Source organism: Acidovorax sp. Leaf191 (genome assembly GCF_001424425.1).
In the GTDB taxonomy this organism is placed as follows: Bacteria; Pseudomonadota; Gammaproteobacteria; order Burkholderiales; family Burkholderiaceae_C; genus Acidovorax.
On record NZ_LMPT01000019.1, the window covers coordinates 601,890 to 657,733 of the forward strand.

The 55,844-nt window shown below is 68.0% G+C and carries 53 protein-coding genes (1 of these 53 only partly in view); 18 read left to right on the forward strand and 35 right to left on the reverse strand.

Annotated elements, in window-relative coordinates; translation table 11 throughout:
* Window positions 1-94 precede the first annotated feature (94 nt).
* Window positions 95-970, forward strand: a complete 876-nt coding sequence (gene hpnC, locus ASG27_RS16765) for a squalene synthase HpnC (RefSeq protein ID WP_056419142.1) — start codon at window positions 95-97, stop codon at window positions 968-970.
* 45 nt (window positions 971-1,015) lie between these two features.
* Here the strand turns inward: hpnC and ASG27_RS16770 are convergent, their stop codons facing one another.
* Complete coding sequence (locus tag ASG27_RS16770; protein WP_235504065.1) at window positions 1,016-1,996, reverse strand: LysR substrate-binding domain-containing protein; 981 nt, start codon at window positions 1,994-1,996, stop codon at window positions 1,016-1,018.
* Between the two features lie 287 nt (window positions 1,997-2,283).
* Here ASG27_RS16770 and ASG27_RS16775 point away from each other — a divergent pair, with 287 nt between their 5' ends.
* From ASG27_RS16775 to ASG27_RS16800, 6 genes are all read left to right on the forward strand, one after another.
* A complete protein-coding gene (locus ASG27_RS16775; protein ID WP_156370796.1) occupies window positions 2,284-2,670 on the forward strand; it encodes a RidA family protein in 387 nt (128 codons plus the stop codon).
* A gap of 438 nt (window positions 2,671-3,108) precedes the next feature.
* Complete coding sequence (locus ASG27_RS16780; protein WP_056419148.1) at window positions 3,109-4,527, forward strand: L-serine ammonia-lyase; 1,419 nt, start codon at window positions 3,109-3,111, stop codon at window positions 4,525-4,527.
* Window positions 4,528-4,714: 187 nt separating this feature from the next.
* The gene (locus ASG27_RS16785; RefSeq protein ID WP_235504066.1) at window positions 4,715-5,617 is read left to right on the forward strand and encodes an amino acid ABC transporter substrate-binding protein; all 903 of its coding nucleotides are present in this window, start codon (window positions 4,715-4,717) and stop codon (window positions 5,615-5,617) included.
* A gap of 340 nt (window positions 5,618-5,957) precedes the next feature.
* On the forward strand, window positions 5,958-6,797 hold the full coding sequence (gene hpnD, locus ASG27_RS16790) for a presqualene diphosphate synthase HpnD (protein ID WP_056418691.1): 840 nt from the start codon (window positions 5,958-5,960) through the stop codon (window positions 6,795-6,797).
* Between the two features lie 37 nt (window positions 6,798-6,834).
* Complete coding sequence (hpnE, locus tag ASG27_RS16795; RefSeq protein WP_056418694.1) at window positions 6,835-8,154, forward strand: hydroxysqualene dehydroxylase HpnE; 1,320 nt, start codon at window positions 6,835-6,837, stop codon at window positions 8,152-8,154.
* 106 nt (window positions 8,155-8,260) lie between these two features.
* A complete protein-coding gene (locus ASG27_RS16800; RefSeq protein WP_056169784.1) occupies window positions 8,261-9,274 on the forward strand; it encodes a Bug family tripartite tricarboxylate transporter substrate binding protein in 1,014 nt (337 codons plus the stop codon).
* Between the two features lie 26 nt (window positions 9,275-9,300).
* Here ASG27_RS16800 and ASG27_RS16805 read toward each other — a convergent pair whose 3' ends face one another.
* A complete protein-coding gene (locus ASG27_RS16805) occupies window positions 9,301-9,786 on the reverse strand; it encodes a hypothetical protein (protein WP_056418697.1) in 486 nt (161 codons plus the stop codon).
* Between the two features lie 38 nt (window positions 9,787-9,824).
* On the opposite strand from ASG27_RS16805, the gene ASG27_RS16810 reads away from it, so the two are divergent.
* The 5 genes from ASG27_RS16810 to ASG27_RS26830 all read left to right on the forward strand — a co-directional run bounded on the left by ASG27_RS16810 (window position 9,825) and on the right by ASG27_RS26830 (window position 14,499).
* Window positions 9,825-10,505, forward strand: coding sequence for a response regulator (locus ASG27_RS16810; RefSeq protein ID WP_056418699.1), 681 nt, complete (start codon window positions 9,825-9,827; stop codon window positions 10,503-10,505).
* A gap of 138 nt (window positions 10,506-10,643) precedes the next feature.
* Window positions 10,644-12,068, forward strand: a complete 1,425-nt coding sequence (locus tag ASG27_RS16815; protein ID WP_056418701.1) for a sensor histidine kinase — start codon at window positions 10,644-10,646, stop codon at window positions 12,066-12,068.
* 5 nt (window positions 12,069-12,073) lie between these two features.
* A complete protein-coding gene (locus ASG27_RS16820; protein WP_082486016.1) occupies window positions 12,074-13,177 on the forward strand; it encodes a Bug family tripartite tricarboxylate transporter substrate binding protein in 1,104 nt (367 codons plus the stop codon).
* 157 nt (window positions 13,178-13,334) lie between these two features.
* Window positions 13,335-14,036 (forward strand): DUF899 family protein, encoded by a 702-nt coding sequence (locus tag ASG27_RS16825; RefSeq protein ID WP_056418704.1) that lies wholly within the window; start codon window positions 13,335-13,337, stop codon window positions 14,034-14,036.
* 112 nt (window positions 14,037-14,148) lie between these two features.
* Window positions 14,149-14,499 (forward strand): hypothetical protein, encoded by a 351-nt coding sequence (locus ASG27_RS26830; protein ID WP_156371529.1) that lies wholly within the window; start codon window positions 14,149-14,151, stop codon window positions 14,497-14,499.
* Window positions 14,500-14,529: 30 nt separating this feature from the next.
* Here ASG27_RS26830 and ASG27_RS16830 read toward each other — a convergent pair whose 3' ends face one another.
* The 11 genes from ASG27_RS16830 to ASG27_RS16880 form a co-directional block, all read right to left on the reverse strand.
* Window positions 14,530-14,742, reverse strand: a complete 213-nt coding sequence (locus ASG27_RS16830) for a DUF2788 domain-containing protein (protein WP_007859622.1) — start codon at window positions 14,740-14,742, stop codon at window positions 14,530-14,532.
* Window positions 14,739-15,596 carry a DUF2189 domain-containing protein gene (locus ASG27_RS16835; protein ID WP_056419154.1) on the reverse strand — a complete coding sequence of 286 codons (858 nt, stop codon included), beginning with the start codon at window positions 15,594-15,596 and terminating at the stop codon, window positions 14,739-14,741. The genes ASG27_RS16830 and ASG27_RS16835 overlap by 4 nt, the downstream gene beginning before the upstream one ends.
* A 129-nt stretch (window positions 15,597-15,725) precedes the next feature.
* Window positions 15,726-16,430 (reverse strand): HAD family hydrolase, encoded by a 705-nt coding sequence (locus tag ASG27_RS16840; RefSeq protein ID WP_156370798.1) that lies wholly within the window; start codon window positions 16,428-16,430, stop codon window positions 15,726-15,728.
* Between the two features lie 224 nt (window positions 16,431-16,654).
* A complete protein-coding gene (locus ASG27_RS16845; RefSeq protein WP_056418707.1) occupies window positions 16,655-17,737 on the reverse strand; it encodes a LacI family DNA-binding transcriptional regulator in 1,083 nt (360 codons plus the stop codon).
* Window positions 17,734-18,753 (reverse strand): 2-hydroxyacid dehydrogenase, encoded by a 1,020-nt coding sequence (locus ASG27_RS16850; RefSeq protein WP_082486017.1) that lies wholly within the window; start codon window positions 18,751-18,753, stop codon window positions 17,734-17,736. The genes ASG27_RS16845 and ASG27_RS16850 overlap by 4 nt, the downstream gene beginning before the upstream one ends.
* Window positions 18,750-19,721, reverse strand: coding sequence for a sugar kinase (locus tag ASG27_RS16855; RefSeq protein WP_056418711.1), 972 nt, complete (start codon window positions 19,719-19,721; stop codon window positions 18,750-18,752). Before ASG27_RS16855 ends, ASG27_RS16850 begins: the two co-directional genes overlap by 4 nt.
* On the reverse strand, window positions 19,718-20,473 hold the full coding sequence (locus tag ASG27_RS16860) for a sugar phosphate isomerase/epimerase family protein (protein ID WP_056418715.1): 756 nt from the start codon (window positions 20,471-20,473) through the stop codon (window positions 19,718-19,720). The genes ASG27_RS16855 and ASG27_RS16860 overlap by 4 nt, the downstream gene beginning before the upstream one ends.
* 81 nt (window positions 20,474-20,554) lie before the next feature.
* Window positions 20,555-21,340 (reverse strand): amino acid ABC transporter ATP-binding protein, encoded by a 786-nt coding sequence (locus tag ASG27_RS16865; RefSeq protein WP_056418719.1) that lies wholly within the window; start codon window positions 21,338-21,340, stop codon window positions 20,555-20,557.
* A 48-nt stretch (window positions 21,341-21,388) separates the two neighbouring features.
* The gene (locus ASG27_RS16870) at window positions 21,389-22,195 is read right to left on the reverse strand and encodes a transporter substrate-binding domain-containing protein (RefSeq protein WP_056418722.1); all 807 of its coding nucleotides are present in this window, start codon (window positions 22,193-22,195) and stop codon (window positions 21,389-21,391) included.
* Window positions 22,196-22,280: 85 nt separating this feature from the next.
* Window positions 22,281-22,934, reverse strand: coding sequence for an amino acid ABC transporter permease (locus tag ASG27_RS16875; protein WP_056169818.1), 654 nt, complete (start codon window positions 22,932-22,934; stop codon window positions 22,281-22,283).
* A 12-nt stretch (window positions 22,935-22,946) separates the two neighbouring features.
* Window positions 22,947-23,618, reverse strand: a complete 672-nt coding sequence (locus ASG27_RS16880; protein ID WP_056418724.1) for an amino acid ABC transporter permease — start codon at window positions 23,616-23,618, stop codon at window positions 22,947-22,949.
* 149 nt (window positions 23,619-23,767) lie between these two features.
* Between ASG27_RS16880 and hemH the strand changes: the two genes are divergently transcribed.
* The 3 genes from hemH to ASG27_RS16895 all read left to right on the forward strand — a co-directional run bounded on the left by hemH (window position 23,768) and on the right by ASG27_RS16895 (window position 29,569).
* Complete coding sequence (hemH, locus tag ASG27_RS16885) at window positions 23,768-24,883, forward strand: ferrochelatase (RefSeq protein ID WP_056418726.1); 1,116 nt, start codon at window positions 23,768-23,770, stop codon at window positions 24,881-24,883.
* Between the two features lie 179 nt (window positions 24,884-25,062).
* Window positions 25,063-27,675 (forward strand): Lon protease family protein, encoded by a 2,613-nt coding sequence (locus ASG27_RS16890; RefSeq protein WP_056418728.1) that lies wholly within the window; start codon window positions 25,063-25,065, stop codon window positions 27,673-27,675.
* A gap of 52 nt (window positions 27,676-27,727) precedes the next feature.
* A complete protein-coding gene (locus tag ASG27_RS16895; protein WP_082486018.1) occupies window positions 27,728-29,569 on the forward strand; it encodes a putative bifunctional diguanylate cyclase/phosphodiesterase in 1,842 nt (613 codons plus the stop codon).
* A 58-nt stretch (window positions 29,570-29,627) separates the two neighbouring features.
* Here the strand turns inward: ASG27_RS16895 and ASG27_RS16900 are convergent, their stop codons facing one another.
* Together ASG27_RS16900 and ASG27_RS16905 are read right to left on the reverse strand one after the other, a co-directional pair.
* Window positions 29,628-30,077, reverse strand: a complete 450-nt coding sequence (locus ASG27_RS16900; protein WP_156370800.1) for a cupin domain-containing protein — start codon at window positions 30,075-30,077, stop codon at window positions 29,628-29,630.
* A gap of 122 nt (window positions 30,078-30,199) precedes the next feature.
* Entirely contained in the window at window positions 30,200-31,027 is an 828-nt protein-coding gene (locus ASG27_RS16905) for an AraC family transcriptional regulator (protein ID WP_056418730.1), read from the reverse strand.
* Window positions 31,028-31,377: 350 nt separating this feature from the next.
* Here ASG27_RS16905 and ASG27_RS16910 point away from each other — a divergent pair, with 350 nt between their 5' ends.
* On the forward strand, window positions 31,378-31,863 hold the full coding sequence (locus tag ASG27_RS16910; RefSeq protein WP_056419166.1) for a GreA/GreB family elongation factor: 486 nt from the start codon (window positions 31,378-31,380) through the stop codon (window positions 31,861-31,863).
* 249 nt (window positions 31,864-32,112) lie between these two features.
* On the opposite strand, the gene ASG27_RS16915 is transcribed toward ASG27_RS16910, so the two are convergent.
* The 6 genes from ASG27_RS16915 to ASG27_RS16940 form a co-directional block, all read right to left on the reverse strand.
* The gene (locus ASG27_RS16915; RefSeq protein ID WP_056418732.1) at window positions 32,113-34,113 is read right to left on the reverse strand and encodes a DUF3732 domain-containing protein; all 2,001 of its coding nucleotides are present in this window, start codon (window positions 34,111-34,113) and stop codon (window positions 32,113-32,115) included.
* The gene (locus tag ASG27_RS16920; protein ID WP_200912441.1) at window positions 34,113-34,613 is read right to left on the reverse strand and encodes a three component ABC system middle component; all 501 of its coding nucleotides are present in this window, start codon (window positions 34,611-34,613) and stop codon (window positions 34,113-34,115) included. Before ASG27_RS16920 ends, ASG27_RS16915 begins: the two co-directional genes overlap by 1 nt.
* The gene (locus ASG27_RS16925; RefSeq protein WP_235504067.1) at window positions 34,610-35,680 is read right to left on the reverse strand and encodes an ABC-three component system protein; all 1,071 of its coding nucleotides are present in this window, start codon (window positions 35,678-35,680) and stop codon (window positions 34,610-34,612) included. The genes ASG27_RS16920 and ASG27_RS16925 overlap by 4 nt, the downstream gene beginning before the upstream one ends.
* A gap of 524 nt (window positions 35,681-36,204) precedes the next feature.
* Window positions 36,205-36,903 (reverse strand): SDR family NAD(P)-dependent oxidoreductase, encoded by a 699-nt coding sequence (locus ASG27_RS16930; RefSeq protein ID WP_200912442.1) that lies wholly within the window; start codon window positions 36,901-36,903, stop codon window positions 36,205-36,207.
* Window positions 36,900-37,244: a hypothetical protein gene (locus tag ASG27_RS16935; RefSeq protein ID WP_156370802.1), complete on the reverse strand. Its 345-nt coding sequence runs from the start codon at window positions 37,242-37,244 to the stop codon at window positions 36,900-36,902. Before ASG27_RS16935 ends, ASG27_RS16930 begins: the two co-directional genes overlap by 4 nt.
* Window positions 37,245-37,264: 20 nt before the next feature.
* Window positions 37,265-38,815, reverse strand: coding sequence for a cryptochrome/photolyase family protein (locus ASG27_RS16940; protein WP_056418746.1), 1,551 nt, complete (start codon window positions 38,813-38,815; stop codon window positions 37,265-37,267).
* Window positions 38,816-39,086: 271 nt separating this feature from the next.
* Between ASG27_RS16940 and ASG27_RS16945 the strand changes: the two genes are divergently transcribed.
* The gene (locus ASG27_RS16945) at window positions 39,087-40,253 is read left to right on the forward strand and encodes an ABC transporter substrate-binding protein (RefSeq protein ID WP_162240450.1); all 1,167 of its coding nucleotides are present in this window, start codon (window positions 39,087-39,089) and stop codon (window positions 40,251-40,253) included.
* Window positions 40,254-40,350: 97 nt separating this feature from the next.
* Here the strand turns inward: ASG27_RS16945 and ASG27_RS26015 are convergent, their stop codons facing one another.
* Window positions 40,351-40,527, reverse strand: coding sequence for a DUF2256 domain-containing protein (locus ASG27_RS26015; protein ID WP_082486020.1), 177 nt, complete (start codon window positions 40,525-40,527; stop codon window positions 40,351-40,353).
* Between the two features lie 203 nt (window positions 40,528-40,730).
* On the opposite strand from ASG27_RS26015, the gene ASG27_RS16950 reads away from it, so the two are divergent.
* Window positions 40,731-40,982 (forward strand): glutaredoxin family protein, encoded by a 252-nt coding sequence (locus tag ASG27_RS16950; protein WP_056169887.1) that lies wholly within the window; start codon window positions 40,731-40,733, stop codon window positions 40,980-40,982.
* 54 nt (window positions 40,983-41,036) lie between these two features.
* Here the strand turns inward: ASG27_RS16950 and ASG27_RS16955 are convergent, their stop codons facing one another.
* From ASG27_RS16955 to ASG27_RS17015, 13 genes are all read right to left on the reverse strand, one after another.
* A complete protein-coding gene (locus tag ASG27_RS16955) occupies window positions 41,037-41,507 on the reverse strand; it encodes a DM13 domain-containing protein (protein WP_056418751.1) in 471 nt (156 codons plus the stop codon).
* A 34-nt stretch (window positions 41,508-41,541) separates the two neighbouring features.
* Entirely contained in the window at window positions 41,542-42,516 is a 975-nt protein-coding gene (locus tag ASG27_RS16960) for an alpha/beta fold hydrolase (protein ID WP_056418754.1), read from the reverse strand.
* Between the two features lie 171 nt (window positions 42,517-42,687).
* Entirely contained in the window at window positions 42,688-43,815 is a 1,128-nt protein-coding gene (locus ASG27_RS16965) for an ABC transporter substrate-binding protein (protein ID WP_442854097.1), read from the reverse strand.
* A gap of 166 nt (window positions 43,816-43,981) precedes the next feature.
* Window positions 43,982-46,144 (reverse strand): D-(-)-3-hydroxybutyrate oligomer hydrolase, encoded by a 2,163-nt coding sequence (locus ASG27_RS16970; RefSeq protein WP_056418756.1) that lies wholly within the window; start codon window positions 46,142-46,144, stop codon window positions 43,982-43,984.
* Between the two features lie 110 nt (window positions 46,145-46,254).
* Entirely contained in the window at window positions 46,255-47,325 is a 1,071-nt protein-coding gene (locus tag ASG27_RS16975; protein ID WP_056418758.1) for a branched-chain amino acid ABC transporter permease, read from the reverse strand.
* A 16-nt stretch (window positions 47,326-47,341) separates the two neighbouring features.
* A complete protein-coding gene (locus tag ASG27_RS16980; protein WP_056418761.1) occupies window positions 47,342-48,331 on the reverse strand; it encodes a branched-chain amino acid ABC transporter permease in 990 nt (329 codons plus the stop codon).
* A 115-nt stretch (window positions 48,332-48,446) separates the two neighbouring features.
* Window positions 48,447-49,196, reverse strand: coding sequence for an ABC transporter ATP-binding protein (locus ASG27_RS16985; protein ID WP_056418764.1), 750 nt, complete (start codon window positions 49,194-49,196; stop codon window positions 48,447-48,449).
* Window positions 49,193-49,966, reverse strand: a complete 774-nt coding sequence (locus tag ASG27_RS16990; RefSeq protein ID WP_056418767.1) for an ABC transporter ATP-binding protein — start codon at window positions 49,964-49,966, stop codon at window positions 49,193-49,195. The genes ASG27_RS16985 and ASG27_RS16990 overlap by 4 nt, the downstream gene beginning before the upstream one ends.
* A gap of 91 nt (window positions 49,967-50,057) precedes the next feature.
* On the reverse strand, window positions 50,058-51,539 hold the full coding sequence (locus ASG27_RS16995; RefSeq protein ID WP_056418768.1) for an extracellular catalytic domain type 2 short-chain-length polyhydroxyalkanoate depolymerase: 1,482 nt from the start codon (window positions 51,537-51,539) through the stop codon (window positions 50,058-50,060).
* 173 nt (window positions 51,540-51,712) lie between these two features.
* A complete protein-coding gene (locus ASG27_RS17000) occupies window positions 51,713-52,912 on the reverse strand; it encodes a substrate-binding domain-containing protein (protein ID WP_056418771.1) in 1,200 nt (399 codons plus the stop codon).
* A gap of 153 nt (window positions 52,913-53,065) precedes the next feature.
* Window positions 53,066-54,574 (reverse strand): sigma-54 interaction domain-containing protein, encoded by a 1,509-nt coding sequence (locus ASG27_RS17005; protein WP_056418774.1) that lies wholly within the window; start codon window positions 54,572-54,574, stop codon window positions 53,066-53,068.
* Between the two features lie 117 nt (window positions 54,575-54,691).
* The gene (locus ASG27_RS17010; protein WP_056418777.1) at window positions 54,692-55,450 is read right to left on the reverse strand and encodes a DUF2325 domain-containing protein; all 759 of its coding nucleotides are present in this window, start codon (window positions 55,448-55,450) and stop codon (window positions 54,692-54,694) included.
* Window positions 55,451-55,662: 212 nt separating this feature from the next.
* On the reverse strand, window positions 55,663-55,844 hold the end of the coding sequence (locus tag ASG27_RS17015; protein WP_056418778.1) for a tripartite tricarboxylate transporter permease. It continues 1,330 nt past the right edge of the window; only the last 182 of its 1,512 coding nucleotides appear in the window; the start codon falls outside the window, past its right edge; its stop codon occupies window positions 55,663-55,665.

The following is a 55,844-nucleotide window of genomic DNA, read 5'->3' on the forward strand; positions in this document are numbered from 1 at the left end:
TCTATGAGAACCGGCCCCGTCTTGTCAAGCGACAATTCGGGGTGTGAACGACCGCCCCAGCCCTCCCCCCTCGCCCGCCCAGGCCACAGCCACGATTACGGCCTCGCCATCTGCGGCCAACGCTGCCGACGCCGTGGCAGCCCCCGTTACGCACTACGAGAACTTCCCCGTCGCCTCGGTGCTGTGCCCGCCCCACCTGCGCCAGCCGATTGCCGCCATCTACGGTTTTGCCCGCACGGCCGACGACATCGCCGATGAAGGCGACGCCCCCGCCGCCGACCGCCTGGCCGACCTGGCCGCTTTTCACGCAGACCTGATGGCGATTGCACAGGGCCAGCCGCCATCGCCGCGCTGGGCCAGTGTCTTCCTGCCGCTGCAGGCCGTGCTGCGCAGCCACCAGCTGCCGGTGCCGCTGTTGGCCGACCTGCTCAGCGCCTTTGCGCAGGATGTGGAAAAAACGCGCGACGCCGAGGGCTACGCCGACCGTGCAGAGCTGCTGGACTACTGCCGCCGCTCCGCCAACCCGGTGGGCCGGCTGCTGCTGCACCTGTACGGCGTGCACGGCGACGAGGCGCTGCGCGAGAGCGACGCCATCTGCACCGCCCTGCAGCTCATCAACTTCTGGCAGGACCTGTCGGTGGACATTCCCCGGGGCCGCCACTACCTGCCGCGTGCCGACTGCGTCACCCACGGCGCCAGCCAGGCCGACCTGCTGGCACTGCACAGCACGCCCGAGACCGCCCGCCTGATCGCCAACTGCGCCCGGTGGGCCCGCGCCAGCATGCACAGCGGCGCGCCCCTGGTGCACCGGCTGCCCGGCCGCGCCGGCTGGGAGCTGCGCCTGGTGGTACAAGGCGGCCTGCGCATCCTCGACAAGGTCGACGCACTGCAGGGCGGCAGCCTGCACACCCGCCCGCGCCTGAATGCGTGGGACTGGTGCGTGATGCTGGCGCGCGCCGTGGTGATGTGATGGGACCGGAGGCTGCGGGCTCGGCGCAGGGCCGCGCCCGCAGCCTCAGGCTGCCGACAGCCAGTCGCAGAACGCCACCGACGCCGGGTCCTGCGCGGCGCGGGCGGGCCGCAGCCAGTAGTACTTCTTCTCGCCCGACAGCACATCGGCGAACGGCATCACCAGCAGCCCGCTGGCCAGCGCATCGCCCAGGAAACGCGGGTTGCCCAGCGCCACGCCCAGGCCCTGGATGGCCGCCTGCACGCTCAGGTGGGCATGGTCGAACACCAGGTCGCCCGCGGGCTGCAGGCCGGGCGCGCCCGCCTCGCCCAGCCACTGCTGCCACACCAGCGGCGTGGAGCGGCTGTGCAGCAGCGTGAAGCGCGCCAGCCCCTCGGGCGACGCCACGGCCCGGCCGTCCGCCAGCAGCGCGGGGCTGCACACGGGCGTGAGCGCGTCGGGGATGAAGGCGCCCAGGCTCACATCCCGCCACCCGCTGCGCTCGGGCAGCGCCGCCAGGTCGGCATCGGCAAAGCAGCGGATCGACACGTCGTACTGCGCCGGCTCGAAATCCATGAACCCCACCGTCGTGACCAGTTGCACATCCAGCCCCGGCATCTGCGCGCAAAAGCCCGCCAGGCGCGGAATGAGCCACTGCGATGCCAGCGTGGCCGTGGCGTTCACCACCAGCGTGTTGCGGCGGGTCAGCCGCTCGATGCCGGCGGTGGACTGCGCCATCAGGTCGAGCGCGCTGGTGATGCCTGGCAGCAGCGCGGCGCCCGGCGTGGTCAGCGCCAGGCGCCGGCCGTCGCGCCCGACCAGCGCCACGCCCAGCCATTCCTCCAGCGCCTTGATCTGGTGGCTGACGGAGCTTTGCGTCACGCTCAACTCGCGCGCCGCGTGGGTCACGCTGAGCAGCCGCCCGGCCGCCTCGAAGGCGCGCAGCATGTTCAGCGGCGGCAAGCGGCGTGCGGCGCTGCCTGCAATCGGGGTGGACGCGGCAGACCCAGCTGCCAGCCGCGCGTCAATCACATGAGATGAATTCATGATTGGCGGAAATATTGTCGATAGTCGCGCGCCGCACTGCTTCGTACGATGAGGCCCATGCATGGAAACACGCCGACCGACTGGATAGATTTACTCATTATGTGCCGTGCCTGCACGGCCCCGCTGCGGCCGGCCCGCAGGCCGAGCGGGCCCGGCCCCGCGCAGCGTGCTGCAGGCCCTGATCAGCGCAGACGGCCTGTGGGTTGGGCGATGTGGGCGATGTGGGCGGGGGCGGTGCGCACGCCGGCAGCCACGCCCCGGGCCCCTGCTGCATGACGGGCATCGCAATGCTCCTGCCCCCAAGCGCGGCCCGGATGCCGCTGTGCGTGGGCGTGCGGCATACGCCCGGTGCGCTGTCCGTGCGCGTGGCGTACATCGCAGGGTCCGCACCGGCCGGCGCGGGCCCACAGGAGGCCCAGCGCCAGTTCGCCCAGGTGCTGGCCGCCACGGAGCGCCTGGTGCACGAGGCCGGCGCCAGCCTGGACCGGATGGTGTCGTGCGAAGTCTTCGTGCGCGAGCCTGCCGCCTGCCCGGCGGTCGAGGCCTTGCTGCGCACCTGGGCCGCACGCCGCTCTGGCTGCGCGCGCCTGGTGCGGCAACCACCCGGCGCCACGCCGCACGCCGACCTGGGGATGGCCCTGGTGGTCGCCCGGCCCGCCACCCCGGCGGACTGACCGGCTGCTGACGGCTGAACGACCGATCAGCGCCCCCGCCGGCCGACTGTAAGAAACATTCATGGGCGGCAAGCGCGGCCATTCGGCGGCCGATTTGCGCTGGAAATATTGATCAAAAACCGCCGCTACCGCGCTCCTGGAAAGCGCTAGCCGCTATCATTTTTGACATTTTGATGGGATGCGCCAACAGCATCCGGCGGAACGCCTGCGCCCCACTCAGGGTTTGCGCGTGTGCCGGCCAGCCCCGGCGCAGTTAGCCTCGCGCCCACTCCAGCACCAAGAGCGCTGGCGGTACGAAGGATGTTGTTTCAGACCCTGTTCTCAAAGACAGACAGACCGGCGGTGGCGCCACCCGCGCCACCGCTGCTTTCCATGCCCGGCATGGCATCCACGCAGCCTCGGCCCTACCCGGACCTACCCGGACACCCGCATACCACCATGTCTGTCAGCGTTTTCGACCTCTTCAAGATCGGCATCGGCCCGTCCAGCTCCCACACCGTGGGGCCCATGATCGCGGCGCGGCAGTTTGCGTGCCACCTGCAGGCCGGCGCGGGCCTGGCCGCGGTGCAGGGCATTGCGGTCGAACTGTTCGGCTCGCTGTCAGCCACCGGCGTGGGCCACGGCACCGACAAGGCCGTGCTGCTGGGCCTGGCGGGCTTTGAGCCCGACACCATCGACCCCGACCAGATCGACCCGACCATCGCCGCCATCCGGGCCAGCCAGACGCTGAACCTGCTGGGCGAGCGCACCGTGCCCTTCATCGAGAAGGAGCACCTGCTCTTTCGCCGCAAGAGCCTGCCCCTGCACCCCAACGGCATGTGCTTTCACGCGTTCGATGCCCAGGGCACGGAGATCGCCCAGCGCGAGTACTACTCGGTGGGCGGCGGCTTCGTCATCGACGCCGCTGGTGAACGGGTGCTGAACCAGGCCGGCAGTGCACAGCCCGGCAGCGCCGGCCACGCGCAGGGCCTGCCCCACCCCTTTCGCACCGGCGCCGAAATGCTGGCCCAGTGCCAGGCCACCGGCCTCACGCCGGCGCAACTCATGGCCGTCAACGAAGCGCACTGGCGCAGCGCCGCCGAGGTGCGGCGCCAACTGCTGGCCATCTGGCGCACCATGGCCGGCGCCGTGCAGCGCGGCTGCGCCAGCACCGGCCACCTGCCCGGGCCGATGCGGGTACGCCGACGCGCGGCCGAACTGCACCGCAACCTGAAGGCCCACCCCGAGGCCGCGCTGCGCGACCCGCTGTCCATGCTGGACTGGGTGAACCTCTACGCCATGGCCGTCAACGAAGAAAACGCCGCGGGCGGCCGCGTCGTGACCGCCCCCACCAACGGCGCCGCGGGCGTGATCCCGGCGGTGCTGCACTACTACGTCAACTTCTTGCAAGGCGCCCGGGAAGGCAGCGCCGCCAACGAGGACGGCATCGCCACGTTTTTGCTCACCGCAGGCGCCATCGGCATCATCTACAAGGAAAACGCGTCCCTGTCAGGTGCCGAGGTGGGTTGCCAGGGCGAGGTGGGCGTGGCCTGCTCGATGGCCGCAGGCGCCCTGGCCGCCGTGATGGGCGGCACGCCCGAGCAGATCGAGAATGCCGCCGAGATCGGCATGGAGCACAACCTGGGCATGACCTGCGACCCCGTGGGCGGCCTGGTGCAGATCCCCTGCATCGAGCGCAACGCCATGGGTGCCATCAAGGCCATCAACGCCGCCCGCATGGCGCTGCGCGGCGACGGCCAGCACGTGGTGTCGCTCGACAAGGTCATCAAGACCATGATGCAGACCGGCGCCGACATGAAGGTGAAATACAAGGAAACCTCGCGCGGCGGCCTGGCGGTGAATGTTGTGGAATGCTGACGCCCGCCACCGGCCACGCATACAACTGACGCGGCGCCGGTACACAATCCGCGCTCAGCATACCGGCCACTCGGGCGCAGGGTGTCCCATCAGGCGCCCTGCGGCGCCGTTCACAGCTTCGCTGCTTCTTCTGCTTCTTCTGCTTCTTCTGCTTCTTCTGCTTCTTCTTCCTCCGTTGGTCTCCTTCATGAAAATCTCCTCGATGCTGCGCCCGTGGGCGCTGATGGCCGCTCTGGCGTGCGCCGCCGCCGCACCCGCCTGGGCCGAAGACACCCTGGGCCGCATTGCCAGCGCGGGCGAACTGCGCCTGGGCCACCGCGAAAAGTCCCTGCCGTTCTCGTACAAGGACGCCAACTCGGGCAAGGTACAGGGCTACACGGTGGACATCTGCCTGCAGATCTTTGAAGAGATCAAGAAAGAGCTCAAGCGGCCCGACCTCAAGCTGACCTACCTGCTGGTGGACGGCAAGAACCGCATCACCGACGTGAAGAACAACGTGGTGGACCTGGAGTGCGGCGGCACGGCCAACACCGCCGCGCGCCAGAAGGAAATCGCCTTCAGCCACCACATCTTCGTGGCGTCGTCCGCGTTTTTGGTGAAGAAGACCTCCGGCATCAAGACGCTGGACGACCTGCAGGGCAAGAAGATCGCCGTGCAGGGCAAGACCACCAACGAAAACCTGCTCAAGGCCAACGAGCGCACCTTTGCACGCAAGTTCAACTACGTGCCGGTCGACAGCACGCTCGACGCAGTGAACGCCCTGGTCAAGGGCGACGCCGACGCCGCGTTCGCTGACGACGCGGGCATCTGGATTCCGCTCACCCGCCTGGGCAAGTCCATGGACGAGTACCAGTTTCTGGAAAAGCGCCTCTCGGTCGAGCCCTACAGCATCGGCCTGCGCCGCGAAGACCCCAAGTTCAAGGAACTCGTGGACCGCGTCACCCGCCGCATGATCCAGAACGGCGAGTTGACCGCGCTGTACAAGAAATGGTTCAGCTCGGAACAGGGCACGCTGCTGCCCATGAGCGTCTTCATGAAGGAAGCCCTGCGCCGGCCGAGCGACATCGGGGTGGAGCAGATCGCGTTCTGAAGCCCCCCTGAGTCGCTTCGCGCCTCCGTGGCAGTGCCAGAGGCACGGCCTCTTCGGCCTGTCCAAGCCTGCGCAGGCAGGCTTGGAGCCGCAGGCCTCAGCCCCGGAGGGGGACGCACCCGGTGGCCTGGCCAAGCCAGTTCCACGGGTGCCCTCGCTTGGAGCGTGCCAGTTTCGTGGGCTGCGCGCTGAACCGAAAACGGTCGGCCACCTTCACAAAGCCTCCGCCACCGAGCAGAACGCATCCTGTCTCTGGCACCGCCCCTTTCCCACGAGAACATGGGCTGCCGGCAATTTGGCTCACCAGCCGCCGCGTCGGCCCATGGGACAATCTCACCCCATGACCCCACAGCAATACGTACAGCAAAAAGCCGTGGCCTCGGGCAGCAGCTTCTACTACGCCTTCCTGTTCCTGCCGGCCCCGCGCCGCGCCGCGATCACGGCGTTTTACGCGTTCTGCCGCGAAGTGGATGATGTGGTGGACGAAGTCTCCGACCCGGGCGTGGCCCGCACCAAACTCGCCTGGTGGCAGGCCGAAGTGGCCAAGTCCTATGCCGGCCAGCCCACCCACCCCGTGATGCAGGCGCTGATGCCGCACACGGCCGAATACGGCATCGAGCAACGCCACCTGCAGGCCGTCATCGACGGCTGCCAGATGGACCTGGAGCAGACGCGCTACCTCGACTTTGCAGGCCTCAAGGGCTACTGCCACCTGGTGGCAGGCATCGTGGGCGAAGTCACGGCGCGCATCTTCGGCCAGACCGACGAGCGCACCACGCAGTACGCCCACACCCTGGGCCTGGCCTTCCAGCTCACCAACATCATCCGCGACGTGGGCGAGGACGCCATGATGGGCCGCATCTACCTGCCCGTCAGCGAACTGCAGCAGTTCGACGTGAAGGCGCACGAGATCTTGAAGCGCACGTATTCCGACCGCTTCACCGCGCTGATGCGCTTTCAGGCGGAGCGTGCGCACCGCCTCTACGACGAGGCCCTGGCCCTGCTACCCGCTGCCGACCGCCGCGCGCAAAAGCCCGGCCTCATGATGGCCAGCATCTACCGCACGCTGCTGCGCGAGATCGAGCACGAAAACTTCCAGGTGCTGCACCAGCGCATCCGCCTCACCCCCCTGCGCAAGTTCTGGCTGGCGTGGAAGGTGCAGGCCCTGGGCAGGATGTGAGCGCGTCCCCTCCATCTGAACGACTGGAAGTACTGAGATGAAAGTCGCCGTCATCGGCGCCGGCTGGGCCGGCATGGCTGCGGCCATCGCGCACGCGCAGGCGGGGCGCGATGTCACGGTGTTCGAAGCCGCCCGCACCGTGGGCGGCCGGGCGCGTGCCGTGCCCGCCACCCTGCCAGGGGGCAAGGCTGCCACGCTCGACAACGGCCAGCACATCCTCATCGGCGCCTACGCTGAAAGCCTGCGCCTGATGCGCCTGGTGGGGGTGGACGCCAGCACCGCGCTGCTGCGCCTGCCGCTCACGCTGCAGTTCCCAGACGGCCAGGGGCTGCAGCTGCCCGACCTGCCGCCACCGCTGGATGCGCTGCTGGGCATCGTGCGTGCCAAGGGCTGGAGCCTTGGCGACAAGCTGGCGCTGCTGCGCACGGCCACCGCGTGGCAGTTGAAGGGCTTCCGCTGCGCGCCCGCGACCTCGGTGGCCGACCTGTGCGCGCCGCTCACGCCCCGCCTGATGGCCGAGTTCATCGACCCGCTGTGTGTGTCGGCCCTGAACACCCCCGCGCACCAGGCCAGCGGCCAGGTGTTTCTGCGCGTGCTGCAAGACAGCCTGTTCAGCGGGCGCGGCGGCTCCAACCTGCTGCTGCCACGCGTTGACCTGGGCGCGCTGTTCCCCGAGCCTGCAGTGCGCTGGCTGAAGGCCCAGGGTCGCCACCAGGTCATCACCGGCCAGCGTGCACTGCGGCTGCAGCCGCAGCCCGGCGGACGCTGGCAGGTCATCGGCGCGGCCGGCCTCTTGGGTGCCGCTGACGACGCCCCCGACGTGTTCGACCACGTGACCCTTGCATGCCCATCGTGGGAGGCCGGCAGGCTCGTGGCGGCTGTCGCCGGTGAGGCCGGTTTGGCGAGTGCCCGCCCGTGGAGCACGTTGGCAGGCGCCCTGCGCTTTGAGGCCATCACTACGGTCTACGCCCATGCCCCAGGCGCACGCCTGCCCCAGCCCATGCTGGCATTGCGCAGCACGCCGCACAGCCCCGCGCAGTTCGTTTTCGACCGCGGCCAGCTGGACGGCCAGCACGGGCTGCTGGCCTTCGTGGTGAGCGCCAGCGACGGCGAGCGCTCTCACATCGAGCAACAGGTGCTGCAGCAAGCCGCCGTGCAGCTGGGCATCAGCGCCTTGCAGCCCGTGCAGACCGTGGTGGAAAAACGAGCCACCTTCGCCTGCACTCCCGGCCTGGCGCGCCCCGGTCTGCAGGTGCTGCCCGGCCTGACGGCCTGCGGCGACTATGTGGACGGCCCCTACCCCGCCACGCTGGAAGGCGCGGTGCTCAGCGGCACTGCGGTGGCGGCCAGCGTTTGACGGCCGCGCCCCCGGGAAAACCCCAGGCCGACTGACAGCATTCCGAAAGCCCACAGCGCGCACCATCGCGTTCTGTCATGCCTACCTGGCTTTCTCGGAGACACACATGCCCATCGACCCACAATTCCCCCACCACCTGCACCCCACCCGACGCCACCTGCTGGGCGCTGGCGGCGCCCTGGCGCTCGGCGGCATGCTGCCCACACTGGCGTCGGCCCAGGCCGCCTGGCCTGCGAAGTCGATCCGCTTCGTCGTGCCGTTTGCACCGGGCGGCAGCTCCGAGATCGTGGCGCGCTCCACCGCGGCCGAGCTGACCAAGACGCTGGGCCAGAGCGTGTTCGTGGACAACAAGCCCGGCGCCGCCGGCAACATCGCCATGTCGGAAGTGGCGCGCGCCGACGACCAGCACACTGTCATCCTGGGCCACATCGGCACGCTGGCCGTCAACCCCTACATCTTCGACAAGCTGCCCTACGACGCCAACAAGGACTTCAAGCCCGTGAGCCTGCTGGCCAAGGTGCCCAGCCTGTACGTGGTGCACCCCGACGTGCCGGCCAAGAACCTCAAGGAGTTCATCGCCTACGCCAAGAAGAACCCCGCCAAGCTCAGCTACGGCTCGGCAGGCAACGGCAGCGCGGGCCACCTCGCGTTCGAATACCTCAAGATGACTGCCGAGATCTTCATGCTGCACGTGCCCTACCGCGGCACCGGCCCCATGATGACCGACCTGCTCTCGGGCCGCCTCGACGCCGCCGCCGTGGGCGCCGCGGCCCTGCTGCCTTTCATCAAGTCGGGCAAGGTGCGCTGCATCGCCACCGGCTCGGCCCAGCGCCTGCCCCAGCTGCCCGACGTGCCCACCGTGGCCGAGCAGGGCTTCCCGGGCTTTGAGATGACGCAGTGGTACGGCATGCTGGCCCCGGCCACCCTGCCCAAGGAACACCTGGACAAACTGGCCATCGAAACCGCCAAGGCCGTCAAGGCGCCCGACTCGCTCAAGCGCCTGAACGGCGACGCCGCCGAAGCCATCGGCGGCACGCCCGCACAGTTCGCGCAGTTCATCGCGGCCGAGCAGGCGCGCTGGCAAAAGGTGCTCAAGCGCGCGCAGGTAAAACCAGACTGACCCGGGGCCTTGGCAGTGCCCTGGCCTCAACGCAGCAGAGTCCAGAGAATGCTGAGCGCCACCGCATACAGCGCACCGAAGACGGCGCAGGCCGTCAACCAGCCATCGTTGCGCGGCGCCTCGGGCGGTTCACCACCGCCCCAGGCCGCGATCCACCCCATCAGAAAATACGACAGGCCCGCGATGGCTTTGATCAGCATCTCGGGCGCTGCCGCACCGCCTGCGGCGCCGGCCAACGCACCAGCGAGCAACAACGACTGCATCTGCGCAAAAGACTGACCGATGCTCATCCCTACGGCGACGATCAACAGCGCCATCACCAACCCGCACGCCAGCCCCAACAGGCTGCAGGCAGCGCGGAACACCAGGCCCGATGCCCACCAGGTCGCGGTGTCAACCTCACCCGGTACCGCCGACTGGCGCCGCCGAACCTTCGATACCAATCCGTCTTCCTTGCCCATCCGCTGCTCCTGCGCCGTGATCGACAGAGTATGTCCGGTCTCGGCTTTCATGGGCTGCGGTTTCAAGGTGCCGCGTTAGCATCCCACCCATGCGCATCCTCCTGGCCGAAGACGAACACAGCCTGGGCACCTGGCTCAGCCGGGCGCTGGAGCATGCGGGCATTCAGGTCGAATGGGTGAGCGACGGCCGCGTGGCCGACAAGTCGCTGCAGCAGCACGACGACTACGACGCGCTGGTGCTGGACCTGGGCCTGCCGGGCCTGGACGGGCATGCGGTGCTGCAGCGTCTGCGCGACCGGGACCAGCGGCTGCCCACGCTGATCCTCACCGCGCGCGATTCGCTGGACGAGCGCGTGCGGCTGCTCAACGCGGGGGCCGACGACTTTCTGGCCAAGCCGTTCGAGCTGGCCGAGCTGGAGGCCCGGCTGCACGCGCTGGTGCGCCGCGCGCGCGGCACCGACCCACCACGCCTGGCCTGCGGCCCGCTGGCCTACGACACTGCCCGCAAGCAGTTCGTGCTGCACGGCGAGCCGCTGGCCCTGTCGCCGCGCGAGCAGGGCGTGCTGCGGGTGCTGGTGCAGCGCAGCGGCGAGCCGTTTTCCAAGCAGCAGATCCTGGACCGCGTGTTCGTGGGCGATGAAGACGTGCACCCGGAGGCGGTGGAAGTGTTCGTGCACCGCCTGCGCAAGCGGCTCGACGGCAGCGGCGTGCGCATCGTCACGCTGCGGGGTCTGGGCTATGCGCTGGAGGCTGGTGATGTTCCCCCCTGAGCCGCTGCGCGTCTTCCCCCCTGGGGGGGGACGCCACCGGTGGACTGGCGGAGCCAGATCCACGGTGGCGCTCGCAGGGACTGCGCGCGCATCGACGGCTGCTGCTGATCGCCATCACGGGGCGTCGCTGTGCCCCTGATGCAGCGCCTTCGCCGTGCCAGCCTCTGGCGCCTTCTCGCCTGCCTGCTGCTGCCGCTGCTGGCGGTGGTGACCGGCGTGGAGCTGTGGATGACGCGGCACGACGCGCTGGAGGCCGCCAACGCGGCGTACGACCGGTCGCTGCTGGGGGCGCTCAAATCCATCGATGCCAACATCTCCACCGCGTCCGGCGGCCTGTCGGCCGAGCTGCCCTACACCATGCTCGAATTCTTTGAGCTCACGGCCAGCGGGCGCGTGTACTTTCGTGTGGCATCGTCCGATGGGCTGGTGGAGCTGGGCAACGCCGACCTGCCCCTGCCGCCGGGCGCGCTGGAGACCGGCGTGCCGCGCTTTTACGACGCCACCTACTTCGGTGAGTCGGTGCGGCTGGCCGCGTACCGCCGCGCGGTGGACGGGCCTGCCGCAGCCACGGGCTCGAACCCCAGCGCGACCACCGCGTCGCCCCCTGAGTCCGCCAGCGTGCTGGTGCAGGTGGCCGAAAGCACGCAGTCGCGGCAGGACTTCACCCGCCGCTTCGTGCGACGCGCGGCGCTGCGCGACGGCCTGGTGCTGGCGCTGATGGTGCTGGGCACAGGGGCCACGCTGGCCCTGGCGCTGCGTCCCCTGGCCCGCCTGGCCCGCGAGGTCCAGGCCCGCAGCCCCGACGACATGACGCCCATCGCCGGCGATGACCTGCCCGCCGACATCCGCCCGCTGGTCACCGCCGTCAACGCGCAGATGGGCCGCACGCAAGGCCTGGTGGCGCAGCAGCGGCAGTTTCTGGACGACGCATCGCACCAGTTGCGCACGCACCTGACCACGCTGCAGATGCAGATCGACTACGCCCGCCGCGAGCCCGACGCGGCCCGGGTGCAAGACACGCTGGCGGCCCTGGGCAACGAGATCGCGCGCGCCACGCGCAGCACCCAGCAACTGCTCGCCCTGGGCCGCAGCGACACCGCCGCCGTGGACCTGGCCCCGTGCGACCTGGCCGCGCTGCTGCGCACCGTGGCGCTGGAGCTGCTGCCCCAGGCCCGCGCCAAGCAGATCGACTTCGGCATCCACACCGCCACGGCCGACATCTCCGCGGTGGCCGACAGCGGCCTGCTGCGCGAGGCGCTGACCAACCTGGCCGCGAACGCCATCGCCTACACCCCGCAGCGCGGCACCATCACGGTGTCGGCCGCCGGCGACAGCCTGGGCTGGAGCCTGAGCGTGGAAGACAACGGCCCCGGCCTGTCGCCCGAAGAGCGCGACGCGCTGGGCCACCGCTACCGGCGCGGCTCGCAGGCCGTGGCCGGCGGATCGGGCCTGGGGCTGGCCATCGCCCGCTCCATCGCCGAGCGCCACCGCGGCCGCCTGCGGCTGGAGGCGCGCAGCGACGGACCAGGCCTTTCGGCCATACTCTGGTGGCCACGTTCATGAAAGATATGGCCCCCACGCTCCCTACCCCGTCGGATTCGCTGCCCGCGAGGACGCCGTTTTCATCCTGGGGCGGGCCGAACCCGGGCGATACCACCGCGCTGCCGAGCCGCCGAAAGGTGCTGGTCGCAGCGCTGGCTGCGGGAGCAGGCGCCGTCGGTGCCGTGCCGGCCCTGGCGGCGGTGGCCGACGCCTCCACCGAGCCCGCCGAATGCATCGCCCCGTCACGCCCCGGCGGAGGGTTCGACCTGACCTGCGGCCTGGCCGGGCAGGCGCTGCAGGCCGTGCGGCCAACGCGCACGCCGCTGCGCACCCGCTACCTGCCCGGCGGCATCGGCGCGTTGGCGTTCGACCAGGTGGCCACCGGGCGGCTGGGCGGGCCCGGCACGCTGGTGGCTTTCTCCAGCGGGTCGCTGCTCAACATCGCGCAGGGCCGGTTCGGCCCGCACCCCGTCAGCGCCGTGCGCTGGATCGCCACGCTGGGCACCGACTACGGCGTGGTGGCGGTGCACCGCGATGCGCCCTACCAGCGCCTGCAGGACGTGGCCGCTGCGCTGCGCCGCGACACCAACCGCGTCGTGTTCGGCGCGGGCGGCACGCTGGGCAGCCAGGACTGGATCAAGGCCGCCCAGCTGGTGCGGTCTGCGGGGCAGGACCACAAGCGCATGCGCTTCGTGTCGTTCGAGGGCGGCGGCGAGGCGCTCAAGGCCCTGCGCGGCGGGCACATCGACGTCTTCACCGGCGACGCGGCCGAGGCCATGCAGGCCGCGGCACAGGGCGCACCGCTGCGCGTGCTGGCCGTGTTGTCGAAAGAGCGGCTGGCGGGCAACCTGTTGGGCCTGCCCACGGCCCGCGAGCAGGGCGTGGACCTGGTCTGGCCCACCGTCCGGGGCGTGTACATGGCCGCCAGCGCACCAGACGCCGCGGTGCGCGCCTGGACGGCGGCACTGCACGACGCCCTGGCCGCCCCGGGCTATGCCGCCCTGTGCGCCCAGTACGGGCTGTACCCCTTTGCGCTCACGGGCGCAGACCTCGAGGCCTTCGTGCAGCGCAGCCTGGCGGATTACCGGCGCCTGGCGGAGGACCTCGGCCTGCGGACCTGGGTGCGCTGACGCCGTGTAGCGGCGGCGGCGTGGCGCTGCGCAGCCGCAGCCCTGAAGGACTGCGCCTGCACGGCACTACAGGCTTTTCCTACCTGCCGCCTGGGCGCACCGGGCGAGGCTGCAAGCACAGACAGCCCCACGCACACGCCGACCACCGGAGACGCCCATGTCCGACCATCTGACGCCGGCCACCGAACTGGCCCGCCACGCCCACACCCCCTTCCCTGGCGCATCGCCGCAGTACGAGTCAGCGCGCCGCGCCCTGCTGGCCGACGAGATCGAATTGCGCCGGCACATGACGCGCGTGGCCGAGCAGCGGCGCGCCCTGCCACCCGGCCCGGTGATCCGCAAGGACTACCGCTTTAAGGACGAGCATGGGGCTGATCTGGGCCTGGCCGACCTGTTCGGCGACAAGACCGCCCTGATCACCTACTTCTGGATGTACGGGCCGCAGCGCGAGCGCCCCTGCCCCATGTGCACCAACTGGCTGGGCGCGGTCAACGGCAATGCCGCCGACGTGCAGCAGAAGGCGGCCCTGAAGGTGCTGGGCCGCTCACCGGTGGAGCGCCAGCTGGCGTTTGCGCAGGAGCGCGGCTGGCGGGACCTGCGCTTTGTACAGACCGTGGGAGACGACTACGCCCAGGACCTGGGGATCTTGCTGCCGGACGGCAGCGAGTACCCGGCGCTCATCGTGTTCCAGCGCACAGGCAGCGAGGTGCGCCTGTTCTGGGCCAGCGAAATGACGCGTGAGATGGCAGACCCCGGCCAGGACCCGCGCGACGCGCCGGACATCGCTGCGCTGTGGTCGCTGCTGGACCTGACGCCCGAAGGGCGCGGCACGGACTGGTACCCCAAGCTCAGCTACTAGCGAACTTGACTGCCTGCCCTCAGCCACCGTCCACCCGCCGTTCACCGGCCCCTCGCTTGCCACACCACCCCACCACCGGCACCGCACTAAGTCGCCGGAGCCCGCACCCGCCATGCCAAGAATTCGCTACCTGCCCCCCACCCTGGCAAGGCTCCACGGCCCGCCCGGCCGCCGCCGTGAACGACCGCGCGGCCAGGTACCGCAGTCGCACCTGGGCGCGGGCTGGTGGGCACCCCGCACCAGCCAGTTGGCACGGCACGCAGTGCATGCCGACGGGCTGCCCGCCAGCGCCTACTGGCCTGCGCCCCAAGGATGGCGGGGCCCTGCCCAGCCGCGGGTGGCCGCGACGGCCGGGCTGTTGCGGCAGGCCGCGCGCCAGGCACACCATCGGCATGTATCCACCCAGAGCCCGTCCTCCAGCCGGCCGGTGCGCGCCGCACTGCGCAGGCCCCGGGTCGGCTGAGCACAGCCTGCGATGGGGTGCAGGGTGGGCCTACCTTTCAAGCCACCACTGGATCACCACCTTGGCCAGGAAGCCGATGAAGCCCACGCCCAGCCCCAGGAAGAGCACGAAGGTGCCGAACCGGCCGGCCTTGGACTCCCACGCCAGCTGGCCGATGATGAACAGCATGTACGCGATGAACGCGCCCACGCCGTAGGTCAGAAAGAAGCCCGAGATCTGCGCCTCGGTGAAGCCGAAGATCACGGTGCCACCCCGCCGCCGCGTGTTGCACTGGGGGCGGCATCCCGCTCGGGCAGGCTCGACGCATCGACCAGGTCCCGGTACGCATGCCAGCTGGCGTGGCCCAGCATGGGCATCACCGCCACCAGGCCGAGCAGCAGCGAGCCCAGCCCCAGCAGCGTGAAGCCCAGGATCAGCGCCGCCCAGAACGCCATGGGCAGCGGGTTGCACAGCACGGCCTGCCAGCTGGTCAGCACCGCCTGCCGCAGCGTGGCGCGCCGGTCCAGCAGCAGCGGCATGGCGACCACGCTGGACGCGAAAATCGGCGCCGCCATCAGGCTGCCCAGCGCCAGCCAGATCTCGAACAGCCAGCCCTCGCGGGCCAGCACCACATGGCGCAGAAAGTCGAGCGGCGTGGCGATGGGCACCGGCGCCAGCAGCGTGATGAGCGCTGCCGACGTCATCACCCAGCCCGTGGCCGCCAGTGCCAGCAGCGCGCCGAACTGCAGCATGCACCAGTAGTCGCTGCCCCACTTGTTGACGTGGTGGTTCTGCCAGTGGAGCCAGGTCTTGAGCACCACGCCCCGGTCAGCGGGCTCGCCCCGCTCCAGAGCGCGGCTCAGCGCATACAGGCTGGTGGCCAGCACCGGCGCCACCACCAGAAAGCCCGACAGCGCCCCGGCCAGCAGCCAGAAGCGGTGGTGGCCCACCGCCAAGATCGCGGCGCCGAACAGTGCCAGCACCAGCCCATGCACAAAGCTCACCCAGCCCGCGCGGGCCATGTCGCGCCAGGCCAGCACCAGCCAGGTCATGGGCTGCATGAGCCCGATGGTGCGCACGGCAGGCAAGGCAGGCTGGTCAGGGGGGTTTCGCGGCATGGCCTGCAGTGTGGCCGGGCCGGTGACCGCGATCAAGGCGGCGGATACGGCGTCTGGCGTGTTCTTGACCTGGGACAAGAAAATGCCCCGTCGCGCGGGGCATGGTGCATTGACGGCGCAGCTACAGCGTCACGCCAGCAGCCGGCACAGTTCGGTCAGGCTGCTCACCGTGGCGTGCGGCGGCGTGTCGTAAGGCCAGGCGGCCTCGGCGGGGTTGAGCCACACGGCCTGCATGCCGGCATCCATGGCGCCGCGGGCGTCCAGCGTGGCGTCGTCGCCCACGTGCAGCACCTCGTGCGGCTGCACCTGCACGGCCTTCGCAGCCGCCTGGAAGATGCGTGCATCGGGTTTGGCCACACCCAGCACCGACGCGCTCAGGCTGTCCTTGAAGTAATGGCCGATGCCCACCTTGTGGATGTCGGCATTGCCGTTGGACACCGCCACCACCGGGTAGCGCGACGACAGGAAGGCCAGCGTCTCGTGCGCATCGTCGAACAGCGTCACGCGCTGGCGCTCGGCAAAGAACAGATCGAACGCAGGCTCGGCCAGTGCGCCATCGTCGCCCGCCTGGGTCAGTGCCAGGCGGATGGATTCGCGGCGCAGCGCGCTCAGGTCGTGCTGCAGGTCGGGCCGCAGGTTCACCATCTGGTTGCGGATGGCGCGCAGCGCCTCGGTGCTCTGAAACAGGCGCGCCGTGGCGGGCGCGTGCTCGGTCATCCACTGCAGCAGCACGGCTTCGGCCCGCTCGATGGTGGGCCAGATGGGCCACAGCGTGTCGTCCAGGTCGATGGTGATGGCGCGGATGCGGGGGATGTCCAGGGAGGGAGTCAGCACGGGGGCGCACCTGCAGAAAATCAGCGTGGGTGGAGGGCCCGGCGGGGGCCGGACTGCGATGGCACAGCATAACGCAGCGATTTGCTGCGGCGGATGGACTGCGCGGTGCGAGGCCTCGACCAGCTCAGCCCGAACGGCATGGGGTGAACGGTATGGGGCGGTGGTACGGACAGGCTGGTACCGGGTAGGCGGTATGCCATCGAATGACGGACCGCCAATCCCGATCACACGCCCAGTGACGAACCCCGCACGATCAGCGTGCCCGGCAGCAGGTTCTCACGCACGGCGCCCTGCAGCCCGCCAATGCGCTCCAGCAGGCACTGGGCGGCGCGCTGGCCGATGGCGTCGGTCGGCTGGGCCACGGTGCTCAACCCCGGGCGAATCAGCGGCGCCCATTCGGGGTCGTCGAAACCCACAAAGCCCAGCTCCTGCCCGAAGGTCCATTGCAGCCTTGCCACCGCCGCCGCCACGCGCAACGTGACGACCGAGTTGCCGGCCACCACGGCGCAGCGCCCCTTTGCAACGTTTGCAACGTTTGCACCGGCACGTTCGCGAAAGTCCGCCAGCGCCCGGGCCAGGGCGTCCTCGCCCTGCTGCGCGTCGATCTCCAGCACCTCGCCCCGCACCTTTGGACCCTGCGCCGAAATGCACGCCCGAAACGCCGCGGTGCGCTCCAGCCGCGAGCTCACGCCCTGCAGGGGCTGGGTGACATACAGCAGGCTCTGCCAGCCCTGCGCCACGAGGTGCGCGCAGGTTTCGCGCATGGCCGCTTCATTGTCCAGCGCCACAAAATCCGCGTCGAGGCCCGCGTGCCGGCGGTCCACCAGCACCGCGGGCTTGCCGTGCAGCGTGTTCACGTCGGCCAGGCCCTCGCCCTGCCCCAGCGTGTTGAGGATGAATCCGTCCACCTGGTAGCTCGCCAGCGCATCGATGGCCGCGCGCTCGCGTTCGCGGTCGTTGCCCAGGTTGAACAGCATCACCAGGTAGCCTGCATCCTGGCACGCCTTTTCGGCGCCGCGCAGCACGGCCACCGAGTAGGGGTTGGTGATGTCGGCCACCACCAGGCCGATCAGGCGCGAGCGGCCGTGGCTGAGCGCCTGGGCCATGGGGCTGGGCACGTAGGCCAGCTTGGCGATGGCGGCCTCGACGCGGGCTGCGATGTCGGGGCTGAGCAGGCGCTCGCGGTGGTTGAAGTAGCGCGACACCGTGGCCTTGGACACGCCGGCCTCGGCCGCGACATCGGCGATGGTGGGGCGGGCGCGGGGCGTGCCGGGTGTCGCGGATGGTGCGGGTGTCGGTGAGGTCATGCTTGCGCGGCGTTATACACGGTGGCGGGCCGCTCACCGGCCAGCGCCTGCAGCAAGCTGGTGGTGGCCAGCACGGCCATGGCGTGCCGCGTGCCGTGCGTGGCCGAGCCGATGTGCGGCAGCGGCGTCACCCGCGGGTGGGTGCGCAGGGGCGAGTCGAGCGGCAGCGGCTCGGTGGCAAACACATCCAGGCCCGCTGCGCGCAGCGTGCCGTGGTCGAGAGCGTGCAGCAGGTCCTGCTCCACCACCGTGGCGCCGCGCCCGCCGTTGATGAAGATGGCGCCGGGCTTCATGGCGGCAAAGACGTCGGCGTTGACCAGGCCCCGCGTGCTGCCAGACAGCGGCAGCATGGCCACCACAAAGTCGGACTGCGCCAGCAGCTCGGCCAGCGGCAAGTGCGCAGCCTTGCCCACCAGTTCAGGCGCCGTGGCGGCCAGGTCCACCGGCCGGCGCGCGTGGTAGACCACGGGCATGCCAAAGCCCAGCGCCGCACGGCGCGCGATGGCCTGGCCGATGCGGCCAAAGCCCAGCAACCCTAGCGTCTTGCCATGCACATCGCTGCCGAACAGGTCTTCGCCGATGTTCTTCGTCCAGCGTCCCTCGCGCACCAGTTGCGCCAGTTCCACCACGCGGCGGCTGGTGGCCATGAGCAGGGCGAACATGGTGTCGGCCACGGTTTCGTCCAGCACGCCGGGCGTGTGGCACAGCACGATGCCGCGTGCCTGCAGTGCGCCGAGCGCGTAGTTGTCCACGCCCACCGACACGCTGGAGACCACCTCCAGCCGGGGCGCCCGCGCCAGCAGCGCGGCATCGACGGGGTAGCTCGACCCGATGAGCCCCTGCGCCTGGCCCAGCGCTGCGTCGAACAGTGCACGCTCTTCGGGCTTGCGCGGGTTGGCCACCGTCACGTCGTGCAGGGCCTGCAGGCGTGCCAACTGGTCGGGCGGCAGTTCACGAAAGACCAGCACCTTCTTGCGCTCAGGCCTGCCCTGCACCGCCGATGCAGGCGCGTTCACAGGCCGGCCTCCTGCAGCTGCGCCCGCGTGGGCAGGCCTTCGGTGTCGCCCAGCACCTGCACTGCCCGCGCGCCAATCCAGGCGCCGCGGCGCACGGCCGCGGGCACGGGCAAGCCTTCGAGCAGTGCGCTGATGACGCCCACCGCAAAGCCATCGCCCGCGCCCACGGTGTCCACCACCTGGGCCACGGGCACGCCGGGCACGCGGCCGGTGCCGGCCACGTCGCTGTCGTAGTAGGCGCCCTCGGGCCCGAGCTTCACGACCACCAGCCTCGCGCCGCGCTCGCGGTAGAAGCGCGCCACACCTTCGGGCGTGGTTTCGCCGGTCAGGAACACGCCCTCTTCCAGGCCCGGCAGCACCCAGTCGGCATAGCCTGCCAGGGTGTTGATCCAGTGGCGCATGGCCTCGGGCGATGCCCAGAGCGTGGGGCGCAGGTTGGGGTCGAACGAGATGGTGCGGCCCGCGGCGCGCGTGACCTCCAGCGTGCGGATGGCCGCCTGCAGGCTGGTGTCCGAGATGGCCGCGAACACGCCCGTGGCGTGCAGGTGGCGCGCAGACCGCAGCCAGGGCTCGTCCACATCGGCCGGCCCCATCTGGCTGGCGGCCGAGCCCTTGCGGTGGTATTCGACCTGCGGGTCGCGCCCGTCGGTCACGCGTTCCTTGAACTGAAAGCCCGTGCGCTGGGCCGCATCGCACACCACGTGCGAGCAGTCGATGCCTTCGCCGTGCATGGCAGCCAGCAGCGCGCGGCCCATGGAATCGGTGCCCAGGCGGCTGGCCCAGCCCACCTTCAGGCCCAGGCGCGCCAGGCCAATGGCCACGTTGGTCTCGGCCCCCGCGGTGCGCTTGTGAAAGCCCGTGGCGTTCTCCAGCGGTCCGGGTTCGTTGGCCACCAGCAGCAGCATGGCCTCGCCGAACAGCGCCACGTCGAATGCGGTGTTACCGGATTTGGAAACAGCGTCGCTCATGCAGCACCTCGCACGGCACGGATGAAGTCCACCTGCTCGCGCGTGACGGCCACCAGGTCGTCGCCCACCAGCGGGTATTCGATGGCATGCGGCGCATCGGCCGGCAGCGCGCGCAGCACGGCGCGCCAGGGCGCCACCGACTCGGCCAACGGCACCGCGATCCACTTGGCCGGCAGGCGCTGCACGCCCTTGCAGTGCACGTAGCGCACATGGGGCGCCAGGGCCTGCGCGGCCTGCAGCGGGCATTCGCCCTGCCAGTGCCAGTTGCCCATGTCGAAGGTCATGCCCAGGTCGAGCCCGGCCTGCGCCTGCGCGGCAAAGAACGCCTGCAGGGCGGCCAGGGTGCCGGCCGTGGCGGTCTGGTCGTTCTCGATGACCAGCTCCACCTGCGGGGCCGCTGCCAGCAGCGCCTTCAGCTGCTGCAGCGATGTCTGAGATGTCTGCAAGCTCGCACCAAAGCCGCCGATGGACATCTTGAGCCGTGGCGCCTGCAGCACCTTCGATGCATGCATGCCGCGCTGCAGGGCTGCCTCGTCGAGCAGCCCGTCGTGGGTCCACAGCCCTTCGGGGCTGGAGTACACCGCGGCCCGGCCGGCCAGCGCGGGCAGCTCGGTGGCGGCATCGCGCAGCAGCTCGCCGCGCACTTCCACGCCGTCGGCGCCCGCCTGGCGGGCCAGGTCGGTGCACCACAGCTGGCCGTGGCGCCCGGTTTCGGCGGCGCCGAAGGAGGACAGGGAAATCAATACCTTCATGGGTGTTCTTTCAAGCCCGTGGATCGGGCTTTCACAGGGCTTGGCGTCTGTCGGGACTTGCGCCACCAACGCTCAGCCCATTCAGTGGGCGTTGTGCGAGCTCAATATCTGGCCCAGGAACTGGCGGGTCTTCTCATGCTGCGGCTGGCCGAAGAACTGCGCAGGCGAGGCCTGCTCCAGAATTTTTCCTTCGGCCATGAAGATCACGCGGTCGGCCACGCTGCGCGCAAAGCCCATCTCGTGCGTCACACACAGCATGGTCATGCCGTCCTCGGCCAGGCCGATCATGGTGTCCAGCACTTCCTTGACCATCTCCGGGTCCAGCGCCGACGTGGGCTCGTCGAACAGCATCACCTTGGGGGCCATGCACAGCGCGCGGGCAATGGCCACGCGCTGCTGCTGCCCGCCCGACAACTGGCTGGGGTGTTTGTGCGCCTGCTCGGGGATGCGCACCCGCGTGAGGTACTTCATGGCGACCTCTTCCGCTTCCGCCTTGCCCATGCCGCGCGAGCGCATGGGCGCCAGCGTGCAGTTCTCGAGGATGGTGAGGTGCGGGAACAGGTTGAACTGCTGGAACACCATGCCCACCTCGGCACGCACCGCGTCCACGTTCTTGCCGCCAGCGGTCAGCTCGATGCCGTCGACCACGATGCGGCCCTTTTGCACCGTCTCCAGCCGGTTGATGCAGCGGATCAGCGTGGACTTGCCCGAGCCCGACGGCCCGCAGATCACGATGCGCTCGCCGGCGCGCACCGACAGGTCGATGTCGGTCAGCACCTGAAAGCTGTCGTACCACTTGTTGACACCCTCCATCGTGATGATGGGGGGTGCACCGGCGGTGGTCGTCGTCGTGGCTGCGTCCGTCATTGTCAAAGGCTCCTGGGGTGGCTGGGGCTCACGCTCAAGCGATATGGATTACTGAAGCTTGGGCAGATCCGCGCCCAGCCACTTCTGATACAGCTTGTTCAGCTCGCCATTGGCCGTGTTGCGCGCCACGAAGTCGTTCACGGCCTTGGTCAGTTCGTCCTGGCCGGGGCGCAGGGCGATGCCCATGGCCTGCTGCAGCAGGTTGAACTTGTTCTCGAAGGTGTTGGCGGGCACGCGCTTGGCGATCTGTGCTGCCACGGTGACCGAGCAGCCGATGGCATCGACCTGGCCGGAGATCAGCGCCTGCATGGCCGATGCGTCGTCGTCGAAGCGGCGGATCTCTGTGCCCTCGGGCGCGGCCTTGGTCACGGCCACATCCTGCGTGCTGGCACGGGCCACGCCCACGCGCACGCCCTTCAGGTCCGCCGCGCTCTTGATGGCGCTGCCGGTCTTGCCGTACAGCACGATGGTGGCGGCCGCATACGGCTGCGAGAACTGCACCTGCTTGGCCCGCTCGGGCGTGATGGCGAGCGACGCCACCAGCACGTCGACCTTGTTGGTCAGCAAAAACGGAATGCGGTTGGGGCCGGTGACGGGCACGATGTTGGCTTTGACGCCCAGCTCCTTGGCCAGCAGCTTGGCCACGTCGGCGTCGTAGCCGTCAGGCTGGTTCTGCGCGTTGGTCGTGCCGTAGGGCGGAAAGTCCACCAGCATGCCGATGGTGAGCTCACCCTTTTTCTTGATGTCGGCCACGGACTGTGCCGAGGCCGGTGGCGCAAACGCCGTGAGCGCGGCGCCCAGGCCCAGTGCGGCCAAGGCGGTGGTGACGGTGCGGCGGTGCAGAGAAAAGGTCATGGCATGTCTCCTGGTAGTGGTTATGAACGAGAGATAAAAAAGCAATGTATGAACGAAGGCGCTGTTGGCGTTGGCGGCGCTGCCGTCAGCGCGCCAGCGCCCGGGCCCGCTTGCGCTCCATGCGCGCCGCCAGCAGCGACAGCGGCCAGCAGATCACGAAGTACAGCGCCGCCACGGTCGTGAACACATGCAGCGGCTGAAAGGTCGCGTTGTTGATGATCTGCCCGGCCCGCGTGATCTCGGTGAAACCGATGATGGCGGCCAGCGATGTCCCCTTGATGATCTGCACCGTGTAGCCCACGGTGGGCGGCAGCGCGATCTTGAAAGCCTGCGGCAGCACCACGAAGCGCATGCGGTTGATGTAGCTCAGGTTCAGGGCCTGCGCGGCCTCCCACTGGCCGCGCGGCACCGCTTCGATGCAGCCGCGCCAGATCTCGGCCAGGAACGCCGCGCTGTTGAGCACCAGCGCCACACCCGCCGCCACCCAGGGGTTGATGTCCAGGCCCAGCACCGGAGCGCCGAAGAAGATCAAAAACAGCTGCAGCAGCAGCGGCGTGCCCTGAAACACCTGGATGAACACCCGCGACGCATTGCGCGCCACGGCGTTTTCAGACGTGCGCGACAGCGCCACCACCAGGCCCAGCAGCGCGCCGCCCACGAACGCGATGGCCGACAGCGCCAGCGTCCACTGCGCGGCCTGCACGATGAAGAGGAATTCGGAGAGTCCGAAGGTACGCATGACTTGATTTCCTCAGCGACGGTCGGGGTAGTTGAGCGCGCGCTGGTAGATCAGCTTGAACAGCGCCGAGAACGACAGCGCCAGCGCCAGGTAGATCACCGCCACCACGATGTAGATCTCGAAGCTGCGAAACGTCTGCGACTGCAGGTTGGCCGCCACCGACGTCAGGTCGTCCGCCGAGATCACCGACACCACGGCCGAGCTGAGCATCAGCAGGATGAACTGGCTGGTGAGCGCGGGGTAGATGGCCTTGAGCGCGGGCTTCAAGATGACGAAGCGAAAGATCTCCCACGGCTTCAGGTTGAGCGCCTTGCCCGCCTCGATCTGCCCCTTGGGGATGGACTCGATGCCCGCCCGCACGATCTCTGCCGCGTACGCGCCCAGGTTGACCACCATCGCGGTCAGCGCCGCCGTGTAGGGCGACCAGCGCAGGCCGATGGACGGCAGTGCGAAGAAGAAGAAAAACAGCTGCACGATGAACGGCGTGTTGCGGATGACCTCGATGTACGCGTTGATCAAAAACCGCAGCCATGCGGGCCCGCCCGTCTTGCCCCAGGCGCAGAACACGGCCACCACCAGCCCCAGCACCGTGGCGGTGAGCGACAGCTGCACGGTGATCCACGTGCCTTTGAGCAGCAGCGGCCATGCGGCAAAAACGGCGTCGAACTGGAACTGGTAATTCACGGCGTGGGTGGTTCGGATGGAATGCGCAGAGTTTATGAAACCGGTTTCATAGCCGCATCGGGGATTACCCGACTGCCGTCAAAACGGCCCCTGCGATGACGCCGAAGCCCTGTTCGACACCAGGCACCACGCGTGGGCGAAAATGCCGCATGCCCTCCTTCCGCCCCGAACCCCCTTACACCCACGGCCAGGCCGAGCGAACCGCAGTGCTGCTGTGCAACCTGGGCACGCCCGACGCAGCCACCGCGCCCGCCGTGCGGCGCTACCTGGCGCAGTTCCTGGGCGACCACCGCGTGGTGGAGATCCCCAGGCTGGCGTGGCTGCCCATCCTGCACGGCATCATCCTGCGCACCCGCCCCGCCAAGTCGGCCGCCAAGTACGCCAGCATCTGGACGGCCGAAGGCTCGCCCCTGGCGGTGTGGACGGCCAGGCAGGCCACGCTGCTGCGCGGCTGGCTGGGCGAGGCCGGGCACGCGGTGCTGGTGCGCCACGCCATGCGCTACGGCAACCCCTCCATCGACAGCCAGCTCGACGCCTTGAAGGCCGAAGGCGCCACGCGCATCCTGATCCTGCCGCTGTACCCGCAGTATTCGGGCACCACCACGGCCAGCCTGTTCGACGCGGTGTACGCCTGGGCCGCACGCACCCGCCACGTGCCCGAACTGCGCTTCGTCAACCGCTACCACGACGCCCCCGGCTACATCGACGCGCTGGCCCGCACCATCGAAACCCACTGGAAACACCACGGCCAGCCCGACCAGCTGGTGATGAGCTTTCATGGCGTGCCCGAGCGCACCCTGCACCTGGGCGACCCCTACCACTGCGAGGCGCGCAAGACCGGCCGCCTGCTGGCCGAGCGCCTGGGCCTGCGCGAAGAGCGCTACCGCATCACCTTCCAGTCGCGCTTTGGCAAGGCCAAGTGGCTGGAGCCCTACACCCAGCCCACCATCGAGGCGCTGGGCAAGGCCGGCACGCGGCGGGTGGACGTGGTGTGCCCGGGCTTTACCAGCGACTGCCTGGAGACGCTGGAAGAAATCAACATGGAAGTGCGCGAGGCTTTCCTGCACGCGGGTGGCCAGGAGTTTCACTACATCCCGTGCCTGAACGACAACAACCACTGGATCACCGCCCTGTCGCGCATCGCGCAGCAGCACCTGGCCGGCTGGCCCACCGAGATACCTGGCGCTGCCGCCCTGGCCGACGCCAAAAGCCGTGCGCTGGCCGGTGGCGCCCCTGCGGGCCAGTGCCCGGTGGCGCGCGGCTGAGGCCCAGGCCCGCACACGGTCTGGTCGCGGCCCGCTCAGACCAGCGCCCAGCCCGCCCTTCGGATTACTATTATTTTGATAGCTGCTGCCGCTCTACCATCCAGCGGTAGGCAGCTATTTGACTTCATAACCCAAAGCAGGCACCGTGTGACGCACCCGCCTGCCGCCCGCCAGCCCCCATGCCCGCCTTGCCCCTTGCTCCCCACCAGCTGCGGCTGACCATCGACCCCGCCACCCTCGGCTTTGCCAGCACCGCCGAGCTGCAGGACCTGCCCCTGCCCTGGATCGGCCAGGAGCGCGCCCACGCCGCCGCGCAGTTTGGCCTGAATATGCTGCAGCCCGACTACCACCTGTTCGTGCTGGGCGAAGTGGGCAGCGGCCGCGCGTCGCTGCTGCGCCAGGCCATGCAGACGGCCGCCGCCGCACGGCCCGTGCCACCCGACCTGTGCTACCTGCACAACTTCGACCAGCCCGACCGCCCCCGCGCCCTGCGCCTGCCGCCCGGCCAGGGCCGCGTGCTGCGCCAACGCATGGCCGACATGGGCAAGAACCTGCAGGCCGACATCCCGCGCCGCCTGGCCAGTCCCGACTTCAAGGCCGACGCCGAACGCATCGAGCAGGCCTGGCAAGAGCAGGAGCGCAGCGCGTTCGCCACGCTCGACGCCTTTGCCGAAGCCCGCCAGGTGCGCCTGTCGCGCGAGAACGGGCAGATGGTGTTCACCCTCATCGGCCCCGGCGGCCTGCCGCTGTCCGAAGCCGAAGCCCGCACCCTGCCCCGCGAGCGCCGCGCCGAGATCGACACCGCCGAACACGCGCTGCGCGCCGAGATCACCCGCTTCATCGAGACCACCCGCCCGCTGGAGCGCGCCCGCGACGAGACCCTGGCCCAGCTGCGCCGCCAGACCGTGCAGCCGCTGGTGCAGCACGCACTGCACGACATCCGCCAGGGCCTGAGCGAGCCCATCATCAAGGACGCCGTGAAGCTCGGCCAGTGGCTGGACCAGGTGGAGCACGCCGTGCTGCAGAACATCGACCTCTTCGAGAGCGGCGACGACAGCGATGCTGGCGACGATCGCAATGACCGGAACGGCAACGACGGCAACAGCAGCAGCAACACCAACGACGACGCCGAGCAGGACCGCCAGGACGCGCTCGACGACCTGCTGGCGCGCTGCAGCGTGAACCTGGTGGTGGACCACCACGGCCAGACCACCGCCCCTGTGCTGGTGGAAGACCACCCCACCCTGCGCAGCCTGTTCGGCGGCATCGAGCACGGCAGCGATTCCGACACCGTGCAGGCCGACCATGCCGCTATCCACGCGGGCAGCCTGCTCAAGGCCCATGGCGGCTTCATCTTGCTGCACTTGTACGACCTGGCCGCCGAAGAAGGCCTGTGGGCGCGCCTGCGCCGCTTTCTGCGCTGCGGCCGGCTGCAGATCGACGAGGGCAGCCCCGGCACCCACGCGGGTGGCGGTGGCGGTAGCGGCGGTGCTGCCGCGGCCCTGCAGCCCGAGCCCGTGGATGTGGACGTCAAGATCGTGCTCATCGGGTCGGTGGACGAGTACTACGCCATGCAGGAGTCCGACCCCGACGCCGCACGCCGCTTTCGCGCCAAGGTGGACTTTGCCGAGCGCTTTGCCGCCACGCCCGCCACGCGCCAGGCCACCGCGATCTTCGTGGCGCACAGCTGCCAGCGGCGCGGCCTGCCCCACTTTGCGGCCGGCGCCGTGGCCCTGCTGCTGGAGCAGACCCACCGCGACGCCGACGACCAGGGCCGCCAGAGCGCACTGTTCGCCCACACCGAGGCATTGCTCATCGAAAGCGCCGCGCTGTGCCGCGCCCGCGGTGGCGCGCTGGTGGAGGCGCCCGACGTCGCGGCCGCGCTGGCCGCCCAGCGCCTGCGCCACAACTACCCCGAAGAGCAGCTGCACGAATCCATCACCGAGGGCGAGCGCCTGATCACCCTGCAGGGCGCCGTCACCGGCCAGATCAACGCCATGACGCAGATCGACCTGGGCGACTACCGGTTCGGCTTTCCGGTGCGCATCACCGCGCGCACCTTTGCCGGGCAAGAGGGCCTGCTCAACATCGAGCGCGAGGTCGACATGTCCGGCCCCATCCACGACAAGGGCGTGCTCATCCTGCACAGCTACCTGACCGCGTTGTTCAGCCACGTGGCGCCGCTGGCGCTCAATGCGTCCATCGTGTTCGAGCAGGAATACAGCGGCGTGGAGGGCGACTCCGCATCGTGCGCCGAGCTGTACGCCCTGCTGTCCAGCCTGTCGGGCCTGCCCCTGCACCAGGGCATCGCCGTGACCGGTGCGCTCAACCAGCACGGCGAGGTGCTGCCCGTGGGCGGCATCAACGAAAAGATCGAAGGCTGGTTCCAGGCCTGCGTGGCCGCCGGCCTGGACGGCACCCAGGGCGTGCTGATCCCCAGCCGCAACCGCCGCCACCTGATGCTGGACCGCAGCGTGCTCGACGCCGTGGAGCGCGGCCTGTTCAGCGTGTACACCATGGGGCATGTGAGCGAGGGCATTGCGTTGCTGACCGGCGAGGCATCGGGGATGAGCCCGGCGGAGTTGCTGAACCCCGTGGCCGATGCCCGTGAGAATGCCCGTGAGAATGCCGCCCATGCGCCCCATGCTGCGGGCGCTGCGGGCATTGCGGATGTGCAGGCGACGGCCGTGGAAGCCACGGTGCTGCAGCGGGCCGAGCAGACGCTGCGGGCGTACCGGCGGGCGTGCCAGACTGCGGGGTACACCCGGCGGGCAAGGGGCCAGGGACGGTGAAAGGATGCCCGGCGTGTGCGATAAAGTCGTCACTCGACCTTCCCGATACGCCATGAGACCCACACCCCTCGACGCCCCAGCGCGGGACACCGCGCGTGAGCAGGAGCGCATCTACGTCCTCGAGTGCACGCAGCTTCTGGACACGGAAGACAGCGAGACATTCGATCGCATCACCCGGCTGGCAACGCATGTGTTCGACGCGCCCATCGCCCTGGTGTCCCTGGTGCATCAAGACCGCCAGTGGTTCAAGTCACGCTGCGGGTTCGACCTGAGAGAGACGGACCGAGACTCCGCGTTCTGCGACCGCACCATCGAGCTGGGCAGCGTGCTGGTGGTGGAGGACACGACCCAGGACGCGCGCTTTCACGACAACCCGCTCGTCGTGGGCCGCCACGCCATCCGCTTTTACGCCGGGGCGCCCCTGGTGCTGAACTCCGGCCACGCCCTGGGCAGCCTGTGCATTCTCGACCGGCGGCCCCGCACCTTCGACCGTGCGCAGCGCCAGCGGTTGGCAGAGATGGCCGCCATGGTCGTCACGCAGATCGAGCTGCACCAGCGCGCGGGTCGCGTCAACGAAGTGACCCGGCTGCCCAACCGCGCACAGCTGGTGGACGACCTGGAGCACCTGTGCCGGGACTACCCCGGGCAGCAGCGCGTGCTGATGCTGGTGGACGTGATTGGGCAGGCAGCACTGCACGCCGCCGTGCGGGCCATGGGCATCGAGCCCCTGGAGCATGCCCTGCGCAACATCGCGGCACGCCTGGCCGCTGCGCTGCCGCCCGGCACCATGCTCCACCACGTCAGCGAAACCCGGTTCTCGATCCTGCTCGGCGCCGGGCCGCGCGAGTCCAGCGAGCGCGCCGCCATCGACCTGCTCAACCACATGCGGGAGCGGTTTGACAACGGGGGCGTGTCCATCGAGCTGCGCGTGCAGGCGGGCCTGGTCGAGTTCGACCTCAACGCCGCCAGCGCAGCCGACGCCCTGCGCAAAGCCAGCTCGGCCATGCACGAGGCCGCGTCCAGCGAGCAAAGCCACATGTGGCACGACCCGTGTTTCGACACCGCACACCGGCGCGCCTTCAATCTGGCCCGGGGCGTCTCGGCCGGGTTGGTGCGCGGCGAATTCCGGCTGGTCTACCAGCCCAAGCTCAACCTCTCCCTGGGCGCCTTCTCTGGCGTGGAAGCCTTGGCGCGCTGGACCCACCCCCGGTACGGTGTCGTGCCCCCGGGCGACTTCGTGCCGCTGGTCGAAGAAACCGCCCTGATCCACGAGTTCACCGAATGGGTCTTGAACACCGCCCTGGCGCAGCTGGCCCTGTGGGAGCGCAGCGGCATCTCGCTGACGATGGCAGTGAACGTCTCGTCGAAGAACCTGGAGCGGCCCGGGTTCGTGGACTTTGTCCGCGAGACCTGCGCACGCCACGGAGTCTCGCCGACGCATCTGCACATCGAATGCACCGAGAACGCGATCATGACCAGCCAGGCGACGCTGGACGCCCTGGGGCACCTGAAGGCCCTGGGAATCCAGATTTCGCTGGACGACTTCGGCACGGGCTACTCCAACCTGGCGTGCCTGTTCGATTTGCCCGTGGGCATGTTGAAGCTGGACCAGTCGCTGGTCATGCCGATCGAGACCAGCCCGAGGGCGCTGAAGCTGGTGCGATCGCTGATAGACCTGGGCCACTCGATGGGCTACCGCATGCTGGCGGAGGGCGTCGAGACACAAGGCGTCCTCGACCTGCTGGTGGCGGCCGGGTGCGACGCCATCCAGGGCTACTTCCTGTCCAAGCCATTGGAGGCAGACAGCATCCCCACGTTTCTCGGCACCCACCGCGTGGGCGACCTGCTCCAAGCCGCCGGCAGCTCACCCCGATCTCCGCTCCCCAACACCTGATCGCCCAGGGCCGGCGCAGCCCGGCCGCCTGCGCAAGGGCTTCGGCAAGGCGCCCGGTTCAGACCCACTGATCGTTGGCCACGGTGCGTGCCCCCGGCGCGCCGTCGCCCGTGTTCACCACGCCCCGCGGCTCGATCAGCAGCATCTTCACTTCGGCATCTGCGGAGGGCTGGTGCTCCACGCCCCTGGGCACCACCGCCATCTGCCCCGCGCGCAGCACGATGACCGCTTCGCCGCCCGCACACTCGCCATCGCCAGCGTCAGCGCCACCACGGATCGCGATCTTCAACTCGCCCTCCAGCACGACGAATGTCTCGTCGGTGTCGGCATGCACGTGCCACGGAAACTCGCCCTGCACCTTCACCACCTTGAACTGGTAGTCGTTCATCTCTGCGACGACGCGCGGCTGCCAGTGGCCATCGATGCGGTCGATCTTCCGGATCAGGTCAATCGCCTGGCTTTGACCGCGCCCGGCCGGAGCCGCCGCGGGGTTGAGGGGCATGGACATGGGTCGCTCCTTCCTTGGAAAAAGAAGCCGAATCTACGCAGCGTTGTTCACCCTGTATTGAACGTTCGTGGCTCGCCCCTTCATCCATCCATCCATTCGTTCATTCATCCATTCATCCATCCCTACGCTGCCCGTCCGCCGGAGGCCATGCGCAGCCACCGACCCGGGGTCAGCCCGAAGGTCTTGGTGAAGTGGCGGGTCATGTGGCTCTGGTCGGAAAACCCGGCGGTCGCGGCAGCGTCGGCTAGCGACGCCCCGCCCATCAACATGCGGCGCACCACGTCGAGCCGCCGCATGGTCTGAAAGCGATACGGGCTCGTGCCGAAGAAGATGCGAAAGTCGCTCGACAGACTCCACCGGTCACGGCCCGTGGCTGCCTCCAGCTCGTCCAGCGCAATGACCCGGGCCTGGTGGGCGTGCAGGTAGTCGTAGGCACGCTGCGCGGCAAGAAAGTCGCCCTGGGGCAGCCGCGCAGGGCCGCCGGCCACGGCTTGCAGCGCATGCGCCAGCTCGGCCACGGCATGGCTGTGTTCCAGCGGCTCCGGCACCGTGTCGATGTGCCGCAGCAGGTGGCGGGTGGCCAACGCCAGGCGCGGGTCGGTGGTCACGCCCCCTTCGATGAACGGCAACGCACGCCCCTGAAGCACCGCCTGGATGAGCGCGGGCTCCACATAGACCATGCGGTACTGAAAGCCCTCGTCGGTACCGGCCTGACCATCGTGGACCTCATCGGGGTGCAACACCATCGTGTGGCCCGGCAGGCTGTCGCGCCGGCTGTGGCGGTAGTTGAAGCTTTGGACACCTGCCAGCGTGCTGCCGATCGCGTAGGTGTCGTGGCGGTGCATGGCATAGGCCTTGCCATGAAAGCGCGCCTCGATGCGCTTCATGCCGTCGATGGGTTCCGCGTGCCTGACCCATTCAAGGGGTGCGGGTGCTGGGGGCCGGCTCATCACGGCATTGTAGGCAGGGCATGGGGGCAGCGATGTCGACAAGCCAACGCGTACCGAGCAAGGTGAAGGGCGACACCCGCGCACAGTCGTGCATGCACGCATGCAGAGTCGCCCACCGAGCTTGAACCGGTAGATCGGTACCGCCACGCCACAGGCCGGTTCACCCCTGGCATTCGACACGAGACGGCTGCCAGCAGTGCACGACGACCACACCCTGCACCCGCTGTGCGTTCTGCTCTGCTCGGTCTGGTGCCGCGTGTGGCCGCGTGTGAAGCCCCGAAGGCTGGTGGCGCCCTTCATAATCCAGCGCCGCCCCCGCCCGTTAGAGATGCCGACTTTTGATGATCATCATGGATAAATTCTTGCTGCAGCAGCAGGTACTGGAACGCCTCGCCGAAGACCTGCTGCAAGCCGAGGAGGCCGTGCGGGCGGCCCATGAAACCGCGACCCACGAAGAGAACATCGCCGAAAACAAGTACGACACACTGGGCCTGGAAGCCGCCTACCTGGCCACCGGCCAGGCCCGCCGCGCCGAAGCCATCCGCCAGGCGATGGCCCATTGGCGCCAGTTCCGCCCGCACCCTTACGATGCCAGCAAAGGGATACAGCTGGGTGCGCTGGTCTGCCTGGTCGATGCTGATGACCAGCAGCAGCAGCTAATCTTTCTGGGCCCGCAGGGCGGCAGCATGAAGCTGGCCAGCGGCGGTCACACCGTGCAGGTGATCAGCAGCGATGCCCCGTTGGGCAGGGCCGTGCTGGGTAAATGCGAGGGGGATGAAGTGTGGATACAGGTTGCAGGAATCCGGCAGGAGTTTGAGGTGCTGCGGGTTGATTGAGTGGACGGCAAGTTCACGCCTAGTTCTTCAGCGACTACTTACCTTGGTTGGTATGGGAGCGTGAATTCAGCCACCTCTAGAAAAAGCAGCAACCCCTTGATCGGACTTAAGCGCGCGAACTGAATATCGACCGCGACGATGACTGCAATGCAGCGATTGCTGACGGAGATGTCGCAATCTTGAAGTCACAGTCATGGCCACACAGCGGTCATCCATGCGCCGGTGGCACCTTAGAGAAATGAGGGACTTTTAACCTTGATGCGCTGCCCCGTCAGGGTCCTCTTCCAGCCAACGCATCGGTACGAGCTTGATGCCTTCACGCCACTCTTTCAGGCCCACAACCCCTTCACTGTCGCCCCACACGTCGCGCGACGCATGGTCCAGTACGATGACCTGCAGCTTGCCCTCGGCTTTCGTCACAACCTTGCCCAGGACCTCAAAGACCTTGCGCACTGCGTCGATATCCTCGTCGCGCAGGCGCAGCTCCTGATCCCCTTCATCCGGACGTCGCACCAAGTTCTTTGGGAAGTAAACCTGGCTGGGCTGATCCAGCACTAGGAAGCCTGGCACCGGGCTCTGATTCTGGGACAGGTAGAACTGATGCAGCGCCAGCAGCATGGCAAGGTGGTAGGAAAGCCAGTTAGAACCGCTGCCAATTTCCGACAGGTAATCGTCACGATCCGCGCCGCGGACTTTGATCGTCAGGTCGCTGATTTCCAGCGAGATCGGGTCGTCAGGGTTTTCGACGTCCAGGGATGGCAGGAGTCGACCGGCATGGCCATTTACGGCATTCAGGGCGCGGCGCTTGCGGGCGTCTACCTCCTGAGCTTTCAACTCGGCCTCCAACGCTTGCACGATGTCGTGCAGCTTTGCCACCTCGTCCACCAAGCCGCTGTCGCTGCCCAGTCGCCTGTGCAGATCCAACGCAGCTTCCAAATTCCCGACAAAGCGCTCGCCTTTTTTCGCTGCGAACTGGCGCTCACTGGCTTCCTTTGATCGGCCGGACAATGCCCGCTTGCGAAGCTGAACTGAGCGAAGGCGTTCTGTTGTCACGCCAACCTCGGTCGTCACACGATGCAATTCCCGATCGAAGGCCGCAGGTACCTCCTTGTCCACGCCGGCCTCAGCCTCAACTTCTTCAAGCCGGGCGGACAGCACTTCGAGCTTTGTGCGGGCCGACGCCGTGTGGCTGCCACACATGGGGCAGTCAGCCTGATCGTCGGTATGGCCGATCAACCAACTGGACAGCTGTAGGCGGCCCCGCTGCAAGCCGATGGCGGCGTCGTACTGGTTGCCACCCTCGCGCATTCGGTTCATCTCTTCCAGCCGGTGCCGCAGCGTAGTCAGCTCGCGCGATACCTCCCGCTCCTCCGCCTCTAGGCCGTTGAGTTCGCTCAGTGCTTCGGAAATCGTCGTAGTGCTGACAGTGATCGTCAGATCCGTGCGGGCGACAACCTCTTCTAGCAACTCGATCATCTGGCTCCGCGTCAGCTGCTGCTCCGGCTTAGGAGTCAGGCCCAACTCCTGCGCCTCGCTGAACTTGGCGGTGAGATCGGCCAGCCAGCGCGCCGATACCTCCTGGGCTTCCTTGAGTTCGCGCTCCTTGCGCCTCAACTCCGACCTCGCGCGCTGCAGCTCGAACTGCCTAGCCATCAACCCTGGTGTCACTGCCCCCAACACGTAAGGGAAGATCTTGCGCAGCTTCTCGCGGTGCTCGTAGGTGTTGGTCTTGAAGAACAACACATCAGGGTTGGCAATTATGTTCTGCGGCTGAAAAGTGAATGCAGCCAGGTCCCGAAAACTCGGACGTCCGTCGAAGCCGGTCGATTCCTCGCCGCCCGAAAAGTCCAGCTTTGAGAGACCTGCCAGGTCGTCAAGCAGACGCTTCACCGCATCGGCATTTGTGTTCCTCACGATGCGGTGCGGCACGTCTACTATGGTGCTTGCTTCCATCAGGAACATGTCGTCGGTGCTTCGCTGCGCCCCGGGTTCCCGACGCGCCAGCAGTTTGTCGCCTTGGGCGGTCGCAACGATCACACCGAACCATTCGCAGTGCTTGCGGATGGTGTTGACAGGGATGGAGCAGGTGCTGGAGCCAAGGCAATAATCAATGATGGGGATGACTGCTGACTTGCCGGTACGCGAGGCCCCGCTGATCACATTGACCTTGCCTAAGGCAAACTGCAGCCGACGCGGTTTGAAGGCCGAATTACGGGGCCAAAGCAGAATCGCACGGATCTGGAAAAACATCAGAGCCTCACCTTCAATGTTGTCGCAATCTCATGCAGGGTCAGTGACCCGCACCACGCGCCGAGCTTTTCCGCGTTGCTCATCAGCTGCTTTACTTCATCGGTCAGCCCGCGAGCCTTGGTCTTGGACAAGGGTATGACCTCGCCGGTATCGGTCAGATGGATCAAGTGCCCCGCCGCCGCCAGTTCGATCGATTGCAGCGTCAGGGTTCTCCAGCGCAGCGCTCGATCATGGATCTGCAGGAGCAGGTCTTGCTTGGAGACGGTGGTGTCGCCGAATTTGGCCGCGAAGGCTCGAAGTCCCGAACTCGGCCGGGTACGGCGCAGCAGTTCGGCGGTAGCTTGGTGCAACACGATTGGCAACACTACAAACAATGTGGGCAGGGCGGGCGCGTCGTTCGTCGGGTGTGTCGTCCCATAGGCACAGCAAAAGCGCCAAAGGATGGCCGCGCCAAGTGCGGGGTTCTGTACGTTCTGCGCTTCTCTGGCCAGCATCGTCATGCCGCCTTCTTAGGTCTGAGCTGAGCTGCGAACTCAGGATGCCAGCCGATCAACAGGTCATCAGCCAAGCGGTGCAGGCAGCCCGGGATGAAGTGGTCAGGTGTCTCCTTCTGCTGCACAGCTACGGTGAGGTCCATGCAATCGGCATATAGCGCTAAGCCCTGCGCATCAAGGCATTTGTCACCATGGGCAACCTTGCAGGCAAGCCGCCTATTCTTCCACCTGCGCTTGAGGTTGACGTCAAGTTCGTCGAATGACGTTGGGTCCACGTCTCCGCTGGCGGCCCAAGCCGTGCGGTCCGCAGCTGCCATGAGGTAGTCACTCACTGCCTCGAGCTTGTCCTCAAAAGGCAAACCGATCATGTCAAGCTGTTGAACGAACACCCTGGGAAGATAGACTTCGGTTTCTTTATCGCTGGGCCGCTTTGCATGACTTTGCAGCACCGTGTCTCGGTCGATCTTCTGGACGTAAGCGGTGTACCACGTGTGGAACTCGTCGCTCGTGACTATGGCCGGCTTACCCACCTCTAAGAGCTCGTCAATGCGATTCTTAACGACGCCACTCATGTGGTCAGCGATGTCACGAATGCGGCTATGCGAGATCGGGTGTGTCTTGAGAATGGCTATGACGTCGGCCTGTGGGCTCCCCGAGGCGCACGTCAGGGTGAAGTTTTTGATCACCCGCGTCACCAACTCTGGGTCGGCGCCAAAGACTTTGCCAACGTAGTGCGTGATCTCAGTCGCGACAGCGCTACGCAGGGGGTATTTCGGCGCCTCGCCCCACAGCATAGTGCGCGCCATCAGGATGGCGGCCTGGGAGGCGTCCAACGTTGTAGCAGCAGAAAAGGCATCGACCAGTGTCCCCGACACGGGGCGCGACACATACATCTCGAACACCGTACGGTCCGGATCGCAGCCGCCCTCCTCCGCCAACGTGATCCAGTTCGACAAAGTCTTCCAAAGCGATTTGGCTCGATCTGCTACAGGGTTGGCCGTGCGAGCGCTCTTGCTCTGTCCGAGCTTGACACTCTCGGTATCTTCCTGCGCGACGTCGTCCAAATACTCCATGCTGCAGGCGCTACCTGGAGGAGCCCGAAACAGTAGTTGCACGAGACGCGTGTACTGAAGCCCGATACCCAACGCCTGACCAGGAACTTCGGTCTTACGCCGCGGTCGAGAGTTTCCTCTCCCCGTCGTTTTCGACATTGCCCCCCCCCTAATTTGATGCCTACACAATCTTACATGCGCTGCAATAAAGTCTCAAAAGATATTGAGCTGCATGAGACGGCACGGTGCGAGAGCGCCCGGAATGTCAAGCGCCCTGGGGGCTGGCTAACTTAACAATACTGACAGCGGATGGGCGTCGCGAGCTCAGACCAAAGGAGAAGGAATGGCGACGGTCATCAAACACGCATGGGAAAGCCTGTCGAATACGCTACGGCTAGTCGCCCGATGCATCAGCATTGCAGGCGGTCGATTCTGATCGAACACCGGTCAAAATGGCTGCGGTTTCTCGGTGACTAGTGCTGCTAGCAGAGGTCATTGGGCCGGTGAATCCGAACGGCAGCAACCAGCCTAAAACCGCCCTACTCTCACCAAGGCAGCTGTTCCCCCCCATAGCCATAAAAATCACCCGTCTCCCCCGCCTCCAATCCATCCATCACCCGCAACATATCGCCCGCAGCATCGCTGGCCGGCCGACCGATTTCCGCACCGTTGAACGGTGCCGACAGCGCCGAGTTGACGGTGCCCGGGTGCAGTGCCACCAGCACGGCCTGCGGGTGGGTACGTGCTACTTCGATGGACGCGGTTTTGAGCAGCATGTTGAGCGCGGCCTTCGATGCGCGGTAGCTGTACCAGCCGCCCAGGCGGTTGTCGCCAATGCTGCCCACCTTGGCCGAGAGCACGGCCAGCAGGCCGCGCTCGTGCTTGGGCAGCAGCGGCGCAAAGTGGGCCAGCACCAGCGCAGGGCCGAAGGTGTTGGTGCGGAAGGTGGCCTCCATCTGCGCGTAGTTCATCTGGCCCAGGCGCTTTTCAGGCAGGCCGTGGGGGCCATGCAGCATGCCTGCGGCGTGGATGATGCAGTGCCACGGGCCCTGGGCCTTGAGGTGTTGGGCGGCCTGGGCGATGGTGGCCTCGTCGTCCAGGTCGATCGCCGGGCTGGTGTGGCGACCCAGGCCCACGGCCAAGGCGCAGCGCGGGTCGGCCCGCAGGTGCGCCAGAAAGGCGCTGCCGATGGCGCCGGTGGCACCGATGACGATGGCGCGGTAGCCGTGGGGGAGTGAGTTCATGGGGATGACCAGTCGCCTGGGTGTGTGTCTTGCGCATAGAGCAGGACGCCATTGCAGAGCACTTTGGCCTGATGGTGCGGAAACACATGGTGGCCGCAGTGCTCGGTGAAAACGGCGACGGTGCGGCGGGCTTCGCTCACCAGTGCGAACGCGTAATTGAATTCCACGGCGGATCCATCCATGAGTTCGATGCGAAGGGTTTGGGAGGGGAAAAAGATCAAATGGCCGGGCTTGGCCATGAACGTTTCCACGGTGCAGCCATAGCGGGCTGCAAGCTCTTCAGCCCACTCCTGAATGATCTGGGCAGACATACGCGGCACAGGGTATTGATTGAATTGCATGGCTGGTACATGAGCGGAAATCAAAGCGCACCCAGTCTAGTGCGCAAGCCAGCAGCATGTTCACGCAGCGCATCGAGCTGCGGGCCCTGCATCTTTTGCAGCTGGCGGTACACCATGCCCAGGCGCAGGTTGCTACCCAGCACCGCTTCGTTGCGCGCAAAAAAGTCCCAGTACAGCGCGTTGTACGGGCACGCACGCTCGCCCACCTTCAGCTTCTTGTCGTAGTGGCACCCGGTGCAGTAGTCGCTCATCCGGTCGATGTACGCGGCGCTGCTCACGTACGGCTTGGTGGCCAGAAGGCCGCCGTCGGCGAACTGGCTCATGCCCACGGTGTTGGGCACCTCCACCCATTCGAACGCGTCGATGTACACGCCCAGGTACCAGCGGTGCACGGCGGCGGGGTCAAGCCCTGCCAGCAATGCGAAGTTGCCGATGACCATGAGGCGCTGGATGTGGTGGGCGTACGCGTGCTCCAGCGACTGGCCCACGGCGTGCTGCATGCAGCGCATGCGGGTGTGGCTGGTCCAGAACCAGTCGGGCAGCGGCGCGGTGTGGCCCAGGGCGTTGCGCTCGTCGTACCCGGGCATGTGGGCCCAGTAGATGCCGCGCACGTATTCGCGCCAGCCCAGGATCTGGCGGACGAAGCCCTCCACCGCGGGCAGCGGGGCGGTGCCTGCGCGGTAGGCGGCCTCCGCACGCTGCACCACCTCGCGCGGGTTCAGCATCTTGGTGTTGAGCGCAAACGACAGCAGCGAGTGGAACAGCCGCGGGCTGCGCGTGCTCATCGCGTCTTCGTAGGCGCCAAAGTGCGGCAGCGTGGTGGTGATGAAGTGGTCAAGCCACGCCAGCGCTTCTGCGCGATTGACGGGCCAGCGCAGTTGGTCGGACTGGGGGTTGCCAAAGCTTTGCACGCCCGCGGCCACGATGGTGACCCACAGCGCGCTGTGGTCGTGCGTGGGGCGTGCATCGGGCGGGGTGGCGGGCGTGCCGGGCCAGGGCTTGCGGTTGTCGTGGTCGTAGTTCCAGTGGCCGCCTTCGGGCTCGCCCACGTCGTCCATCAGCACGCGGTGGCGCTGGCGCATGCGGCGGTAGAAGTGCTCCATGAGCCACTGCGGGCGGCCCTGGAACGTGTCGGCCACCTCGGTGCGCGATGTGTAGAAGTGCTCGCTGCCCACGGCCTCGACGGCAAAGGTTTGCTCCGCCCCCCAGGTGCGCAGTTGCTCGTCCAGCCGCCATTCGTCGGGGTGCTGGTACTGCAGGCGCTGCGCGCCGTAGTGCGCCATGAGCGCGGCCAGGTTGCCGGGCAGGGACTGGCGGTTGCTGGCGTCGTCGATGGCGACGTAGCGCACGCGGTGGCCGGCCGCGCGCAGCTGGCGGGCCAGGTCGCGCAGGGCGGCGAAGATGGCCAGGATCTTTTGCGCGTGGTGCAGCACGTAGTCGGTTTCTTGCCGCACTTCCATCAGCACGTAGACCACGCCGGCATCGTGCTCGGCAAACCAGCTGTGCAGGGGGTTGAGCTGGTCGCCCAGCACCAGGCGCAGGGTGTGGGCGCGGGGCGGGGGTGGGGTCATGGATGTGGTCAAAGGGGCGTGGTGTGGCGCTGCCGCTGGATTATGTTCGGGCGGCGCCGCGGGGCGCGATGGGCAGGCCCAATTGCACACGCGCGGGCAGCCAGGACGCGGTCCGGGGCCAGTCTCCAAGGTGACGCGCGGGGCGGTGCAGCCAGTGTTTTCCCCGACCGGTGCGGGCCGGGCCGCGCTGGATACTGGCCGCGCCGCCAGCGGCGGGTGCGCCCTGTGCGGGCCCGGCTGGCAGGACACAGAACGACAGGAGACCCGGCCCATGCCCACCCTTCCAACCCCTTGCGCCCCTTGCGCCCCGCCGCCACTCACGCGCCGCCGGTTGCTTACTGCCGCTGCGGCGGCCTCGGCCGCCACGGCCCCCGCGTGGGTGCACGCGCAGCCTGCCGAGGCCTGGCGCATCGGCCAGACGGCGGCGCTCAGCGGGCCGCTGGCCTTTCCGTTCGTGGAGATGAACAAGGGCATCAACGCCGCGTTCATCGAGGCCAACGACAAGGGCGGCGTGGACGGGCGCAAGCTCGAGCTGGTAAGCCTGGACGACGGCGGCGACCCGGCCAAGGCCACCGACAACGCCCGCAAGCTCGTCGAGCAGGAGCGCGCCTTTGCGCTGCTGGGCTGCGGCGGCACCACCAGCGTGATGGGCGCGCTGCCGGTGGCCATGGCGGCCAAGGTGCCGGTGATAGCGCCGGCCACGGGGTCGGACGCGCTGCGGCCCTTCAACCCGCTGGTGTTCCATGCGCGCGCCAGCTATGCGCAGGAGCTGAGCAAGATCGTGCAGCAGCTGGGCTCCACCGGGTTCACCAAGTGCGCGGTGGCGTACTTCGACAACCCGTTTGGCAAGGCGACGCTGGCGGCGTTCGACGCGGCGGCCAAGGCGCATGGCAACACGGCGTGGAAGGCGTTCCTCGTGACCGAGACGCCCGAGGGCATTGCCCGTGCGGTGGACGAGATTGCAGCGTGGCAGCCCAACGCGCTGACGTCGCTGTCGGTGGGGGCGATGGGCATTCCGTTCTACAAGGCGCTGCGTGCGCGGGTGAAGGCGCCGGCGTTTTCGATTTCGTTCCTGGGCTCGCGCCCGCTGCTGGCCGCGCTGGGCGAGTCGGCCAAGGGCATCACGGTGGCGCAGGTGGTGCCCAACCCCGACAGCGTGGCGATACCGCTGGTGAAGGCCTACCAGGCCGCGCTCAGGCGCGTGGAGGGCAGCGCGCCGGGGTATTCGTCGCTCGAAGGCTATGTGAGCGGCCGCCTGATGATCGAGGCGCTGCGCCGCGCGGGCCGCGCCGCGTCGCGCGAGAAGCTGATGGAGGCGCTGCACTCCATGCGGCCGTACGACATGGGCGGCTTCGAGCTGCGGTATGGGCCGCAGGACCACAACGGCACGGATTTTGTAGAGCTGACGTATTTCAATGGGGACCGGTTCAGGCGCTGATGCCGTGAGGCGGTGCAGCGGCGAGGCGACGAGGCTTCCATCTGCGAAACGATCCATCGGCCGGTGTGGGGGCTGACCACCGCCGCAGGCTGGCCGGTCAGGGGCCGGCGCTGCCGCCACCGGCCGGGCGCTGGCGCTTGTGTTCACTGCGGCAGCGGTCCGAACAGTATTTCACCTCGTCCCACACCTTCTCCCACTTCTTGCGCCAGGTGAAGGGCAGGCCGCAGTGCAGGCAGGTCTTGTGCGGCAGGTCGTGCTTCTTGCGCATGCGCATGGGTGTGCAGAGATACCAGGGTACGGGGGCTGGGCGCGCGGATTGAACAGACAGTTGAACGGGGCGGCTGACTGCGGTGACGGCAGGTGGTGCATGGTAAGCCCGGCACCAAGCCGCAACCCCCCCTGCCGCCGCCATTGTGCCGCAGCGGGCAGATGCCCCCAGCCGCGCAGGCGGGCAGCGGCGCCCGTAAACTTGCGCCCATGACGCTCAAAATCACCGTGTATTCCAAGTCCGCCTGCCCGCAGTGCGACTCCGTCAAGAAACTGCTGCAGTCGCGCGCCCTGCCCTTTGAAGAGATCAAGATCGACGACGAGGCCGAGCGCCTGGCTTTCTATGCCAAGTGCGGGCCGTCGGTGCGGCAGATGCCGCAGGTCTTCATCAACGACCAGCGGGTCGGCGGCCTGGCGGGCGTGCAGGCTGCCCTGGCGCAACTGGCCCAGCAGCAACCGTAACCACCGCTGCGGCAACCGCCAAAGCCCCGACAGCCACTACGGGGTTGCGCACCGCTAGCGGTACTGCGCTGCGGTGATGAACTGGCCGAACGTCTCGCACCACACGACCACGGTGTTGAACCTGGCAGGGTCTGCGCCCTGCGGCACCGGCACGATGAAGTTGTCGAAGGTCTTGACGTCGCCGATGCGCAACATCTGCGGCTTGATGCGCAGAAAGTCGGCCTCGGTCTCCACGAACTGGGGCGACAGGTAGAGCTTGTAGTCGGGCCCGGGGGCCAGCCGGCCCTGCAGGCTGATGCTGTGCGGGCCGATGTGGACCGTGCCCTCGCCCCAGTGCAGCGCGTCGCTGCCTTTGAGGTCGCGGCGCAGCGTGGCCGTCCACTGCGCGGTGGACGCGCTGGGCTGCAGGTCTTGCGGCGTGGGGCTGGCCGGCGCGATGAGAATGGGCAGCACGTACACCCCCGCGCCAAAGCCCACCGCCACGGCCAGCAGGTGCGAGGCGGTCAGCGCCAGCAGTTTCTTCATCGCTGTGCCACAGTCATCACAGTCATCACAGCCATCACGGCCACTGCAGGTGCGTGGCGGCGCGGTACTGCACCGGCGCCTTCGCATGCAGGCCCGCACCGCCGGCAGACCGCACGACGGCGGGCTCGGCCGGGCCGGGGTCCTTCACGCCGTGCACCAAAAACCGGTCGACCAGCGCGTAGTGCGCGGGCACGTTCAGCGCCGGGGCATGGCCGCAGCCGGCCACTTCGATCACCTGGGCCTGGCCGCGCGCGCCGGGGCCGCGGGTCAGCATCTCGGCGGTGACGTCGCGCAGCACCAGGTCGGACTGCTCGCCGCGCAGGCACAGCACGGGGATGTCCAGCGCGTCGTAGTGGTCCCAGATCAGGTAGTCGTTGGTGTGGTGGGTGAACTGCTGCACCATGGCCGGATCATAGTGCGGCGTCACGCGGCCGTCGGGCAGGCGGCGGGTGGAGGTCTCGGTCAGGCGGCGCCACTGCTCGTCGCTGAGCCAGCCGTAGGGCTGGTACACCTGCCGGAAGAACGCTTCGAGCTCCTGCACCGTGCCGAACGATGGCGGGTGGCCCGCATAGGCCTTGATGCGTTCGAGCGCCGCATCGGCCAGGCGGGGCGCGTTGTCGTTGAGCAGCAGGCTGGTGATGCGCCCCTTGAGCTGCGGCTCGAACAGGCCCGACGCGCACACCGTGCCGATGGCCCCGCCCATCGATGTGCCCACCCAGTGCGCCTTGTCGATGGAGAGCTGGTCGAACAGATCGGCCGCGATGCGCGCGTAGAACGACAGCTGGTATTCGTCCCCTGGCACGCGGGCCCACTGGCTCAGGCCCCGGCCGATGGTGTCGGGGCAGATCACCCGAAAGCGTGGCGCCAGGTGGGCGGCCAGCTCGTCCATGTCGCGCCCGGTGCGCGCCAGGCCGTGCCAGGCGATGACCACCGGCGCATCGGGTGCGCCCCACTCCATGTAGTGGATCTCATAGCCGGCGCAGGTGGCGTAGCGCGAAGTGGGGGACATGGTGGCAACCTTTGGGGACGAACAACGAAAATGGAAAACGGCGGGCGGCTGCGTGGGCGGCGCGGCATGGACGGATGTGCATTCGACCGTTCAACTAGGCGGGAGCCGCAGACAGTGCTGTAGCACGGCAAGGCGAACCAACGACGTTCAACGGTTGAAGGCATATCCGTACTATTTCATCAGGCGGCCGTTGCTGCCGATGACGGTGACCTCCACATAGCGCGAGCCGATGCGGTTGGTGGGCGAGTAGCCGAGCGTGATGCCGCCCAGGTCGTAGCTCTGCAGCGACTCCAGCGCCTTGACCACCCGGGCGCGCGAGGGCGCGGGCCCCGCGCGGCGCAGCGCCTCGACCAGCACCTTGGCACCCAGGAACTGCTCGAAGCTGGTGTAGTTGACCTCGGCGTCGGGCGCGTATTTCTTGAGCAGCGACTGGTATTCGCGCACCACGGGCAGCTGGGGCCGGTAGGGGTAGGGCACCACCTGGCTGATGCCCAGGCCGTGCGCGTTCTTGATGCCCGCGAGCTTGACCAGCTCGGTCGGGTCCACCACCGAGATGTTGTACAGCTGCGCGCCGCCGCCCTGCTCGCGATAGCGCTGGATGAACGCGGCGGCGGGCTTGTTGATGGCGATCATGATGACAGCGTGCACATCGGCGGCCTTGATGGCCTTGACGGCACCATCGACCTGGTCGGTGTTGCGCTCGTAGCCCGCGGCCACCACCAGCTTGAGGTTGCGCTTGGCCAGCGCCGCCTCCACGCCCGCCAGGCCCGCCTTGCCGAAGCCGTCGTCCTGGTACATCACGGCCACGCGGTTCATGCCCAGGGTGGTGAGCTGCTGCACCATGTGCTCGGTCTCGTCCACGTAGCCCGCACGCACATGAAAGATCCAGGGGTTGAACGGGCTGCGCAGCGACTCGCCGCCCGTGTACGGCGCCACCAGCGCGGCGCCGCCCTGCTCCAGCACGCCGTCGGCCAAGAGCTGCGTGATGTTGGCGGTGCCCGCAAAGCCGTACAGCGCCACCACGTCGGGGCGCGCCAGCATGCCGCGGGTCAGGCGCACGGTGTCTGCGACCTTGTACGCGTCGTCCACCACCTCCTGGCGGATGGTGGCGCCGTGCACGCCGCCCTGGGCGTTGACCCAGTCGAAGTAGATCTTGCCGCCCAGCACCATCTGCGCGCCGGTGCTGGCCAGCACGCCCGACAGCGGGGCCACCTGCCCCACCACGACCTCGGCCGCGTGCAGCGGGGGCGCCAGGGCGGCGCTGCACACGGCCACCGTCATTGCCGCCATTGCCACCATTGACGCCAGCCTGGAGGCTGCGCAGCGGCTCCATCGTTTGAGTTGGTCCATCGTGTCGTGTCTCCGTTCGGATGTCGTTCGCGCAGCCTTCCGGTGAGCGCGGGCACGGGGCCTGTGCTCAACCCGGGGGGGCTGGACTGCGGTGGTCTTGCGAAGCTCCTTGCGGTCAGTCGGGGATGGTGATGGCGCCTGCTGCCGTGACGGCAATGGCGTTGGCGGCCACGGGGGTGGCGGCCAGTGGCGGTACGTTGGCCGCGGTGATGGCGGGCGCGCTGCCGGCCACGCCGCCGCGCGGCACGGTGCGCACCACCTGGCTGGCAGGCAGTGCCTTGCCGTTGGCCAGGTGCTCGTACACCGCGTCGAGCGCGTGGTTCAGGTACACGTGCAGCGGCACGTAGCGGGTGTCGTAGCCGGGCAGCACCGTGGGCAGGCCGATGAAGCTGTCGAAGTGCTGGGCATTGGCCACTTCCACATAGCTGAGCTTGCTGCCCGCGCCCTCGACCTTCTTGTTCAGCGCGGCGTAGGGGCGCGAGGTGTGGCTCACGGGCAGCAGCGCATCGGCGCGGCCGTGCACGATGATGGCGGGCTTGCCGCGCAGGTTGCCGTTGCGGCGGGTCTCGTCCACGCCGGCCTGCAGCTTCTTGGCGGCGGCGTCGGTGCCGGTGACCAGGTTGCGCAGGCACAGCGCGCCTGGCGTGTTCCAGTCGGCCACGCCGGACTCGGACACCGACAGGAAGTCGCGCGCCGCGCCCAGCCTGCCCTGGTTGTTGATGAGCTGGATGCCGCCCGATGGCGGCACGCCGTTGCCCGTGGCGAACATGCCCGCCAGCGCGGCGGGTGCGAGCGGCGCCACCGCACCGGCCGCCGTGGCACCGGCGTAGCTGAAGCCGCACAGGTGGTCCTTCACGCTGGCGCGCGAGAGGCTGTTGGCAAAGGTCACGGCCACGGCGGGCGCGACTTCGAACGCGGCCAGCGATGCGTGCAGGTCGTTCGACTCGGGCTCCCAGCCGTAGTCGCGCAGCTTTTGCAGCGCCTCTTCGGCCTGCGTGGCGGTGGTGGAGGCCGACAGCAGCCCGGCGGTCTTCAGTGCCGCGCAGCGGTTGGGCGCAATGGGCAGCGCCGCGCTGGCAAAGCCCGCAGCGTACGCAGCCGCATAAGGGCTGGTGCTGACCGAGGCCGCCAGCGACGCGCAGGCCTGGTACAGGTTGGCATAGGTGGTGAAGTCCACCAGCGTCTTGCCCGTGACGGCGACGGTGGTGCCGCCGCGGCGCACGGTGACGCCGGGGTTGGCCGGCAGCTCCAGCGCCGGCTCGGACACGGCCACGCCGCTGATGAGGCCCTGCGTGTCCTGCTCGGCCGCGGCAATGGCGGCGCCGCCGCCGTTGGAGATGCTGGACGCGATGACGATGGTGTTGGCGGGCGTGAGCGTCTTCAGGCGCTGGCCGGCGGCGTCGGTGTTGCCGTAGCGCTGGTTGAGCACGTAGTAGCCGAACTCCACCGCCTGCAGCGTGGTGGTGCCCCAGTCCTTCTCGGAGTTCTGGCCCGAGTGCGCGTGCTTGAAGGCGAAGCGGTTGGGCGTGGCGGTGTTGAAGGCGGCCAGCTCGGTGGCCGTGAGGCCGGCGATGAAGGCCGCGTTCTTGCCCGCCGCGGCAGCGGTGGCGCGCGTGCCGTCGATCAGCGGCACGGTGTCGTTTTGCAGGTCGTGCGGTGCGCCGCCCGTGCCCTTGTCCGAGTAGGCCACGGCGCAGCCCTTCTTCAGGCCCCATTCGCCGGTGGAGATGCCGCCGTACACGCCGCGCGAGCCCGAGGTGGTGGCCGTGATCATGCAGGGCTTGGCCGGGTTGAACGTGGTGGGCACCTGCACCATGAGCGTGACGTTCTTGCGGCCCGTGCCGTCGTCGGCAAAGGCGATGTACTCGGTGCCCGCCACCTTGCCCTCGCCCGTGGTGACCTTGCCTTGCGCATCGACGTTGGGGCCGTACAGCAGGCCGTAGCCGCCCGCGGCCGTCATGTCGAGCATGCCGCGGTAGTTGGTGTGGATGGCCGTGCGGCGCAGCTCGGCCGCCGTGGGCTTGAGCGGGTCGGCATAGGCCGGCGGCAGGGCTGCGGCCAGGCCGCTGGCCCCGAGGCCTGCGGTCAGCAGGTCGTTGCTGGTGCCGTCGTAGCTGGTCTCGCTGATGGCGCCCAGGTACGCGGGCTTTGCGTTGAGGGCGGGTGCGTTGTTGTTGTTGCTGTCACCGCCATTGCCGCCGCAGGCCGCGAGGACCGCTGCCGCCAGGGCCGCGGGGACGAAGGGGCGCAGGCCCCCGTGGATGCTTTTCTTCACCATGTGCTTGTCTCCTGTTTTTTGTCTTCACTTTTTTACACAGCTACCCCGCACCTCACCCACGCCCGCTCCTGCGGGCGCCACCCACGTCCGCGCTGGCGGACGTGTGGTGCTCAGGCCTTGCGCGCCGCGGCCGCGCGCAGGCGCCCCACCACACCGGTGGGGAAGTAGTAGACCGACAGGACGAACAGCACGCCCAGCCACAGCAGCCAGCGGTCGGGCGACAGCAGCCCGGACAGCCAGGGCAGGCCCGACGCGGCCTCGCTGCCCAGGCGCAGCAAATCCTGCAGGTAGCTTTGCGCCACGAGGAACAGCACGGCGCCGATGGCCGAGCCGTAGATGGTGCCCATGCCGCCGATCACGACGATGAGCAGGCAGTCCATCATGATCTCGAAGCTGAGCGAGGTGTCCGGCCCGTTGTAGCGCAGCCAGAGCGCGAGCATGGCGCCCGCGCAGCAGGCGAACAGGGCCGACAGCACGCTGGATGTGGTGCGGTACACCACCACGCGGTAGCCGATGGCCTCGGCGCGGAACTCGTTCTCGCGGATCGCCTGCAGCACGCGGCCGAAGGGCGAGTTCACGATGCGCAGCAGCGCCAGCACCAGCGCCACGGCCACCACGAAGAGCAGGTAGTAGCACAGCAGCCGCCCATCCAGCGTGACGCCCAGGAAGGGCTCGTCGAACGGCTCGAAGCTGGGCGACAGGATCTCGGGCACCTTGAAGGTCAGGCCGTCTTCGCCGCCGGTGATGTCCGACAGCTGCGAGGCCAGCGTCTGGAACGCCGCGGCCACGGCCAGCGTGATCATCGCGAAGAAGATGGCGCGCACCCGCAGCGAGAACAGCCCCACCGCCAGCGACAGCAGCAGCGAGAGCACCAGCGCGCCACCCAGGCCCACGCCCAGCGCGGTCCAGGTGGGCCCCATGCGCGTGGTGGCCACCGCAATGCCATAGGCCCCGATGCCGAAGAACATGGTGTGCGCAAAGCTCACGATGCCGGTGTAGCCCAGGAGCAGGTCGAAGCTGGCGACCAGCACCACGAAGATCAGCACCTTGGCCGCGACGGACAGCGCCTTGACGCCCGGGAACAGGAACGGCGCGAACGCCAGTCCCAGGAAGATGGCCACGAGGATCACCGCCAGCACCTTGCTGCGCGGGTAGTCGCCGGAGAGAAGTCGGTTCAGCATGTTGTGGGGCTCCTCTTCAACGGTTGGCGACCGGGTAGACGCCCTGCGGACGCCACAGCAGGATGGCCACCATCAACGCGATGTTGGAGAACAGCGCCACCTTGGGCAACAGAAAGCCGGTGTAGTTGGCCATCAGCCCCACCAGCAGCGCGCCGATGAGGGCGCCGCCCGTGGACCCCAGGCCGCCGATGATGATCACGATGAAGATCAGCACGTTGACCTGCGCGCCCATCTGCGGGATCACGTTCTGCTGGTACAGGCCCCACATCACCCCGCCCAGGCCCGCCAGGGCCGAGCCCACGACGAACACGCCCACGAACAGGCGGCGGATGCGGTAGCCCAGCGACTCGACCATCTCGCGGTCCTGCACGCCCGCGCGGATGAGCAGGCCGACCTTGGTGCGCGACAGCGTCCAGGCCAGTACGCCGAAGACCACCAGGCCCACCGCCACGGCGATGAGTCGGTATTTCTCGATGGCGGCGTCACCAATCAGCAGCGAGCCGCGCATGCCTTCGGGCAGCGGCAGCGGGATCTGCGCGGGGCCCCAGATGACCTTGATCAGCTCTTCGCCGATGATCATGCCGCCCATGGTGATGAGGATCTGCTTCAAGTGCTGGCCGTACACGGGCCGCACGATGAAGCGCTCGAACGCCAGGCCCACCGCCCCGGCGACGGCCATGGCCACCAGCATGGCGGGCAGCACCGCCATCAGGTTGCGCCACAGGTCGGCACTTTGGGTGTAGTCGCCCATGGCGCCCAGCACGCTGGTGGCCACAAAGGCACCGAGCGCGATGAACACGCCGTGGCCGAAGTTGAGCACGTCCATCAGGCCGAACACGAGCGTGAGGCCCGAGGCGATGATGAAGATGATCATGCCCATGGCCAGGCCCGCCACCGTGAGCGTGAGCCAGGTGCTGGGCGAGCCGATGAAGGGCAGCACCACCAGCGCAAGCCCCGGCACCAGCGCCAGGGGTTTCCAGTCGAAGTCGCGGGCGATGATGCTCATGCCGGACCTCCTGGGCGTGTGGGTCCTGCGACAGCGTTTGCTACCATTTTTATAGCTGCTTGCGCTTGCCTATCGAGCGGTAGAGCACCAAAAGGCTTGAAATTCAGAGTGTTTGTCATAGTGCCAGCCCCAGCAGCGACCGCTGCAATGCCTCGTCTTGCGCCAGCGCGGCCATGCTGCCTGCATGCACCACCTGGCCGTTGTCCATCACGGCGACGGTGTCACCCAGCCGCTTGGCGAAGTTGATGTTCTGCTCGACGAGCAGGATGGTCACGCCGCTCTTCTTGAGCTGGTCGAACGCCTCGATCATGTTGTTGATGATGGCGGGCGCGAGGCCCTTGCTGGGCTCGTCCACGATGAGCAGGTCGCGCGGCTCGACGATGGCGCGGCTCACCGCCACCATCTGCTTTTGCCCGCCGCTGAGCTTGCCCGCGGGGTGGTTCCAGAACTTCTCCACGGCCGGGAAGAGCCGGAAGATCCATTCGAGCCGGGCCGTGTCCATCTGCGCGGCGTTCTTGGCGCCGCGCGCGGCCAGCAGCATGTTTTCCTTCACCGTGAGGTCCGCGAAGATGCCCATGTTCTCGGGCACGTAGGCGATGTTCATGCCGGCAATGGCGGGCGTGTTCATGGCCGTGATGTCGCGGCCTGCGAAGTGCACCGTGCCCTGCGACGCGTGCCACAGGCCCATGATGGTGCGCAGCGTGGTGGTCTTGCCCGCGCCGTTGCGGCCCAGCAGCATGGTGAGCTGGCCCTTGGGCACGGCCAGGTCGACGCCGTGCAGGATGTGGTACGCGCCGATGTGGGTGTGCACGCCTTTGAGTTCGAGCAGGTTGCCCGTGTGGTTGTGGGTGTTGGGGGTCGTCATGCGGCCGCCTCCTTCGTCACGCCGAGATAGGCTTCCTGCACCACGGGCGAGGCGATGACTTCGGCGGGCACGCCGTCGGCCACCAGGGTGCCGTTGGTCAACACGATGATGCGGTCGGCCAGCTCGCGCACCACGTCCATCTTGTGCTCCACCAGCAGGATGATCTTGGTCTTGTCCTTCTTCAGCTCGCGGATCAGGTTCAGGATCACGGGGGCCTCGTCGTGGCTCATGCCGGCCGTGGGTTCGTCGAACATGTAGACCTGCGGCTCCAGCGCCATGAGCAGCGCCACTTCGAGCTTGCGCTGGTCGCCGTGCGGCAGGCTCGCCACAGGCGTTTCCTGGCGGTCGAGCATGGCCACCGCCTGCAGGATGGCGCGGGCGCGGTCGGTCAGGTCGCGGTGGTCGCTCCAGATGCTCCACAGGTTCAGGCCGCGGCGGTGCTTGCCCTCTTGCGTGGCTTGCACGGCCAGGCGCACGTTCTCCAGCACGCTGAGGTTGGGAAACAGGTTGGTGAGCTGGAAGGCCCGGCCCAGGCCCGCATGCGTGCGCGCCGAGACGGACTGCCCCGTGAGGTCCTGCCCACCCAGCGTGACGCTGCCCGCCGTGGCGCGCAGCTGTCCCGAAATGAGGTTGAAGTACGTGGTCTTGCCCGCGCCGTTGGGGCCCACGATGGCGGTCAGCGTGCCGGGCTCGAAAGAGCAGGTCACGGCGTTGACCGCCACGTGGCCGCCGAAGCGGATGGTCAAGTCCTTGGTGGACAAGGTGCTCATGGGTAGTGCGTCACTTTCACGGTCGTCGTCTTTCAGGGGTACCGCGCGCCCTGCCCTGACATGGACAGAGCGCGCGGTGTTCAGCGCATGGTCAAGGGCATGTGCCGATGACGTAGTAGTTGGGACTGGTCTGCTTCAAGGTGTTGTTCACGAAGATGTTCCACAGCCCCATGCTCTGGTTGGAGCCCAGCGCGAAGGTGTAGCCGCCATACACGTACGCCCGGCCGGCCATGGTGTGGGCGTAGTTGCTGGCAGTGGTGCAGGTGGCGCCACCTCCCGGTGCAGCGAGCGTGGTGCCCGTTGCGGCGGCCGATGCAGCGCCCTCGGCGCCGTTGGCGTCGGCGGCGCGCACCGTCCAGCTGTAGGTGGTGGAGGCGGCCAGGCCGGTGTCGGTGTAGCTCGTGCCGCTCACCGGCAGCGCGTTGACCTTGTTGGCATTGCGGTAGACGTTGTAGCTGGCCGCGCCCGAGACGGCGCCCCAGCCCACCACCATGGAGCTGGCCGTGGCGCCGGAGGTGCTCACGCCCGTGGGGGCGGGCAATGCGGGGTTTGTGGGCGGGTTGGTCGTGCCGCCGCCGCTGGAGACCTGGTCCACCATGGCCTTGATGGCGGCCATCTGCGGGCCGGACTTCTTGGCGTAGTTGGCGTTGTCGTAGCCCCACCAGTCAAAGCAGCTGTTGGTGGCTGCGGTGCTGGTCTGGGGGTAGAGCATCACGATGTTGTTGGTCTCGGCCCAGCGGTTGTAGCCGGTGTTGCGCACGTACTGCTGCTGCACGTCGCTGATGTTCTGCTTGCAGCCGTGCAGCACCACGTGCAGCTTGCAGGTGGCCGTGCCGCCCGCCTGGCAGGCCTGCGGAATGTAGGCCCAGCCGGTGGTGGCCATGCCGTGGTTGGTGATGAACTGGTTCTGGTTGAACTCGACGTAGTTGCCCGTGGGCAGCGCAGCAGTGCTGCGCGGGCTCAACGTGCCGTACAGGTGCTGCAGCATGGCGCCGGCCAGGTCGAAGTTGCAGTCGCTGATGTAGGGCGCGCCCTTGGTGGAGCAGCCGTTGCCGTAGTCGTCGGTGACCATGGCGTGTTCGGCCGCGATGTCCTTCTTGTAGACCACATTGGCCGCGGGCACGAAGCTGTTGTAGTAGGTGCGCAGTGCGTCCATCACGCCGGTCTTGACCACGCTGTCGAGCGTGCCGGAGAACAGGTAGACCTTGGAGGCCTGCAGGTTGGCCACCGGGTCGATCAGGCCCTGGCTGGCCCAGCTGTTGGTGGTGCTCACCAGCGTGCTGGTGGGGATGCTGGCGGGGCTGGCCATGCAGCGCCCGGTGGCGTTGACGATGGAGCCTTCGGCGCAGTAGAACGGCCCGCCGGCGACCACGCCCGCGCCCTTGGCAAAGGTGGCCGAGTACGCCACGTGCAGCTGCACGGCCATGAAGCCGCCGGCCGACAGGCCCGACACGGTGGTCTGTGTCTTGTCGATCTTGAGCGCGGGGAGGTTGACGGCGGCGTAGGCGCCGCCCGATGCGCACAGTGCAAAAGCAGCCCCTGCTGCAGCCGCCCGGATGAAATTGAAAGCCATGTTGTCTTGTCTCCAAATAATTTTGAGAAAGTCTGACCCAGCCTCCGTGTGATCCGGAGGTTCATGCATCAATCCACTGGAAAAAAGGGGCGGCCGCCCCTGCGGGATGAACCCCGAAGGAGCAGGATGGTTGTCCTGTCCGTCGGGCCTCGCTAACGCATCGAAAGACCGGCTTAGCGCTTGTTGCGGATCGGCACGTTCATTTCTTCTGGCTTGATCTCGCGCACCAGCTCGGGCACGCCCCAGGCAAAGGCCGGGTCCACCTTGATCTTGAAGTGGTACATGCTCTGCAGGGCCTGGTGGTCTTCCTTACGGAAGGTCATCTTGCCCTTGGGGGTCTCAAAACTCATGCCTTCCATGGTCTTGATGAGCTTGTTGGTGTTGGTGTCGCCCCCCGTGGCCTTGAGCGCGGTGACCAGTGCCATGGCCGAGCTGAAGCCACCGGCGGTGAAGAAGTCCGGCGGGGTCTTGAACTCCTTGTAGTGCGCGGCCACCAGGGCTTCGTTCACCGGGTTCTTGGGGATGCCGAAGTAGTAGTAGGTGGCGCCTTCCATGCCGGGGAAGTTCTTGTAGCTGGCCATGGCCGGCAAGATGTTGCCGCCCGTGGCGATCTCGATGCCGTAGCGCTTCAAGTCCAGGTCGGCGATCTTGAACGGGTTGCCGGCGCCGGCCCAGACGATCCAGATGATCTTGCGGCCGGGCTGGTCTTTGAGCTTGTCGATCAGGCGCTGGGCACCGGCGGTGAAGTCGGTGGTGGCGGCGGGCAGGTATTCCTCGTGCGAGAGCTTGGCCTTCTTGATGGAGTCCTTGAAGGCCTTGACACCGTCGCGGCCGAAGGCGTTGTCCTGGGCCAGCGTGGCTACCGTCACGCCTTCCTTGTCGATCGCCACGGCGTTGGAGATGGCGTCCTGGCTGCTGTTGCGGCCGGTGCGGAAAATGTACTTGTTCCACCTGTCGCCGGTGATCGAGTCGGCCACGGCGGGCTCGACCAGCAGGATCTTCTTATATTCCTCGGCCACGGGCAGCAGTGCCAGCGCAACGCCGGACGACGTGGGGCCCACGGCGATGTCGGCCTTGTCGTCGGAGTACGCGGTGGCCAGCAGGCTCTTGCCCAGGTCGGGCTTGCCCTGGTCGTCCTTTTCGATGACGACGAGCTTCTTGCCATTGACGGTCATAGTGCCGCCGGTGGCGTAGTTCAGACCCATGATCAGGCCGGTCTGCGTCTGCTTGCCGTAGGCCTCCAGCGGGCCGGTCTTGCTGTAGATGTGGGCGATGCGGATCTCGCCGGACGACTGGGCGAACGCGGGGGCGGACAGCGTGGCGGCTGCGGTGACTGCGGCGGCAGCGAGGGCGACCAGGGTGCGACGGTGCATGGCGATGTCTCCTTTGTGTTGATGCCTGAACATTGCACAGTTCGTGCCAAGGCACAAGCTGTTGATTTTTAAGAAAATTTTCTGGGCATCGCCAAGGTCATGCCTGAAATTAATACAGTCAAATTGCCTGAATTTCAGACATTTGCCTGAAATTTATTCAGGGTTTTCCAGACGTCCATAGAGCGTGGCGCGCGAAATGCCCAGCTGCCGTGCGGTGGCCAGCTTGTTGCCGCCGTGGGCCTTCATCGCGGCGTGGATGGCCCGCTGCTCCAGCTCCGCCACCTGCTCGGCCAAGGGGCGCAGGTAGCGCGATTCGTCCTCGGCCTCGACCACCACGGCGGTGGTGTCCTGCACCGGTGCCGCGGGCTCCACACCGGCCTCGCGCAGCACGCGCTCGAGCTGCGCGGCGTCGATGGACTGCGAGTCCGAGCGCATCACCGCCTGCTCCAGCACATTGCGCAGCTCGCGGATGTTGCCGCGCCAGGGCTGCCCGGCCAGCAGGGCCAGCGCGTCGGGCAGCAGCTCGGGCGGGGGCGTGCCGTTGCGCAGCGCCAGGTCTTCGCCCAGGGCTTCGACCAGCGCGGGGATGTCGCTGCGCCGCACCCGGAGCGGCGGCACGCGCACCGGCAGCACGTGCAGGCGGTAGAACAGGTCTTCGCGGAACTTGCCCTCGCGCACCAGCGTGGCCAGGTCGCGCGACGTGGCGGCCAGGATGCGCACATTGAAGGGCACGAGCTTGTTGGAGCCCAGGGGTTCGATCTCGCCTTCCTGCAGGGCCCGCAGCAGCTTGGCCTGCAGGCTTTGCGGCATGTCGCCGATCTCGTCGAGGAACAGCGTGCCGCCATCGGCCAGCTTGAACTTGCCGTCGCGGCCCTTGGCCGATGCGCCGGTGTAGGCGCCGGGGGCCACGCCGAAGAATTCGGCCTCCAGCAATGTGTCGGGTACGGCGGCGATATTGACGCTGACGAACGGGCCGCCCGCGCGGCTGGACGCCGCGTGGATGGCGTGGGCCAAGAGCTCCTTGCCGGTGCCGGTCTCGCCCAGCAGCAGCACGGGGCTTTGCGACTGCGCTGCACGCCGCGCTTGGCGTTTGACCTCGGCGGCTGCGGGGCTCGATCCGATGAAGCTGGCAAAGGTGTACTTGGAGCGCCGCTCGCCGTCGCCCGCCACGGCCAGGCTGCGCCGGCGCTGGCTGGCCAGCTCGCGCCGGGCGTCGTCCAGGTCGCGCTGCAGCAGCGCAAACTTGCTGATCAGCGGCTGCAGCGTGGTCTCGGGGTGGTCGAACAGTACGATGCCGATGGCGCCGATCACGCGGTCGGCGTCGTCGCGCAGCGGGATGCGGCTGACCACGAAGGTGCCGGCCTTGTTGGTGAGCAGGTCGATCAGCACGGGCTGGCCGGTCTCCAGCACGCGGCGCATCTGGGTGTTGGGGATCACCTCTTCGACCGTGCGGCCGACGAACTGGTCGACCGACGAGAACCCCAGGTCAGGCAAAAAGCGCTGGTAGCCCTCATTCACCCACACGATGCGCCCGCTGCGGTCCACCAGAAACATGCCCTGGCTGACGCTGGAGAACAGCTGGAACATGGAGCGCGCCGCCAGTTCCAGAATGCCCTGGGCGTCCAGCGGCAGGGCGGGGGCGTCGTCGGTGAGCAAAGGCATGCGCGGATGGTAGCGCGGCGGCGCTGGGCGGGGCCGCGCTACCGCGGCGGCGAGTGCAGGTACTGCAGGCACCATTTGCTATACAAAATATAGCTGCTGGCGCTTCACCATCAAACGCTAGGTGGCATTTTCATTCAAAAGTGCAGGTGCCCCCATACCGCCATCCGCCCCCGCCGGGTACTGCGACCGCGTCATGCGCAGCACCACCATGGGCTGGATCGCCGCGAGCACCTCGGCTTCGCGCACGGCCAGTGGCTGGTCTACCAGGATGCAGGGCTTGCCGGTGCGGCGGCAGTGGTCCTGCACGCGCCAGTACTGGTCGTGGCTGATGCAGCCGGTCTGGCAGATCACCAGGTCGGCGGCGGCCAGGTTGGCATCCAGGGCCATGTGCTCTGCCGCTTCGGCATCTTCGCGCGCGATGATGTGGGGCGTGGGGTGAAAGGCATGCACCGCAAGCGGGAGTGGTGCGGCATGCAGCGGCGCGGGGACGTGCGCTGCTGCGGTGGATGACGGATGGACCAGCCCTGCCCTGTCAGCCTCACCCTGCCTTGCCGTGCTGGCGCCCTGCGCCGCCGCCTGGCGCCAGCGCAGGCACTCGCGCGACAAGGCGGTGATGCGCTCTGCCAGCTGGCCGATGTGCCGCGCCATGGCCTTGCGGCGCGGCAGCCAGGGGTGCGCGGCTTGCAGCTGCTCCAGCTCGTCCCGGGCAATGGCCAGGCGCGTGTCGCGCAGCACGACCGCCCCGCGCAGGCGCACCACCTCGGCGGTCAAGGCATCGATCTGCGCGGCCTGCGTGGCGATGGCGGCACTGCAGCGCTGTTGTGCGTCACCCAGCTGGCGGCACAGCGCCAGAAACTCCTGCGGAAGTGAATGCATGCACCACCTTTGCAAATAAGAACTATTCGCATTTTATGATAGAATCTGCCCTCGTTGAGCAAGCCTCCTGGTGGGGAGGGCATCGAAGGACGTCAGGGCCTTGGGTGTCTGGCTTGCGATGACTTTGCTGCTGACCCATAAAAAAACCGCGCTGGGAGGCGCGGTTTTTTTGTTGCTGCAGCGCAGACTGCAGAGCGCGTCTGCGCCCGGGCCTAGCCCTGCGCCTGCGCGAGTGCCAGCTTGCGGGCAGCCCAGCGGCGTGCCAGGCGGGGCAGGATCAGCACGGCCACGACGATGATCATCAGCGTGAGCGAACCGGGGCGCTCGAAGAAGATGGTCCACTTGCCTTCGCCGATGGCCACCGCATTGCGCATCTGCGCTTCGGCCAGCGGGC

Excerpts from the sequence above, each read along its gene's own strand:
- ASG27_RS16770 (WP_235504065.1), bottom strand. The coding sequence starts at position 1,996 with ATGAATTCATCTCATGTGATTGACGCGCGGCTGGCAGCTGGGTCTGCC.
- hpnE (WP_056418694.1), top strand. The coding sequence starts at position 6,835 with ATGAAAGTCGCCGTCATCGGCGCCGGCTGGGCCGGCATGGCTGCGGCC.
- ASG27_RS16775 (WP_156370796.1), top strand. The coding sequence starts at position 2,284 with ATGCTCCTGCCCCCAAGCGCGGCCCGGATGCCGCTGTGCGTGGGCGTG.
- ASG27_RS16955 (WP_056418751.1), bottom strand. The coding sequence starts at position 41,507 with ATGAAGAAACTGCTGGCGCTGACCGCCTCGCACCTGCTGGCCGTGGCG.
- ASG27_RS16815 (WP_056418701.1), top strand. The coding sequence starts at position 10,644 with ATGCAGCGCCTTCGCCGTGCCAGCCTCTGGCGCCTTCTCGCCTGCCTG.
- ASG27_RS16995 (WP_056418768.1), bottom strand. The coding sequence starts at position 51,539 with ATGGCTTTCAATTTCATCCGGGCGGCTGCAGCAGGGGCTGCTTTTGCA.
- ASG27_RS16960 (WP_056418754.1), bottom strand. The coding sequence starts at position 42,516 with ATGTCCCCCACTTCGCGCTACGCCACCTGCGCCGGCTATGAGATCCAC.
- ASG27_RS16945 (WP_162240450.1), top strand. The coding sequence starts at position 39,087 with ATGCCCACCCTTCCAACCCCTTGCGCCCCTTGCGCCCCGCCGCCACTC.
- ASG27_RS26015 (WP_082486020.1), bottom strand. The coding sequence starts at position 40,527 with ATGCGCATGCGCAAGAAGCACGACCTGCCGCACAAGACCTGCCTGCAC.
- ASG27_RS16845 (WP_056418707.1), bottom strand. The coding sequence starts at position 17,737 with ATGACCTCACCGACACCCGCACCATCCGCGACACCCGGCACGCCCCGC.
- ASG27_RS16805 (WP_056418697.1), bottom strand. The coding sequence starts at position 9,786 with ATGAAAGCCGAGACCGGACATACTCTGTCGATCACGGCGCAGGAGCAG.
- ASG27_RS16875 (WP_056169818.1), bottom strand. The coding sequence starts at position 22,934 with ATGCGTACCTTCGGACTCTCCGAATTCCTCTTCATCGTGCAGGCCGCG.
- ASG27_RS16870 (WP_056418722.1), bottom strand. The coding sequence starts at position 22,195 with ATGACCTTTTCTCTGCACCGCCGCACCGTCACCACCGCCTTGGCCGCA.
- ASG27_RS16915 (WP_056418732.1), bottom strand. The coding sequence starts at position 34,113 with ATGTTTTTCCAGATCCGTGCGATTCTGCTTTGGCCCCGTAATTCGGCC.
- ASG27_RS16985 (WP_056418764.1), bottom strand. The coding sequence starts at position 49,196 with ATGACGACCCCCAACACCCACAACCACACGGGCAACCTGCTCGAACTC.
- ASG27_RS16855 (WP_056418711.1), bottom strand. The coding sequence starts at position 19,721 with ATGAGCGACGCTGTTTCCAAATCCGGTAACACCGCATTCGACGTGGCG.
- ASG27_RS16860 (WP_056418715.1), bottom strand. The coding sequence starts at position 20,473 with ATGAAGGTATTGATTTCCCTGTCCTCCTTCGGCGCCGCCGAAACCGGG.
- ASG27_RS16990 (WP_056418767.1), bottom strand. The coding sequence starts at position 49,966 with ATGAGCACCTTGTCCACCAAGGACTTGACCATCCGCTTCGGCGGCCAC.
- ASG27_RS16965 (WP_442854097.1), bottom strand. The coding sequence starts at position 43,815 with ATGGTGGCAATGGCGGCAATGACGGTGGCCGTGTGCAGCGCCGCCCTG.
- ASG27_RS17005 (WP_056418774.1), bottom strand. The coding sequence starts at position 54,574 with ATGCCTTTGCTCACCGACGACGCCCCCGCCCTGCCGCTGGACGCCCAG.
- hpnD (WP_056418691.1), top strand. The coding sequence starts at position 5,958 with ATGACCCCACAGCAATACGTACAGCAAAAAGCCGTGGCCTCGGGCAGC.
- ASG27_RS16820 (WP_082486016.1), top strand. The coding sequence starts at position 12,074 with ATGGCCCCCACGCTCCCTACCCCGTCGGATTCGCTGCCCGCGAGGACG.
- ASG27_RS16825 (WP_056418704.1), top strand. The coding sequence starts at position 13,335 with ATGTCCGACCATCTGACGCCGGCCACCGAACTGGCCCGCCACGCCCAC.
- ASG27_RS16835 (WP_056419154.1), bottom strand. The coding sequence starts at position 15,596 with ATGCCGCGAAACCCCCCTGACCAGCCTGCCTTGCCTGCCGTGCGCACC.
- ASG27_RS16895 (WP_082486018.1), top strand. The coding sequence starts at position 27,728 with ATGAGACCCACACCCCTCGACGCCCCAGCGCGGGACACCGCGCGTGAG.
- ASG27_RS16920 (WP_200912441.1), bottom strand. The coding sequence starts at position 34,613 with ATGACGATGCTGGCCAGAGAAGCGCAGAACGTACAGAACCCCGCACTT.
- ASG27_RS16910 (WP_056419166.1), top strand. The coding sequence starts at position 31,378 with ATGGATAAATTCTTGCTGCAGCAGCAGGTACTGGAACGCCTCGCCGAA.
- ASG27_RS16935 (WP_156370802.1), bottom strand. The coding sequence starts at position 37,244 with ATGCAATTCAATCAATACCCTGTGCCGCGTATGTCTGCCCAGATCATT.
- ASG27_RS16905 (WP_056418730.1), bottom strand. The coding sequence starts at position 31,027 with ATGAGCCGGCCCCCAGCACCCGCACCCCTTGAATGGGTCAGGCACGCG.
- ASG27_RS16950 (WP_056169887.1), top strand. The coding sequence starts at position 40,731 with ATGACGCTCAAAATCACCGTGTATTCCAAGTCCGCCTGCCCGCAGTGC.
- ASG27_RS26830 (WP_156371529.1), top strand. The coding sequence starts at position 14,149 with ATGCCAAGAATTCGCTACCTGCCCCCCACCCTGGCAAGGCTCCACGGC.
- ASG27_RS16930 (WP_200912442.1), bottom strand. The coding sequence starts at position 36,903 with ATGAACTCACTCCCCCACGGCTACCGCGCCATCGTCATCGGTGCCACC.
- ASG27_RS17010 (WP_056418777.1), bottom strand. The coding sequence starts at position 55,450 with ATGCATTCACTTCCGCAGGAGTTTCTGGCGCTGTGCCGCCAGCTGGGT.
- ASG27_RS16940 (WP_056418746.1), bottom strand. The coding sequence starts at position 38,815 with ATGACCCCACCCCCGCCCCGCGCCCACACCCTGCGCCTGGTGCTGGGC.
- hemH (WP_056418726.1), top strand. The coding sequence starts at position 23,768 with ATGCCCTCCTTCCGCCCCGAACCCCCTTACACCCACGGCCAGGCCGAG.
- ASG27_RS16900 (WP_156370800.1), bottom strand. The coding sequence starts at position 30,077 with ATGTCCATGCCCCTCAACCCCGCGGCGGCTCCGGCCGGGCGCGGTCAA.
- ASG27_RS16780 (WP_056419148.1), top strand. The coding sequence starts at position 3,109 with ATGTCTGTCAGCGTTTTCGACCTCTTCAAGATCGGCATCGGCCCGTCC.
- ASG27_RS16975 (WP_056418758.1), bottom strand. The coding sequence starts at position 47,325 with ATGCTGAACCGACTTCTCTCCGGCGACTACCCGCGCAGCAAGGTGCTG.
- ASG27_RS16785 (WP_235504066.1), top strand. The coding sequence starts at position 4,715 with ATGAAAATCTCCTCGATGCTGCGCCCGTGGGCGCTGATGGCCGCTCTG.
- ASG27_RS17000 (WP_056418771.1), bottom strand. The coding sequence starts at position 52,912 with ATGCACCGTCGCACCCTGGTCGCCCTCGCTGCCGCCGCAGTCACCGCA.
- ASG27_RS16890 (WP_056418728.1), top strand. The coding sequence starts at position 25,063 with ATGCCCGCCTTGCCCCTTGCTCCCCACCAGCTGCGGCTGACCATCGAC.
- ASG27_RS16925 (WP_235504067.1), bottom strand. The coding sequence starts at position 35,680 with ATGGAGTATTTGGACGACGTCGCGCAGGAAGATACCGAGAGTGTCAAG.
- ASG27_RS16980 (WP_056418761.1), bottom strand. The coding sequence starts at position 48,331 with ATGAGCATCATCGCCCGCGACTTCGACTGGAAACCCCTGGCGCTGGTG.
- ASG27_RS16810 (WP_056418699.1), top strand. The coding sequence starts at position 9,825 with ATGCGCATCCTCCTGGCCGAAGACGAACACAGCCTGGGCACCTGGCTC.
- ASG27_RS16865 (WP_056418719.1), bottom strand. The coding sequence starts at position 21,340 with ATGACGGACGCAGCCACGACGACGACCACCGCCGGTGCACCCCCCATC.
- ASG27_RS16800 (WP_056169784.1), top strand. The coding sequence starts at position 8,261 with ATGCCCATCGACCCACAATTCCCCCACCACCTGCACCCCACCCGACGC.
- ASG27_RS16970 (WP_056418756.1), bottom strand. The coding sequence starts at position 46,144 with ATGGTGAAGAAAAGCATCCACGGGGGCCTGCGCCCCTTCGTCCCCGCG.